This window comes from Desulfovibrio sp. DV (assembly GCF_001936595.1).
Taxonomy (GTDB): Bacteria; Desulfobacterota; Desulfovibrionia; order Desulfovibrionales; family Desulfovibrionaceae; genus Solidesulfovibrio.
In genome coordinates this window covers 1-57671 of record NZ_MLBG01000012.1, presented here as the reverse complement: position 1 = coordinate 57671, position 57671 = coordinate 1, and the positions used below count along the sequence as shown (strand labels likewise).

Annotated in this window: 47 protein-coding genes and 1 pseudogene (1 of these 48 running past the window's edge); 23 read left to right on the top strand and 25 right to left on the bottom strand. The window is 65.0% G+C overall.

The features are described 5' to 3' along the window. Nucleotides 1–766 carry the 5' portion of a nitric-oxide reductase large subunit gene (locus DVDV_RS05175; RefSeq protein ID WP_075353649.1) on the bottom strand. It extends 1532 nt beyond the left edge of the window, so only the first 766 of its 2298 coding nucleotides appear in the window; the start codon lies at nt 764–766; its stop codon lies beyond the left edge, outside the window. 248 nt (nt 767–1014) lie between these two features. On the opposite strand from DVDV_RS05175, the gene DVDV_RS05170 reads away from it, so the two are divergent. From DVDV_RS05170 to DVDV_RS05160, 3 genes are read left to right on the top strand one after another with little or no spacing between them, the layout of a single operon-like run. Next, entirely contained in the window at nt 1015–1449 is a 435-nt protein-coding gene (locus DVDV_RS05170; RefSeq protein ID WP_075353648.1) for a YidH family protein, read from the top strand. 22 nt (nt 1450–1471) lie between these two features. Further along, nucleotides 1472–2542: a histidine kinase gene (locus tag DVDV_RS05165; protein ID WP_075353647.1), complete on the top strand. Its 1071-nt coding sequence runs from the start codon at nt 1472–1474 to the stop codon at nt 2540–2542. Then, nucleotides 2542–5130 carry a cobyric acid synthase gene (locus DVDV_RS05160; protein ID WP_075353646.1) on the top strand — a complete coding sequence of 863 codons (2589 nt, stop codon included), beginning with the start codon at nt 2542–2544 and terminating at the stop codon, nt 5128–5130. The genes DVDV_RS05165 and DVDV_RS05160 overlap by 1 nt, the downstream gene beginning before the upstream one ends. A gap of 168 nt (nt 5131–5298) precedes the next feature. On the opposite strand, the gene DVDV_RS05155 is transcribed toward DVDV_RS05160, so the two are convergent. Then, nucleotides 5299–6459, bottom strand: coding sequence for a D-alanyl-D-alanine carboxypeptidase family protein (locus tag DVDV_RS05155; RefSeq protein WP_075353645.1), 1161 nt, complete (start codon nt 6457–6459; stop codon nt 5299–5301). A gap of 366 nt (nt 6460–6825) precedes the next feature. Here DVDV_RS05155 and DVDV_RS05150 point away from each other — a divergent pair, with 366 nt between their 5' ends. After that, nucleotides 6826–8292: an ATP-binding protein gene (locus tag DVDV_RS05150; protein WP_075353644.1), complete on the top strand. Its 1467-nt coding sequence runs from the start codon at nt 6826–6828 to the stop codon at nt 8290–8292. A gap of 234 nt (nt 8293–8526) precedes the next feature. Further along, nucleotides 8527–9261 (top strand): peptidoglycan-binding protein, encoded by a 735-nt coding sequence (locus tag DVDV_RS05145; protein WP_075353643.1) that lies wholly within the window; start codon nt 8527–8529, stop codon nt 9259–9261. 356 nt (nt 9262–9617) lie between these two features. Here DVDV_RS05145 and DVDV_RS05140 read toward each other — a convergent pair whose 3' ends face one another. The 3 genes from DVDV_RS05140 to DVDV_RS05130 all read right to left on the bottom strand — a co-directional run bounded on the left by DVDV_RS05140 (nt 9618) and on the right by DVDV_RS05130 (nt 12746). Beyond that, nucleotides 9618–10796 (bottom strand): ABC transporter substrate-binding protein, encoded by a 1179-nt coding sequence (locus tag DVDV_RS05140; protein ID WP_075353642.1) that lies wholly within the window; start codon nt 10794–10796, stop codon nt 9618–9620. Between the two features lie 8 nt (nt 10797–10804). Continuing rightward, nucleotides 10805–11968, bottom strand: a complete 1164-nt coding sequence (locus tag DVDV_RS05135) for a tetraacyldisaccharide 4'-kinase (protein WP_075353641.1) — start codon at nt 11966–11968, stop codon at nt 10805–10807. A gap of 61 nt (nt 11969–12029) precedes the next feature. Next, a complete protein-coding gene (locus DVDV_RS05130) occupies nt 12030–12746 on the bottom strand; it encodes a Bax inhibitor-1/YccA family protein (RefSeq protein WP_075353640.1) in 717 nt (238 codons plus the stop codon). A 106-nt stretch (nt 12747–12852) separates the two neighbouring features. Between DVDV_RS05130 and DVDV_RS05125 the strand changes: the two genes are divergently transcribed. The 3 genes from DVDV_RS05125 (at nt 12853) to DVDV_RS05115 (ending at nt 15592) form a co-directional block, all read left to right on the top strand. Then, nucleotides 12853–13821 (top strand): ABC transporter ATP-binding protein, encoded by a 969-nt coding sequence (locus DVDV_RS05125; protein ID WP_075353639.1) that lies wholly within the window; start codon nt 12853–12855, stop codon nt 13819–13821. After that, nucleotides 13811–14788, top strand: coding sequence for an ABC transporter ATP-binding protein (locus tag DVDV_RS05120; protein ID WP_075353638.1), 978 nt, complete (start codon nt 13811–13813; stop codon nt 14786–14788). The genes DVDV_RS05125 and DVDV_RS05120 overlap by 11 nt, the downstream gene beginning before the upstream one ends. A 312-nt stretch (nt 14789–15100) precedes the next feature. Further along, nucleotides 15101–15592, top strand: coding sequence for a hypothetical protein (locus DVDV_RS05115; RefSeq protein ID WP_075353637.1), 492 nt, complete (start codon nt 15101–15103; stop codon nt 15590–15592). A 331-nt stretch (nt 15593–15923) separates the two neighbouring features. Here the strand turns inward: DVDV_RS05115 and DVDV_RS05110 are convergent, their stop codons facing one another. Beyond that, a complete protein-coding gene (locus tag DVDV_RS05110; RefSeq protein WP_075353636.1) occupies nt 15924–16244 on the bottom strand; it encodes a hypothetical protein in 321 nt (106 codons plus the stop codon). Between the two features lie 143 nt (nt 16245–16387). Here DVDV_RS05110 and DVDV_RS05105 point away from each other — a divergent pair, with 143 nt between their 5' ends. The 4 genes from DVDV_RS05105 (at nt 16388) to DVDV_RS05090 (ending at nt 19966) form a co-directional block, all read left to right on the top strand. Next, the gene (locus DVDV_RS05105) at nt 16388–16783 is read left to right on the top strand and encodes a MucR family transcriptional regulator (protein WP_075353635.1); all 396 of its coding nucleotides are present in this window, start codon (nt 16388–16390) and stop codon (nt 16781–16783) included. 451 nt (nt 16784–17234) lie between these two features. Beyond that, nucleotides 17235–18863: a radical SAM protein gene (locus DVDV_RS05100; protein ID WP_075353634.1), complete on the top strand. Its 1629-nt coding sequence runs from the start codon at nt 17235–17237 to the stop codon at nt 18861–18863. Continuing rightward, on the top strand, nt 18770–19243 hold the full coding sequence (locus DVDV_RS22680) for a hypothetical protein (protein ID WP_075353633.1): 474 nt from the start codon (nt 18770–18772) through the stop codon (nt 19241–19243). Before DVDV_RS05100 ends, DVDV_RS22680 begins: the two co-directional genes overlap by 94 nt. A 369-nt stretch (nt 19244–19612) precedes the next feature. Continuing rightward, the gene (locus DVDV_RS05090; RefSeq protein ID WP_075353632.1) at nt 19613–19966 is read left to right on the top strand and encodes an FmdB family zinc ribbon protein; all 354 of its coding nucleotides are present in this window, start codon (nt 19613–19615) and stop codon (nt 19964–19966) included. Nucleotides 19967–20284: 318 nt separating this feature from the next. Here DVDV_RS05090 and DVDV_RS05085 read toward each other — a convergent pair whose 3' ends face one another. Together DVDV_RS05085 and DVDV_RS05080 are read right to left on the bottom strand one after the other, a co-directional pair. Then, entirely contained in the window at nt 20285–22393 is a 2109-nt protein-coding gene (locus DVDV_RS05085) for a protein-disulfide reductase DsbD (RefSeq protein ID WP_254845259.1), read from the bottom strand. Nucleotides 22394–22458: 65 nt separating this feature from the next. Then, on the bottom strand, nt 22459–22926 hold the full coding sequence (locus DVDV_RS05080) for a chemotaxis protein CheX (protein WP_043636593.1): 468 nt from the start codon (nt 22924–22926) through the stop codon (nt 22459–22461). Between the two features lie 283 nt (nt 22927–23209). Here DVDV_RS05080 and DVDV_RS05075 point away from each other — a divergent pair, with 283 nt between their 5' ends. Beyond that, nucleotides 23210–24310, top strand: a complete 1101-nt coding sequence (locus DVDV_RS05075) for a DnaJ domain-containing protein (protein WP_075353631.1) — start codon at nt 23210–23212, stop codon at nt 24308–24310. A gap of 183 nt (nt 24311–24493) precedes the next feature. On the opposite strand, the gene DVDV_RS05070 is transcribed toward DVDV_RS05075, so the two are convergent. Further along, nucleotides 24494–24925, bottom strand: a complete 432-nt coding sequence (locus DVDV_RS05070; RefSeq protein WP_075353630.1) for a hypothetical protein — start codon at nt 24923–24925, stop codon at nt 24494–24496. Nucleotides 24926–25023: 98 nt separating this feature from the next. Here DVDV_RS05070 and DVDV_RS05065 point away from each other — a divergent pair, with 98 nt between their 5' ends. The 4 genes from DVDV_RS05065 (at nt 25024) to DVDV_RS23760 (ending at nt 29418) form a co-directional block, all read left to right on the top strand. Next, nucleotides 25024–26058 carry a cobalt-precorrin 5A hydrolase gene (locus DVDV_RS05065; RefSeq protein ID WP_075353629.1) on the top strand — a complete coding sequence of 345 codons (1035 nt, stop codon included), beginning with the start codon at nt 25024–25026 and terminating at the stop codon, nt 26056–26058. A gap of 2 nt (nt 26059–26060) precedes the next feature. After that, nucleotides 26061–26804, top strand: a complete 744-nt coding sequence (cobJ, locus tag DVDV_RS05060; RefSeq protein WP_075353628.1) for a precorrin-3B C(17)-methyltransferase — start codon at nt 26061–26063, stop codon at nt 26802–26804. A 119-nt stretch (nt 26805–26923) separates the two neighbouring features. Continuing rightward, complete coding sequence (locus DVDV_RS05055) at nt 26924–27313, top strand: cytochrome c3 family protein (RefSeq protein WP_075353627.1); 390 nt, start codon at nt 26924–26926, stop codon at nt 27311–27313. 77 nt (nt 27314–27390) lie between these two features. After that, a complete protein-coding gene (locus DVDV_RS23760; RefSeq protein ID WP_075353626.1) occupies nt 27391–29418 on the top strand; it encodes a hypothetical protein in 2028 nt (675 codons plus the stop codon). A gap of 635 nt (nt 29419–30053) precedes the next feature. On the opposite strand, the gene DVDV_RS05045 is transcribed toward DVDV_RS23760, so the two are convergent. Further along, nucleotides 30054–30908: a substrate-binding domain-containing protein gene (locus DVDV_RS05045; RefSeq protein WP_075353625.1), complete on the bottom strand. Its 855-nt coding sequence runs from the start codon at nt 30906–30908 to the stop codon at nt 30054–30056. A 194-nt stretch (nt 30909–31102) separates the two neighbouring features. Between DVDV_RS05045 and DVDV_RS05040 the strand changes: the two genes are divergently transcribed. The 3 genes from DVDV_RS05040 to DVDV_RS05030 all read left to right on the top strand — a co-directional run bounded on the left by DVDV_RS05040 (nt 31103) and on the right by DVDV_RS05030 (nt 35718). Continuing rightward, nucleotides 31103–34678: a PAS domain S-box protein gene (locus DVDV_RS05040; protein WP_075353624.1), complete on the top strand. Its 3576-nt coding sequence runs from the start codon at nt 31103–31105 to the stop codon at nt 34676–34678. A gap of 72 nt (nt 34679–34750) precedes the next feature. Continuing rightward, nucleotides 34751–35104 carry a response regulator gene (locus tag DVDV_RS05035; protein WP_075353623.1) on the top strand — a complete coding sequence of 118 codons (354 nt, stop codon included), beginning with the start codon at nt 34751–34753 and terminating at the stop codon, nt 35102–35104. 23 nt (nt 35105–35127) lie between these two features. Next, nucleotides 35128–35718 (top strand): chemotaxis protein CheC, encoded by a 591-nt coding sequence (locus tag DVDV_RS05030; protein WP_075353622.1) that lies wholly within the window; start codon nt 35128–35130, stop codon nt 35716–35718. Between the two features lie 6 nt (nt 35719–35724). Here the strand turns inward: DVDV_RS05030 and DVDV_RS05025 are convergent, their stop codons facing one another. From DVDV_RS05025 to DVDV_RS05010, 4 genes are all read right to left on the bottom strand, one after another. Next, on the bottom strand, nt 35725–36651 hold the full coding sequence (locus tag DVDV_RS05025; protein ID WP_254845258.1) for a hypothetical protein: 927 nt from the start codon (nt 36649–36651) through the stop codon (nt 35725–35727). Nucleotides 36652–36878: 227 nt separating this feature from the next. Then, entirely contained in the window at nt 36879–37517 is a 639-nt protein-coding gene (locus DVDV_RS05020) for a TetR/AcrR family transcriptional regulator (RefSeq protein WP_075353620.1), read from the bottom strand. A 172-nt stretch (nt 37518–37689) separates the two neighbouring features. Then, nucleotides 37690–38475: an ABC transporter permease gene (locus DVDV_RS05015; protein ID WP_075353619.1), complete on the bottom strand. Its 786-nt coding sequence runs from the start codon at nt 38473–38475 to the stop codon at nt 37690–37692. Next, a complete protein-coding gene (locus tag DVDV_RS05010) occupies nt 38472–39395 on the bottom strand; it encodes an ABC transporter ATP-binding protein (protein WP_075353618.1) in 924 nt (307 codons plus the stop codon). Before DVDV_RS05010 ends, DVDV_RS05015 begins: the two co-directional genes overlap by 4 nt. A gap of 145 nt (nt 39396–39540) precedes the next feature. On the opposite strand from DVDV_RS05010, the gene tatA reads away from it, so the two are divergent. After that, entirely contained in the window at nt 39541–39789 is a 249-nt protein-coding gene (gene tatA / locus DVDV_RS05005; protein WP_075353617.1) for a twin-arginine translocase TatA/TatE family subunit, read from the top strand. Nucleotides 39790–39806: 17 nt separating this feature from the next. On the opposite strand, the gene DVDV_RS05000 is transcribed toward tatA, so the two are convergent. The 3 genes from DVDV_RS05000 to DVDV_RS04990 all read right to left on the bottom strand — a co-directional run bounded on the left by DVDV_RS05000 (nt 39807) and on the right by DVDV_RS04990 (nt 43977). Beyond that, on the bottom strand, nt 39807–41426 hold the full coding sequence (locus DVDV_RS05000) for a sensor domain-containing diguanylate cyclase (protein ID WP_075353616.1): 1620 nt from the start codon (nt 41424–41426) through the stop codon (nt 39807–39809). A 228-nt stretch (nt 41427–41654) separates the two neighbouring features. Next, nucleotides 41655–42344, bottom strand: coding sequence for a hypothetical protein (locus tag DVDV_RS04995; RefSeq protein ID WP_075353615.1), 690 nt, complete (start codon nt 42342–42344; stop codon nt 41655–41657). A gap of 148 nt (nt 42345–42492) precedes the next feature. Next, nucleotides 42493–43977 (bottom strand): DEAD/DEAH box helicase, encoded by a 1485-nt coding sequence (locus DVDV_RS04990; RefSeq protein ID WP_075353614.1) that lies wholly within the window; start codon nt 43975–43977, stop codon nt 42493–42495. Between the two features lie 317 nt (nt 43978–44294). On the opposite strand from DVDV_RS04990, the gene DVDV_RS04985 reads away from it, so the two are divergent. Then, a complete protein-coding gene (locus DVDV_RS04985; protein WP_075353613.1) occupies nt 44295–45176 on the top strand; it encodes a DMT family transporter in 882 nt (293 codons plus the stop codon). A 514-nt stretch (nt 45177–45690) separates the two neighbouring features. Here the strand turns inward: DVDV_RS04985 and DVDV_RS23205 are convergent. From DVDV_RS23205 to DVDV_RS04945, 8 genes and pseudogenes are all read right to left on the bottom strand, one after another. Then, nucleotides 45691–46749: pseudogene (locus tag DVDV_RS23205) on the bottom strand (MBOAT family protein); the annotation flags it as partial. 102 nt (nt 46750–46851) lie between these two features. Continuing rightward, nucleotides 46852–47754, bottom strand: a complete 903-nt coding sequence (locus tag DVDV_RS04975) for a hypothetical protein (RefSeq protein WP_075353612.1) — start codon at nt 47752–47754, stop codon at nt 46852–46854. Continuing rightward, complete coding sequence (locus tag DVDV_RS04970) at nt 47751–49085, bottom strand: hypothetical protein (protein ID WP_075353611.1); 1335 nt, start codon at nt 49083–49085, stop codon at nt 47751–47753. Before DVDV_RS04970 ends, DVDV_RS04975 begins: the two co-directional genes overlap by 4 nt. Nucleotides 49086–49177: 92 nt before the next feature. Beyond that, on the bottom strand, nt 49178–49498 hold the full coding sequence (locus DVDV_RS04965; RefSeq protein ID WP_075353610.1) for a hypothetical protein: 321 nt from the start codon (nt 49496–49498) through the stop codon (nt 49178–49180). 39 nt (nt 49499–49537) lie between these two features. Continuing rightward, nucleotides 49538–50269: a GGDEF domain-containing protein gene (locus DVDV_RS04960; protein WP_075353609.1), complete on the bottom strand. Its 732-nt coding sequence runs from the start codon at nt 50267–50269 to the stop codon at nt 49538–49540. After that, nucleotides 50266–51420 (bottom strand): FIST signal transduction protein, encoded by a 1155-nt coding sequence (locus DVDV_RS04955; RefSeq protein ID WP_075353608.1) that lies wholly within the window; start codon nt 51418–51420, stop codon nt 50266–50268. The genes DVDV_RS04960 and DVDV_RS04955 overlap by 4 nt, the downstream gene beginning before the upstream one ends. A gap of 551 nt (nt 51421–51971) precedes the next feature. Next, complete coding sequence (locus DVDV_RS04950) at nt 51972–54983, bottom strand: proline dehydrogenase family protein (protein ID WP_075353607.1); 3012 nt, start codon at nt 54981–54983, stop codon at nt 51972–51974. After that, nucleotides 54983–55456, bottom strand: a complete 474-nt coding sequence (locus DVDV_RS04945; protein ID WP_075353606.1) for an Lrp/AsnC family transcriptional regulator — start codon at nt 55454–55456, stop codon at nt 54983–54985. The genes DVDV_RS04950 and DVDV_RS04945 overlap by 1 nt, the downstream gene beginning before the upstream one ends. Nucleotides 55457–55564: 108 nt before the next feature. On the opposite strand from DVDV_RS04945, the gene DVDV_RS04940 reads away from it, so the two are divergent. Next, nucleotides 55565–57169: a bifunctional UDP-sugar hydrolase/5'-nucleotidase gene (locus tag DVDV_RS04940; RefSeq protein WP_075353605.1), complete on the top strand. Its 1605-nt coding sequence runs from the start codon at nt 55565–55567 to the stop codon at nt 57167–57169. The last annotated feature ends 502 nt before the right edge of the window (nt 57170–57671 follow it).

The window sequence follows — 57671 nt, the reverse complement described above, 5'->3', positions numbered from 1 at the left end:
ACTTGCCAAAGGCCGACAGCACCAGGGCTATGCCGGTGAGCAGGGTGATGAGGCTTAAGGCGCTCCACAACACGGTCTGGCTGGTCGGCGTATTGCCCAGGGCCGGATCGTAGGGGAAATTATTGGTGTAGGAGAAATCCGTGTCCGGCCGGTTGGCGATGGAGGCCCAGGCCGTCCAGGCGAAAAATGCCGTCAGATCATGCAGTTCCTTGGCGTCGCTGATATATTTTGCCGGCAGGCCGCCGCTTGTGGCCGGATCGGTGAAATAGCGCGTCCACGCCGCGATCTGCTGCCTGAAGGCCTGGGCCTCAAAGGGCGTCAGCAGCAGGGTTTTGGCTTTCTCGTCATAGCGGTTTTCCTTGAGCAGCAGGGAGACTTCCTTGCTGAGGATTTCGCGCTCCTGGGACGAGAGCGCCTCAAAATCCCGGCCAAATCGCTGGGGAGCCAGGCCCCGGCTGACGGACAGGCCCAGTTCGTGGAGATACTGGGCCGAAAAATCCGGCCCAAGATAGGCCCCGTGGCCCCAGATCGAACCGTTTTCCATCAGTCCGTATTTGAGAAAGATCTGCTGGCCGGCCACGATGTCCGCGCCCGTGAAGACAATCTGGCCGGACCCGTCGCGAACGCTGTCCGGGACAGGCGGCGCATTCTGGTAGGCTTGAAAGGCGATAAGGATTTCCAGAACAAAACCAACCAGCAACGCCGCGATGACCCCCTTGCGCCACCAGGGCGACAAGTGTTTTTCGGAAGTATCGTCTGACTGCATACCTTCCTCCTTTTTCCGGGCACACACTACGATGAATAGCGCAAACCTACACCAAATTTTCCCGAACGCAATGACTTGTCCTGTATTTTGGCTGCATGGATGAACTTCGGCAAATCTCTTTCCCGATCGAGCAGTTGCATACCATTGCAAGTCGTCTTCCCGGATTTCAGCTGCTCCCAGTACCGGCCCTCTGCGTTGACCGGCCGGGTGCGCCGGGGTATCTCCTCCCAAGCTCAAAGAGGTGCCCCATGCCGGACAACACGCCCCCCCCATCCCCAAACACCCCCTACGACCTGACCAACCCCCAGGTGCTTCTCGCCTGGCAGCGCAACCATCTGGCCAACGAGCGCACCTTTCTGGCCTGGTGCCGCACAGGCCTTGCCCTTTTCGGCTTCAGCTTCGTTATCGAGCGTTTTGATTTCTTCATCCGCCAGTTGCAAAACGTGCCCATGTTCGAGGGTATGGCCAAAAAGCATCTGCACACCGAGGCCGTGACCCTGTCCACCTTTGCCGTGGGCGTTTTGGTCATGGTTGTAGCGGTGTGGCGCTTCTGGTACATCCGACGCTGCATCAACACCGGAGCAAAGGTCTTTTCCCCGACCCCGGACATCATTTTCACCGTGGCCGTGGTCGGCATGATCGTCGGCCTGTCTTCGGTCTTCTGGCATCTCATCGTCCAGTAACCACCCCGCGAGAGGATCCGCCATGCGCGCCGTGACTGTTTTTCTCCTGGCGCTCCTAGCCGCCAGCAGCCTTTCGCCGACAGCCGGCCGGGCCGAGGCCGCACCCTCGCCACTGACCGCTGCCCTGGTCGCCACCGCCGCCGGCCGCCTGGACGACGCCCTGGCCGCCCTGGAACAAAGCACTGCGGCCCTTGGCGCAGCCTACCGGGAGCTTTGCCGCACGGCCGGGCCGCCAAGCCCTGAAGAGCGCAGCCGGGCACTCCAGAGCTATGCCATCAAAGACGGCACCGTGGCCTTTCGCGACCTGCAAGGCCCCTGCGGCCCGGAACCTGCGGCCAAGGCTCCGTGCCAGTCCCTCTTTTTTTATGACGGCGAAAATTTCACCGACGACACCTTCCGCGAAATGTCCGTCCTGTCCCGGCTGGCCCCGGCCATGGCCGCCGGTTACGACGCCCTGCCCTCGTCCTGGGTCTACCTGACCACCCCGGGCCAGAGTTTCGCCATCTACCCCCACCTGCCCCTGGCCGAGGCCGTCAACAACTACAAGCCCACGGACAAGGACTTTTACACGGTGGCCGATTTCGCCGGCAAAGCCTGCGGTTGGCAGTCGCCCTACCTCGATCTGGCCGGCGACGGCATGATGGTCACGGTGTCCTGCCCGGTCTTCGACGGCGAGACGCTTCTGGGCGTGGCCTCCCGCGACGTCACCATACGCCAGCTCTCCGGCCGCATCCTGGCCGATCTGGCCGCCATCCCCGGAGCCAGGGCCGTCATCATCAACCGGCGCGGCAAGGCCATAGCCGCCAGCGATCCGACGCTTGCCGCCTTTCTTGACACCGAAAACGCCAAGGCCGAAGACGCGGTTGTCTACTTCCGGGCGGATCGGGGGCTGGCCGCCATGGGCCTGGAAAAAGGGCTGCTTTCGCCGGATGAGACGTTAAACGCCGCCGGCGAGGCCGTGATCGAGCGGGCCGGGGCGGAAAAACCCTGGCCCATGGTCTTTGCCCAGGGCAAGGATCTGGTGCTGGCCGCGAGGCTTCGCACCACGGGCTGGTATCTGGTCATGCTCGTGCCGCACAAGGCAGGAAAATAATGCAACAACAGTCCTTTCCCCACGGCGGCAACCTGCGCGCCCTGGCTGCGGCCGGCGGGCGCGACCCGGCCGACATCCTGGACGCCTCGGCCAGCATCAATCCGCTCGGGCCGCCGCCCTGGCTGCGCGACGTCATAAGCGCCGCCGTCTCCGATCTGGTCCATTACCCGGACCCCGACGCCACCGCCCTGATAAACGCCGCCGCCGCCCGCTACGGCGCACCGGCCTCCCATTTCGTGGCCGGCAACGGCACAAGCGAGCTGCTTTTCACCCTGCCCCGCTGCACCGGGCTGGCCCGGGCGGTCATCCCCTCCCCGGCCTACGCCGACTACGCCACCGCCTGCCACAAGGCCGGCATGGACGTGCGCCGCCTGCCCGGCTCGGAACTCGACGGGTTTGCCCTGCACATCGACCGGGTCGAGGCGGTTCTGCGCTCGCCGTCCATGGTCGTCATCGCCAGTCCGGCCAACCCCACCGGCGCACTGGCCAATGTCGCCGACATCGTGGCCCTGGCCGACCGCCATCCCCAGAGCCTTTTCGTGGTGGACGAGGCCTTTGCCGATTTCGTGCCCGATTTCGCCAGTCTGGCCGGGGACCGGCCCCACAACGTGGCCGTGCTGCTGTCGCTGACCAAGAGTTTCGCCGTCCCGGGCCTGCGCCTGGGGCTGCTGGCCGCCAGTCCCGATCTGGCCGACTGGGTGCGCCGCAGCCTGCCGCCCTGGTCGGTCGGCACCCTGGCCCAGGCTGTCGGCATCCGGGCCCTGGCCGACGCCGACTATCTGGAGGCCAGCCGCCGGGCCCTGCCGCCCCTGCGCGAGGCCCTGGCCGCCGGACTGGCCGCCCTGGGGCTGACGGTCTTTCCCAGCGCCGCCAATTTCCTGCTGGCCCGGCTGTCCCTGACCGGCCCCAACGCCCCGGAGGTCTGCCGCCGGATGCTGGCCGAACATGGCGTGGCCCTTCGCGACTGCTCCAATTTTTCCGGCCTCACCGACCGCTATCTGCGCATCGCCGTGCGCCCGCCGGCCGAGACCCGGCGCATCCTGGACGGGCTCGCCGCCGTCCTTGACGCCTGCCCCATCCCGGCCACCCGCCCCAAACGCCAAACCCCGGCTCTTATGCTCCAGGGCACGGCCTCCAATGCCGGCAAATCCGTGCTGACGGCCGGCATCTGCCGGCTGCTGGCCCGGGCCGGCTACCGCGTGGCACCGTTTAAGTCCCAGAACATGTCGCTCAATTCCGGGGTCACGGCTGCTGGCCTGGAAATGGGCCGGGCGCAAATCGTCCAGGCCCGGGCCTGCCGGCTGGCCCCGGACGCCCGCATGAACCCCATCCTGCTCAAACCCACATCCGACCTCGGCTCCCAGGTCATTGTCCTTGGCAAGCCGGTCGGGACCATGCGGGTGGGCGAATACATCAATTATAAACCCACAGCCTTTGCCGCGGCCAAAGCGGCCTACGACGCCCTGGCCGCCACCGTCGACGTCATGGTCATCGAGGGCGCGGGCAGTCCGGCCGAGGTCAATTTAAAGGCCCACGACATCGTCAACATGGCCATGGCCCGCCACGCCGGGGCGCGCGTGCTGCTGGCCGCCGACATCGACCGGGGCGGGGCCTATGCCGGGCTGCTCGGCACCATGGAATGTCTGGCCGAGGACGAGCGGGCCATGGTTGCCGGCTATATCCTGAACCGCTTCCGGGGGGACGCCGGGCTGCTGGCCCCGGCCAACGATTTTTTGCGGCAGCGCACCGGACGCGACGTCCTGGCCGTGGTGCCGTATCTGGCAAACCTGGGGCTGCCGGAAGAGGATTCGGTGACGTTCAAGGACGGGGCAATCCTGCCCGAGACGCTGCCCGACAACGCCACGCTGGTGGACATCGCGGTCATCGACCTGCCCCATGTGTCCAATTTCACCGACTGCGACGCCTTGGCCGTGGAGGGCGATGTCCGGGTGCGCCGGGTGACGGCGGCGGCCCGCCTGGGCCGGCCTGATGCCGTCATCGTGCCCGGCAGCAAGAACACCCTGGCCGATCTGGCCTGGCTTGTGGATTCGGGGCTGGCTGCGGCCATTACGGCCCTGGCGGCAGAGGGGAAAACCGAGGTGGTGGGGCTTTGCGCCGGGCTGCAGATGCTCGGGCAAACAGTCAGCGATCCGCTTGGTCTGGAATCAGGGCGCGGCGAGGCGGCCGGGCTTGGGCTTTTGCCCCTGCAAACAACGCTTGTCGCCGAAAAGACCCTGACCCTAACCCGGGCGGTCCATGCTGCCACCGGCCTGCCGCTTAGCGGCTATGAGATCCACCACGGCGTGACCACGGCCGGGGACGGGCTGCCCGTGGCCGTGTCGCGGGCGGATGGCGCGCCCATCGGCTATGCCGGGGCGGACGGTCTGGTCTGGGGGGCGTACCTGCACGGCATCTTTGACGCCGACGCCTTTCGCCGGGCCTTTCTGGACGGCCTGCGCAGCCGGCGCGGGCTGGCTCCGATCGGCCGCCCGGCTGTCTACGACATCGAACCGGCCCTCGACCGTCTGGCCGACACCCTTGAGGCCAGCCTGGGGCTTGCCGCCGTGGTCCGGCTGCTTGGCCTGTAGCCCCCGCTTTCACGAGATCCGGCAGGCCTGAAACAGCTCTCCGGCGCAGCAACGCCCACAGTCAAATCAAACTCCTCCAGGAGGGGATTCCAAAGGGACTCAGTCCCTTTGGCCGCCGGAGGCACTCTTCCCGTTCCTCGCCTCTGCGTTCCCTCTGCCTCGGGCCTGTCAGGGGTGGGCCGGCGCAGGTGCGCCACCGACCGGCGCGGCCGTTGCCACCGGCACCGGCGTGGCTGCGGCCACCGGCACGGCCGCCTTCTTGGTCTGGACGATCTTGAAGCCCTTATCCAGCAGCTTGACGGTCTCGCGCTCGCGAACGCGCGGGTTTCGCGACCCCAGGACCACGGCGATCAGCCGGGTGTCGCCGCGCTTGGCCGTGGCCACGATGTTGTAGCCCGAGGCGCACACAAACCCGGTTTTGAGCCCGTCCACGCCTTCATAGCGGCCAAGCAGCGAATTGGCGTTGTGGCGCTGGCGGTTGTTGTGGGTGAAATACTGGATGGAGTGGATGGTGAGCGCCTTGGGGAACTGCTCCAGATAGGCAGCGGCCAGCTTGAGCATGTCCCGGGCCGTGGTCACCTGGCCCTCGGCCGGCAGGCCGTTGGGGTTGTGGAAGACGGAATTGGTCATGCCCAGGCGCTTGGCCGTGTCGTTCATAAGGGCCACGAAGGCCTCGGCATTGCCGTTTTCCAGGTTGTCGGCAATGGCCATGCAGGCGTCGTTGGCCGAGGCTACGGCAATGCCCTGGATGAGATCGGTGATCTTGACCTGTTCGCCGTTTCGCAGGTGCATGTTGGAGCCGCCCTGGGTGGCGGCCCGCTCCGACACCTCGATGACGTCCCAGGGCCGCAGCTTGCCCTGGCGGATGGCGTCGAACAGGATATAGAGCGTGAGCACCTTGGTCAGGGAAGCCGGCGGGATCTGCACGTCGGGGTTTTGCTCGTAGAGCACCTCCCCGGTGTTCATGTTCCACAGGATGGCCGACTTGACGGTCAGCGTCGGTACGGCGCAGGCACCGATGTCGCCTTCTTCGTTTTCGATGTCGGGGTTGATCGGCGCAGCGGCTTTCCGGCCGCGCCGGGGCTTTTTGGCCGCGCCCTCGGCCACGGCCGCCTTGGCCCGTTTGGCCGGTTTTTCGACTTTGGCCGCAGTATTGGCTTTGGCCGGCTTTTCGGCTTTGGCTGCTTTGCGGGCGGCGGGCTTGGCCGGGTGCTTTTCGGTGCGGCCGGTGTCCTTGGCCAGGGCCTGGGCATTCTCCACGACCGGAGCGGTAACAAAGACCAGGGCGGCCACAAGGGCTATGATCAGGGCGCGAAGTGCGTTGTGCATGGAAACGGATTCCCCTTGCGTGGCGAAAGGGCCAGACGTGATGCCGGCGGTTGCGCCGGAAGCGACGTTGCGCTTTTACCCGCGCCGATAAGGAAAGTCAAAAGCCCGGATTCCCGGCGTTGCACCCGGGGGGCGCTTGCCGTAGGATGCCGTCATGGAGCGGGGAGACGTCGGGGGCCTCGCTTCACCCAGGGAGCCCTCCATGCCGCGTTTCGATTGCGTCTTGTCCTGTCCGGCCGACTGTCCTTGTGCCGGTGGTCGTCTGTCCGTCCGTCCTGCCCTCTGCGTGCCGGGGGCGGCCGGGGTTTTGTGTTGCCGTACTGAGACCTCCAACCACCTTGCCGCCGGCTGGCGCTGATCCCATCCATGGCCGATTCCCTCGACTTTCCAGACATCCAGGAGCGCCTGCTCGCCCTGGAAGAAGCCTTTGCCGACCATAACACCTATCAGTTTAAAAAAACCATGGCCGAACTGCGCCGGACCGTGAAAATGCGGGCCAACGCCACGGCCCTGGCCCAGGCCGAACTCCTCGACAGCCGCAAGGAAACCGAGCGCAACCGCAAGCAGTGCGTGGATTTGCAGGCCAAGCTCAAGACCGTGGTGGACCGCTTTGAGGGCAGTTTCACGGCCTTTGAAAAATTTCGCAAAGCCATCCGGGTGGTGGAACTCATGCGCGCCCATGAGGATCTGCCGGTTGTGCTCGACCGCATCCAGGAACTCTTCGGACTGCGCGCCGTCAGCCTGCTGCTCGACGCCGGCGAATACGCCCCCTTCGAACCGCCCGGCGCACGGCTGGCCGAGGCGGCCGATCTGCGCAAGGGGCTGGCCCAGCTCATGCCCAAGGCCACCGGTCCGGGACCGTTTATGGGGTCCATCAAGGCCGTGCCCAATCCGGAATTTTTCTTCGGTCCGGGCTTTTGCTCCGAACGCAAGGTCCTGCTTTTGGGCTCGTGCTTCATCTATCCGCTGCGCGACAAGTTCGGTCCGCAAAAGCTCGTCGGCATCCTAAGCTTCTTCGATTCCAACCCGCACCGCTACACCAGCGAGAAAGGCTCGGAATTCGCCACCCATTTCGCCGACATCCTGGGCTACACCATTGTTGACGTCACGGACCGCAAAAAGGCCGAACGCCTGCGCGAAGACGTGGAACGCATGACCCGGCACGATCTCAAGTCGCCGCTGACCGCCGTGCTCACCCTGCCCCAGCTCCTTCGCCGCGACGGCAACCTCACCGAGCGGCAAAACGACATGCTCAGCCTCATGCAGCACGCCGGCTACCGGATGCTCAACATGATCAACCAGTCCCTCGACCTCTACCGCATGGAGCGCGGCGTCTACGAGCTCTCGCCCCAGCAGGTGGACATCCTGCCCATCCTGGACAACATCGCCGGCGAGTTGCGCGGGGTCATCGAGGCCACGGACCTGAGCCTCGAAGTGACCGTGCGCGGCCGCACCCGGGCCGAGGACGATACGTTCTCGGTTCGCGGCGAAGAAATGCTGCTCTATACCATGTTTTCGAACCTGATCAAAAACGCCCTGGAGGCCTCGCCGGCCGGAGAGCGGGTGACGGTGGCCCTGATCGAAGGCCGCACCCTGGACGTGGCCGTGCACAACGCCGGAGCCGTGCCGGCCCCGGTGCGCGGACGCTTCTTCAGCAAATTCGCCACCGCCGGCAAGAAAGACGGCACCGGCCTTGGTGCCTACGGGGCCAAGCTCATTGCCGAAACCCACGGGGCCAGGATCGCCATGGCCACCTCCGAACAAAAAGGCACCACCGTCACCGTGGCCTTCCCCAAGCCCCGCACCCCGGACAAAGCCGCCATCCGCCGCTAGATTGTCGTATGGTTGGGTTGGTTGGGGGGATGTGAGAGAGGAGAGGAAGAGTGCCTCCGGCGGCCGGGGGGATGATCCCCCCGGACACCTGCAAAGGGAGAAGTTTGGAAAGGGGGCTTGGCGCGGGTTGCCAGTCCGGGCGGCGCGCATCTTTCGGGCTTGACGAAATCGCCCCGGCGTGGACTCATAGAGTTGTGGGAGTGTCGCGAAACCCACAACCGCAGGAGTCCTTTCATGTCGCGAGCCGTTGCCTTCACCCCGTCCCTGGCCGAAGAATACCGCAACCTTTACGCTGCTGCCGCCATCCGCCCCGAACGGGCGGAGGAAGTCGCCCGTCTGGCCCGGCGCATGGCCGAACCGGCCCGGAGGAACCGCTATCAGGCCGTCGGCGACCGGGTCGGCGTGCCCTGGTTTGTCGTGGCCATCATCCACGCCCTGGAAGCCAGCCTGGATTTTACCCGCCACCTGCATAACGGCGACCCGCTGGCCGGGCGCACCGTGCGTGTGCCCAAGGGCCGCCCCCTGGCCGGAACCCCGCCCTTTGCCTGGGAGGACAGCGCTGCCGACGCCCTGGCCCTGGCCGGGCTCGACGCCTGGGACGACTGGAGCGTGGCCGGGGTGGCCTATGTGCTGGAGCGCTATAACGGCTTTGGCTACCGCCGTCGGACGCCGCCCGTGCCGAGCCCCTATCTGTGGAGCTTCACGACGGCGTATGTGTCGGGCAGGTATGTGGCCGACCATGTCTGGTCGGATACGGCGGTGAGCCGGCAATGCGGCGGCATGGCCCTGCTGCGGGCCTTGTTTGCGGCTGGCCTGGCCGCGTGGCCCCGGGAGGAGGCGGCCCAGCGCCTCACCGAGGCAACGGCACCGCCGGCGTCGCCCCTTGGCCGCGAACCGGCCGTTCCCTGGCCGGCCGGCACCGCCGGCCTGTGCGTCGCGGCCACGGCCACCCAGGTGCTTGGCGCCTAACGAATCGCCGCGCAAGGCGCCCCGGTATTATCCTCGGCCGGCGTGATCCCACCCTGACCGGATCGCGCCGGCCCCTTCCCATCTTTTCCTGCTCCACTTTCGCGCATCGACCTGACAAGGCGCACCCTCAAATCAAACTCTCCAGGCCTGATTCCAAAGCGAATCAGGCCCGTTGGCCGCCGCAGCAACGATGCTTCCCGTCAAGCTCCCACTTCCGGCCTACACCAAGACCGCCTCTAAAAAACTTCTCCCGTTGCGGGGTCCGGGGGATCATCCCCCCGGACCCCGGAGGCACTCTTCCTCTCCTCTCCCCCTCTTCCTCTCCGCACTCCCTTCCCGCACTCCCCCTCTCTCCCTCACTGGATGCACGGCTGCGGGGGTGGGGCTTCGATGGTGTCGAGGCGGGAGCCGCCGCCGGCAACGCGGCTGATGTAGAGGGATTTGACCGGGTTGCCGTCGTCGATGAAGTCGAAGGTGCCGGTGACCCCGTCGTGGGGCGGCAGTTCGAGCAGGGCCTGCGTGAGGGCTTTGGGTTCGACGGAGCCGGCCCGGGTTGCGGCTGCGACGAGCACGTCTACGGCGTCCTGGGTCAGGGCTCCGAGCTCGGTGGGCTGGCGTTTGCCGTCCCGGGCGAAGGCGGCGGAGTAGGCGGCAGCCCGCGTCCCCGGGGCTTCCTGGCGCCAGTGGTCCACGAAATACGCGCCGTCAAAGGCGGCCAGGCGGGAGACTTCCGGGCCGTCCCAGGTATCGCCGCCCATGAGGATGCCGGTGAAGCCGGCCTTGCGGGCGGCCAGGCCAAGCAGCACCGCCTCCTTGCCGGGCACCGGCAAAAGCAGGCCCTGCGGCGCACCGGCCAGGGCTTGCCCCAGGACGGCTCCGAACTGCCGGGTGCGGTCCTCGTAAAAAAACACGGACGGGCTGCCGCCGCAGGCGGTAAAGGCCTGGGCAAAGGCGGCGGTGAGGGACTGGCTGGAGAGATCGTCCTCGTTGGCAATGATGGCTACCCGGGTGAGCCCCAGTTCCCGGCTGGCCAGCCGGCCGAGCACCGTGCCCTGGAAGGCGTCGGTGAAGGCGATGCGGAAGATGTGGGGCCGCCCGGCCGTGACCACGGCAGCCGTGGACGATGGGGCAATGAGCGGGATGCCGAGGCTTTCGGCGGCCAGGGCGGCGGCATCGGCCTGGGTGCTGGCGTACGGGCCGATGATGGCGGTGACGCCGTCTTTTTCCACCAGTTTTTTGACCGCCCGGGCCGCTTCTTCCGGGGAATCCTTGTCATCGGCGATAAAGAGGCGGACCTGGCAGGGTGTGCCGTTGATGCGCGGTTGGCCGGCGGCATTGGCGGCGTCCACGGCGAACCGGGCCGCTTCCAGGGCGTCGCGTCCGGTCCGGAAGTCTTCGCCGCTGAAGGTGGCGATGAAACCCAGGCGCAGTTCCGGGGTTTTGCGGCCGAAGCAGCCGGCTATGGCGAGGAGTCCGGTTCCCAGGGCCAGGGCCGCAAGCAAGGCCGGCAACGAGGGGCGGCGGCGCTTTGGCATGGGCGCTCCTAGTCGGTCAGACGTTGGGACAAGACGGCGCCGAAATGGTCTTCCCACCAGGCCAGAAACGGCTGGTCGGTAAAAAGCGTCGGGCCAAAGACCACTTCCGGATCATACGTCCACACGGTCAGGCCGTCCAGATGGGCCGCGCCCTGGCGCAGCTTGAGATCGAAGCGCGGGCTGGTCACGATGGTTGCGGCCCGCAGCCGGATGGCATCGGCCCGCAGGTGTTCGAAGTCCTGGCGGGTGAAGCGGTGGCGGTCGTGGACGAAAAAGGCCATGCGCGGCGCGGCTTCGAGGTCGCGGCGAAAGAGATCCGGCAGGCTGTCGCGGTCGGACTCGCCAAGGACGGTGATGTACGGCTTGCCAGCCAACTCCGAGGCCTCGGCCGGGCCGTCAGGGCCGCGCCAGCGCCAGAGGTCGAAGGTCATGCCGAAAACGGGTTTGCCGTAAGCGGCCAGACGCTTTTCGGCGGCGGCCATGGCGGCAGCCATGGTGTAGGGGCCGGCGTGGATGACAAAGGCGGCGGCCTGGGACAAGACGTCTGCGCCGCGTCGCCAGGAGCCGGCCGGGAACACCCGGCCGAAGTCCGGGCCCAGGTCGTCCGGGGTGAGGATGGCCAGTTCCAGGTCCCGGCGCAGGCGCGGCTGGCCCAGGGCGTCCTGGAGCACCAGCATGTCCGGGCCGAAGGTGCGTATGGCCGAAGTGGCGGCGCTGCGCGGGTCGGCGTCGATGAGGATGCGGCCTGACGGAGCATAGCGGGCCAGCAGCGCCGCCTCGACGCCGGCCTCGTCCGGGTGGGTGCCGGGCATGACCTGGAACGGGTGGGCCGGCGGACAGCCGTCGCCGACCGGCCCGGCCACGGCCGCGCCCACTCCCCGGGCGGCGGCCCAGCCCAGGAGCCAGGAGGTCAGCAGCACCCGGCCCCGGCATTCCCGGGACATGCCGCCGACCGCCACCGTGGCGGCTGCCGGCCGGCAGACCTTGGCCAGCCCCAGGGCGAAGCACCGGGCTTCCAGGCGTCGGTAGAGGGCGAAGAGCCTGGACGGCGGGGTGAGGAGCGCCCGAAGGAGCCGGCGGCCGAGGTCGCCGGGAACCGGACGTGGAGACGCGAGGGTGGATGGGCGGGAAGGTTTGTCCCTTCGCCGCCGGGTGCGACGTGCGTTGGCCATGGCGGGGATTGCCCGTTTCCGGCCAGGGCTGGCCGGAAACGGGCATTTGGGAATGAAGAGCCTAGTCCCTGCTCGATCCGCCGCCAAAAAGGCGCAGCATCATGAGGAACAGGTTGATGAAGTCGAGGTAGAGGGTCAGCGCCCCAAGGATGGTGCCGCGCCGCACGGCCGTGGCGTCGTCGGCCGGAGCCATGTCGCCCATGACCTTGAGCTTTTGGGTGTCATAGGCGGTCAGGCCCGTGAACACCAGCACGCCCACACAGGAGATGATGAAGTCCATCATGGCGCTTTTGGTGAAGATATTGACCACCGAGGCGATGATCACGCCAATAAGGCCCATGAACATGAAGCTGCCAAGGCTGGTCAGGTCGCGTTTGGTCATGAGGCCGTACAGGCTCATGGCCCCGAACATGCCGCCGGTGACCAGGAAGGCCTTGAAGATCGTGGCCTGGGTGTAGATGATGAAGATGGAGGACAGGGTGACGCCGTTAAGCGCGCTGTAGAGCATGAAAAGAGCGCTGGCCGTGCCGGCGGACAGGCGGTTTATGGCGGCGGACAGGCCGACGACCAGGGCCAGTTCGGCGATGATCAGGCCGTAGAAAACGATGGAATTGCTAAAGACGGTCTGCATGAGGGCCGGGCTTGAGACCACAAAGACCGAAGCTGCAGCGGTGACCAGCAGACCCAGGCTCATCCAGCCGTAGACGCCGCGCATGAAGGCGTTTACAACCTCGACGCGGGACTGCGTCGTTTGCATCGAGCGGTACGGGTAGCTCATGTGAATCCTCCTGAGGAAAAACGAGACTCTATTCAGTCTATAACGCGCCGTTTGGCCGGTGGCAAGAGGTACCGGGCCAGCCGGGCGGGGAGCGCAGGGGAGCGGCATGGGGCAACGGCTTTTGGAAGTGCAGGGACTGACCACGGTGTTTGACGGCCCGGCCGGGCCGGCCACGGCTGTCGACGGCGTGGACCTGACCCTGGACCGGGGCGGGGTGCTGGCCGTGGTCGGCGAATCGGGCTGCGGCAAGACCGTGCTATCCCTGTCCATACTCGGGCTGGTGTCGCCGCCGGGCCGGGTGACGGCCGGCCGGGCGCTTTTGGACGGAGTGGACATTCTGGCCCTGCCCGAGGGCGAACGCCGCACCATCCGGGGCCGGCGGGCCTCCATGATCTTTCAGGAACCCATGACCGCGCTCAATCCCGTGCTGACCATCGGCGACCAGGTGTCCGAACCGCTGCGCGTCCATGCCGGGGCCTCGCGCGCCGAAGCGCTGGCCGCAGCCGAGGCCATGCTCGGCCGGGTGGGCCTGCCCGAGCCGCACCGCCGGCTGGCCGGCTATCCCCACGAACTTTCCGGCGGCCAGCGCCAACGGGTCATGATCGCCATGGCCCTGATGCTCTCCCCGGAGCTCCTGATTGCCGACGAGCCGACCACGGCCCTTGACGTCACGGTCCAGGGCCAGATCCTGGAACTCATGCTCGATCTGGCCCGGGACGCCGGCACAGCCATCCTGCTTGTCACCCACAATCTTGGGGTGGTGGCCCAGACCGCCGACGACGTGGCCGTCATGTATGCCGGCCGGGTGGTGGAACGCGCCCCGGTGGCAGCCTTTTTTCAAGGCCCGGCCCATCCCTATGCCCAGGGCCTGCTCGCGTCGCTGCCCCGGGTGGACGCGCCCGGACGCCGCCTGTCCCCCATTCCGGGCACGGTGCCAAGCCTTGCCGCCCTGCCCGCCGGCTGCCATTTCCATCCCCGCTGTCCCCACGCGTTTGAACCCTGTTCCCGACAGACGCCGCCGCTTATTGCCCTATCCGGCGGCCGGCAGGCGAGGTGCTGGCTCCATGCATCCTGAAGATACGGCCAAACCGCTGCTTGAACTGGCCGGCGTATCCCGGCGCTACAGTTTCAAAGAGGGCTTTTTCACCCGGCGCGAGCGGGTGGTGCGGGCGGTGGACGGGGTGGACATCGTCGTGGCTCCGGGCGAGACGCTCGGGCTTGTCGGCGAATCAGGCTGCGGCAAATCGACCCTGGCCCGCATGGCCGTCGGCCTGGAGCCGCCCAGTTCCGGCACGGTCCGTCTGGCCGGGTTCGATCCCTGGGCCGGCTCGGCAGCCCAGCGCAAGCGGTTGCCGCGTCTGGTGCAGATGATCTTTCAGGACCCGTATTCCTCGCTCAATCCGCGCCTGCCCATCGGCTGGACCGTGGCCGAGGGACTGCGGGCCATGGGCGGCCTGTCCGGCCGGGAGCGGCGGGAACGGGTGGCCGGGCTTCTGGCCCAGGTGGGCCTTTCCCCGGACCACGCCAAGCGCTTTCCCCACCAGTTTTCCGGCGGCCAGCGCCAGCGGGTGGCCATTGCCCGGGCCTTGGCCCTGTCGCCGGAGCTGTTGGTGTGCGACGAGCCGGTCTCGGCCCTGGACGTGTCGGTGCAGGCCCAGGTGCTCAACCTCCTGGCCGATCTCAAGGAGCGCCTCGGGCTGGCCTATCTGTTCATTTCCCACGATCTGGCCGTGGTTGGCCATTTAAGCGACCGGGTGGCGGTGATGTACCTGGGCCGGATCATGGAACTGGCCCCGGCCGCCGCCCTTTACGCCGGGCCGCGCCATCCGTATACCAGGGCGCTGCTCGCAGCCGTGCCGGGACTCGATCCCGGCCAACGGCGGCGGGTCGCCCTGCCCGGCGAAACGCCCAATCCGGCCGCCGCCCCGTCAGGCTGCGTGTTTCATCCCCGCTGCGACCGGGCCGTGCCCGGCTGCGCCGATGAAAGCCCGCCCCTGGCCGAGGTCGCGCCCGGACACTTTGTACGCTGCCCGCGCCTGTAGATGAGGGAAAAGAGGCCTCCGGCGGCCAAAGGGCTGAGCCCTTTGGAATCCCACCTGGAGGGAGGTTGCTGCGACCGTGCGCGCAGCCACGTTGCCGAGCGGAAGTTGGGCACGAAGAGACGGGATGAGGCCGGTGGATGACACCCCCGGACCCTGCGAAGGGGATATTTTTCAAGGGGTTGTGGGCGCTGGCTGGCAATCCGGCCGCCTGTGGGCCGGGACAGCCGCAGCAGAGGCCTGATGGCTGCCGAGACGTTTCAGAGGCGGGAACGGACAAGGCACGACACGAACGCTATGCAAGGAGAGAAAGCGATGGACGACATCGAAAGAGCCAGTCAGGAGATATTCCGGGTCTTTATGGCCGAACACTGGGTGCGGTTTTACTTCGCCATGGAAAACGAGGGTGTGGTGTTCCTCGACGTGCCGGCCGAGGCCATCGAGGCGCTCAAAGGCACTGAAGCCGCCCTGGCCGAGTTCGTTGCCGGCGTCAACGGCCAGCCCATCGACATGGAGTCCTCGCGCCGGGCTGTTGGCGAATTCGTCTTTCGAACCATGGAAGGAGGCTCCTACCCGACCGGCTTGGTGGGCCGGGCCTTTGACGGCAAATCCCTGGCCCTTATGCTCAAGCTTTTCTCGGTCTGGCTGTCCGGCCACGAGGAGATGCTCGACGCCGAGGTGCTGCCCCTGCTCGAATGGGAGCGGCTTTTCACTGCCTGGCGGCAGGACCCGGCCGTGGCCCGCTTCGCCGCCAATCTGGCCGCTGCCGGCAATCCGGCCACGCCGGCCAGTGGTGCGATCCACTAACGAAAAAAGAGTTGTTCCGGCGACGAGCCTGCGCCTGCACCCACAATACAACACAACGTACTGTGGTTTCCCATCGAGCCATTTTCCCGTTGCAGAGGTCCGGGGGGCGAAACTCCCCCCGGCCGCCGGAGCAACAGTGGTTCCCGTCAAGCTCAGACAGCAACGGTTGCGACCCCGGCCCCTTTTCTTCTTTTCTTGCGCAACTTCCGCTCGTCGACTAGGCGGCGCGCTAAGTCAGATCACACGCACCCCAGGTGGGTTTCCAAAGGGCACTGCCCTTTGGCCGCCGGAGGCTTCTTCCTCTTCCTCTCCTTCTTCCCCTTCCCCTTTTCTAACGGTACCGCCAGCCGCGCATCCGCATGCATCGGGTGAAGGCGTCTTCGTTGGCGTCGTCTTCGGCCACGTTGGCCACCCAGCGCGTGGCCTGGGCCTCGATGGTGGGGTCGTACTCGAACCGGTCCAGCCCGAAGGTGGGCGGCACGTCGCTGTTGGCTTCGGCCTTGCAGATTTCCTTGTCCCGGGCGAGGCGTTCCTTGGCCTGGGACTGGTCCACGATGTTGGGGTTGACGTAGGATTTGCCACAGCCGGCAAGGCCCAGGCCGGTTGCCAGCAGGACGGCGGCGATTGCCGCCGGGCGCAACGTCAGGTTCATGCAGTTTCCTTTGCGAACATATTTCCCCTCTGGATATTTTGTCATCTCTTCGGCTGCAACCTTTTTCCGGGGCAAGCGACATGCCTGACAGCGGCGTGTTGCCTGCCGCCGCCCGATCCATCACGCAGTCCGGAGGAATACCAATGAACGATCATCTGTCCCTGGCCTTGGAAATCGTCAAAGCCCAGGCCAAGGTCCGCAATATGGGTGAAGAGGAAATCCGATCCCTGGTGACCAAATTATCGGCGACCATACGTGGAATGGACGCTGCCGTTGCCTCACCCGCCGCCACAACGGCTGACGCCAGGAAGGCCGTCAAGGAACGAACCATCACCTGCCTGGAATCCGGCAAGCCGTTTAAGATCCTCACCCGCAAGCATCTGGCCAAATTCGGCCTGACGCCGGACGAGTACCGGGCCAAGTGGGGCTACGCCAAGGACATGCCGCTGGTGTGCAAGGCGCTGCAGCGCGAACGCCGCAAGAAAATGCGCGAACTGCGCCTGTGGGAACGTCGCGGCCAGGGCCAGACCGCAGCCTAACTGCGTGCCAAATGTTGCGGGGGGATGCCTCCGGCGGCCAAAGGGCAGTGCCCTTTGGAAACCCACCTGGGGAAGTTTGATTTGCCGGTGGGCGTTGCCGAGCCGGTAGGCGGGAGTTGCGCAAGAAATGATGATAAGGGGCCGTGTCCTTGCGGGTTGCACCGGCAATCCGCAAGGCCGCGGCCCGATGTGTTTGTCCGGGTGGCGGGGCGACTGTCCCCTTCCCGGCGGAGCAAGGCTGCCGCCCAAAGATTGGCATGGAAAAGAGTCCGCATTTCGCCTAGGTTGCCTGTAAAGAAAGCGACCGGGAAAATACTTCCCGAAATCTTGGCCGCCCCTTCGTCCCCCGCGTCGGCCGTCGTGAACCGGCGGCATACGCTGCCGCCTGCAACAGGCAGTCGGTCCCGGGTCGGCCCGCGCAACCCTGCCATTCCCCCACAGGCGACAGATCATGCGGTCGAAAAAACAGCTGCTCCTGATCAATCCCCCGGCCAATGCGGATGTCGGCAAACAACTGCATATGGAAAATCTCGGCCTCGGCTACGTTGCCGCAGCCGTTCGCCGCAATCTCGGCGACAGCCACGAGGCCCATATCTGGGATTGCTCCATTGTGGACCCGGCCGGGAAATTCATCGGCGCGCTCCTTAAAAAACTGTCCCCGGACTATGTCGGGCTGTCGCTTTCCACCATGAACGCCAACGGCGGCGTACAGGTGGCTGCGCAGATCAAGGAATTCGATCCGTCGATGCGGATTATCCTGGGCGGCGTCCTGCCCACCTCCCTTACCACCGACGAACTGCGTATTTTTTCCCCGGACGCCATTGTCCGCGGCGAGGGCGAAGCCCTGGTGTCGCCGGTCCTGACCGCTCTCGACGCCGCTGCCGGTCCTGGCGAACGGGAGGTGCTGGAAGTGTCCCAGGACGTGCCCTTGGACGTGGACGCCGTGGGCTGGCCGTCGCGGGACATGCTGCCCTGGCAGCTGCGCCTGCATCCGCAAACGAGCATCTCGGCCTCCCGGGGCTGCCCCTATCGTTGCAGCTTTTGCAGCATCCCCCAGCCCGGCGGCAAAAAGGGCTGGCGGCCGCGCAACATCGAGGATGTCGTGGCCGAGATGGAGTTTATCCACAAGCGCCACCACTGCGCCCATTTCTATTTTGTGGATGATAATTTCGTGCTGCCAACGGCCGGCTCGCGCAAACGGGCCGAGCACTTTGCCCATCTGGTCCTGGAAAAGCTGCCGGATATCCGGTTTGGCTTCATGTGCCGCTCGGCAGCCATTGAGCCGGAGCTTTTCCGGCTGCTCAAAAAGGCCGGACTGGCCGGCGTCTTTCTGGGTATTGAATCGTTTTCCCAGCCCGTGCTCGACCGCTACCGCAAGCAGGAAACCGTCGAGGAGCACATCGAGGCCATCAGCACCTTAAACGATCTCGGCATTACGACCAACCCGGGCTTCATCTTTTTTGACCAGTGGACCAAGGTGTCGGAAATAAACGACACCATAAACGTCATGAAGCGGATCCACTTCCAGTCGCTCGAATCCATGAATTCCAAGCTGACCTGCTACAAAGGGTCGGCCATTGCCGATGAGATCACGGAAAATTTTGACGAAAAACCGTCGATTGGCATCAAAAAATACGCCTTGCAGGATGCGGCCGTCAAAAAGCTGTTCGACCAATGCTGTGAAATTTTTATCAGGTGCTGCCGACCATGGACAGCTACGCCGCCTACCAGCGAAAGAGCTATTGCATGGGTTATCTGCTGCCGTATTTTCTCAATACCAGCCGGGAAGCGTTGTTTCTCAAGTATTATACGGAAAGCCACGGCTTCTGGAAGAAGGGGGAGCGGGGCGTCATGCAGTTTCTCCAGGACAGCGCCAATGCCGAGACCGACGCGGTGCGCGACATCGGACCGATCCTGGCCGAAGAAGTCGATCCCCTGTGGCGGCAGGGCAATGACACGGCCGAACGCTTTTTCCGGCTGGCCGGCGTGGTCCTTGGCAATCAACTGCGCCAGGAATCACGCTCCCAGGTCCGGCTGGCGGCCCTGGGCTTCACCTCGCCGCTGCCCGGCCTGGACATAGACGCCCTTTTTGCCCACGCCGACGCGATCCGTCCGGAAAACCGCATCGTCCTGGCCGAAAGCATGGCCCAGTATCGGGGCACCAAGGCCCAGGATGCCTTTGACTTCCTGTTTACGCAAGACAGCGACGCCGTGGCCATCGCGGCCATTGATGCCGCCCTGCGCATTTTTTACCTGCCCATCGTGCCGCTGGCCGAGGCCGCCCTGGCCGACCGGGCCGACGGCGGGTCCCCGGCCCTGCGCGACGCCGTGGCTCGGGCCAGGGCCCTTTTCCAACTGAGCTACCCGGAATATATTCTGGCCTACGGCCAGCAGGTCAACCAGGGCGGGGAGGGCAACCAGCCCACCCCCCCCGCCTCGCCGCCAACCGGCCTGGCCTGACCCCCGGCCGGCCGGGCCTCGCCTGCGTCTGGTCCGCTTATGTCCGACGATGCTGCACACCGGGGATCCGGGCCGGACCCGGCCTGCCCCGGGTCCGCTCCCGGACGGGACCGCCACGCGGCAGCCCGGCCGAACCCAAAACTTCCGCGGATGCCGGCAGCGGGCCGGTGAAGCCTGCCATGGCCGGGTTTTTCGCCCGCAGCGCCCCTTGACTGGCCGAGGTAACCGCTTATTCTAATTGGCGCTCGACGTTGCCGAGTGCTGCCGAAAACGTGCGGCAGCAGGAACGGCCCTTGACAAACACGGGCTTAAGGTGAACTGGTTTCGGCCGGATTTTACGGTCGCAAGCCTTGTTTTGGGGAGAGGATAATGCCCATCTACGAATACAAATGCACCAAGTGTGGCAAGGAATTTGAAGTGCTGCAGCGCAGCTACGATGTCGATGAAGCGCCGTGCGAGTACTGCGGCGCGCCCGGCAAGCGCTTCATGTCCAATACGTCCTTCGTGCTCAAGGGCACGGGCTGGTACGTCACCGATTACAAGGCCAACGGCGGTTGCAGCGCCTCGGGCGGCGGTGCCGGCGGCAACGGCGGCAACGGCAAGGCGTCCGACGCCCCGGCTTCCGATGCTGCCCCGGCCGCATCGCCTTGTTCTTCCGGCTCCTGTTCGTCCTGCCCCAGCGCCGGTTCGGGCGCTTCCGCCAGTTCAGACACCAGCTCCTAGCCGCCCGGCCGGCGACCCCTGAGATTTCCCGCCTGCGCCGTGTCACCGCGTTTTCTTTTTGGAAAACGGGGCGATACGGCGGGCGGCTTTGTTGCGTCCATCGTGTGGCCGGGAGGGGGAGAAAGAGTGCTCCGGCGGCCGGGGGCCTGAGGCCCCCGGACCCCCCAACGGGAGAAGTCGACTGTGGGCCGTGGCCGCCAAAGTTCACGCGCGGTGGCCAAAACTTCAGGGGAGTGCCCAGGCACTCCCTTTTTTATGCGCCGGGCAAGGCCCGCCTTCCAAGCGGCCATGGGTCGGAAAGGCGCAAGGAAAGAGGAGCTATTTCGCCAGATGCACGGCGGGAATCTCGACCGAACTGCCGAAGGCCTCGTCCATGGCCTGCTCGAACTGGCCGGCGGTGAAGAGATCGCGCAGGACGAGGGGCGCAGTGGCCCGCTGGCCGGCCGGAAAAAAGGCGGCCACCGGGATGGACTGGCTGCCCAGGGCGCGCAGGAGGGCCATGGCCGGCGGGGTCTGGCGGGTGAGGTCCACCTTCATGAACACGGCCTTGTGGCGCGCAGCCCACTGGGCCACCCGGGGCGGGGTGAGCACCGTGCGCTCGAGCAGCTTGCAGGTCGGGCACCAGTCGGCCGTAAAATCCAGGACCAGATTGTCCCGGCCCAGACGTTCGGCAAAGGTTTCCGGCGTATAGGTCACCCACTCGGCCTCAACCGGCGGGGTGTAGGTCAGGGCAAGGGCCAGCCCGCTGCCGGCCACGGCCAGGGCCGCCACGCCCATGAGCGCACCGCGAAAGGCGCTCTGGGCCAGGTGCATCCGGCCAAGAAGCGTGGCCCCAAAGGCGACCGCCCAAAAGGCGGCCAGGGTGGGCAGGATGCGCCCGGGGGGCAAAAGCGCCAGAAAATACAGGCAGGTGGCCGCCAGGACAAAGGCCATGGCCCGCTCCAGGCCCTGCATCCAGGCACCCGGCCGGGGCAGCAGGCGCACCAGCCGGGGCCAGATGGCCAAAACGGCGTAAGGCGCGGCCATGCCAAGGCCAATGGCGGCGAAAACCGTCATGATGACGTGCTGGGGTTGCAGCAGGGTCCAGGCCAGCACGCCGCCGAGAAACGGCCCGCTACAGGGGGTGGCCAGAAGCGTGGTCAGCGCGCCGGTCAGAAACGCGCCGCGCCGGGTGTGGCCCCGGGTGCCGGAAGAGATCTTGAGGTCCACCACCGGCAGATGGAAGACGCCAAAAAGGCTGAGAGACAGGGCGAAAAGCACCACTGCCACCACGATGGCCAGCCCCGGCGACTGGAACATCTCGCCCCAGGCCATGCCAAAGGCCCCGAGGATCAGGCTTAAGAGCAGAAAATAGACCACGATGCCCAGGGCGAAAAAGAAATTGTGCTCGCGCAAAATCCGCCGCCGCTCCTGCTTGCCTTCCTCGCCGCTGATGGCCAGCAGTCCGGAGAGCTTGAGGCTCACCACCGGCAGCACGCAGGGCATGAAATTGAGGATGAACCCGGCGGCAAAGGCCAGCATGGCGGCCTTTAACAGTCCGGAAACCTCCAGGGCCGGGGTGAAGGAGCGCGGGGCCAGATCGGGCGCGGCCGGCTGGGCCGACAGCAAAGCGGCCGGGGCCGGGGCCGGGGCCGAACCCTGGGGACGCAGCAGGGAGGCCGGCAGGGCCGGATCGGGACAGGCGGTCAGGGGCGAGGCCAGGGCGGCGTTTCGCAGGGCCAGGAAAAGCGGCCACCAGGGCTGGGTTTCGGCCTGCGGCAGATCGCCGGCGGCCTTCCCGCCCAGGGGCAGGGACACGGCCAGGGTCGAGGGCCAGCAACTGGTCTCCGAACAGGAGAACACCCGCACCTCGCCGCCAAGGGCCGGGGCGCTTTGGGCCTGATCGGACAGCGGCACGAAGATGGGGGTGCGGCCTTCATAGATGAGGACGGTTTTTTCCGGCTCCAGCGGGTCCGGGGTGGGGATGCCCGGGGGGAACAGGGCCGGGGCCTGGATGTCGCCGGCGGTCAGGCTGGCCCGGGCCGATTGGCCGGACTCGGCCGGTCCCACGGCGTAGGCGTGCCAGCCCGGTGCGGACACCAGGGTCAACACCGCCAGAACCTGTCCGGAAGGATCGCCCTTGGGCAGTCGGAAGAGCGCCGGCTCCAGGCTGGCCGGCAGCTGCTCCAGGGCAGCAGCCGGGGCCGGGGCAGCCGGGGATACAGGCGTGGCGGCCGGTTGGGCAACGGTCTGGATGGTCGGGACGGCGGCCGGGGCCGCAACCGCTGCGCTGTCAGGGGTTGGGGCGGCCAGGAGCCTGCCTGCCCCAAGGAACAGGCCCGCAAGGATCAGCCCGACAACAAGCAGTCCGCCAAGGGCCGGTCGAAAGTGTCGGGCACTGGGCCGGGGAGGACAGCGGTCACAATCCGCAAGGCGTCTTGGTGCCATGGCGGCGGTCCCTGGCGCGATTCCGGACGGGCGAAGCCCCCGGGATCGGCTGGTGGCGCGGCAGATCACTCGAAGCAAAACTCCAGAGTGAAATCCCCATACTCGGTGGAAAACGGAATAGCCACCACAGGACCGGAGGTGATGTGGCTGATGGTGTGGTTGTCGCCGAAAATGACGGTGGGCGTGGACGAGGACAGGTTCAGTCCAAGCTGGCTGAGTCCTGCCCGGGCCTGCCCGGAAATCATGTTGGTGATTTCGCCCACGGCGTCTTTGGCATCCTGGATGATGTCGGCAATATCGTCGCCAAGCATGTTCTTGACCACGGCAATGGCACATTTCTTGGAGAAGCTGATAGAGATACTGCCGTTGCGGTCGCCTGTCAGGCCAACGACGGCAGAAACGTCGCCGGCAGCGGCCGACGCTTTTTTGACATAAGGTTTGCCCGGTTTGGGGTCGAGTTGGGCCATCATGGTCAAAACATGCCTGGTGGCATCGACAAAGGGCTTGGCAACTTCGGCATCGGTCGGTTTCATGGGCGTCCTCGGGTTGCCTGCCTGATATGACGGCGGGCGTGTCAACGAATCAACGTATCGCGCTGCACAGTACATCAAAACCGGCGGCTCTGTCACTAGGGGGCTTGCCCGGCTTTCGCTGCCGGAAATTCGCCTTGCCACAGCGGTGCCTATTGCGTAGATATGGTAAGGGAAGGTGTTGTTTTGTTACGAAAAAAATCTGCAATACCAGCGCATTGCATAGCCTTTGGCCATGCCCCCGGACCTGTCTTCGGCCATGGTCGGGACGCGTGGGAACCCTTCCATGCCTAGACACGCCCAGGGACAAGGCGCTTACGGGGCCAAGGCCGGCAGCGGCGTAGCCGACTGGCAGGCCCTGGAGGTGCAGCTCAACCGGACCCGCGTCCTCTTGCAGGAAATTCTCGTTCATTTACAGGAAGTTCTCAAAAATCTGCGCACGGCCCGAAACGGTTCCGCCGCCTCTGCCGGCCGGACCGAGGCCGCCGGCTCCCGCTTCACCACCACCCGCGACACCCGCTTTCGCAGCCAGCAGGCCACGCCGCCGCCCGGCGCCTCGGACCGGACCTCCCGGACCCAGGCCCAGGGACCGGCCGGACCGTCGGCCGCGGCCGGTGCCTTTGAACGCAACCGCTTCAAGGCCCGTCCCCACGCCGAAGCCAAAGGCCCGACAGCCGGGCCGGGCTCGGCCGGCAGCGCCCAGGCCTCGGCCGGAGCCCAGCAGCGCCCCGGCGCCGGGCAGGCCGCTGCCGGCGAAGACAAGGCCCGCGCCAGCCACACCGGCTCGGCCCGGCCCGGCCAATCCACCTTCCGCGCCCACAGCAGCCATACCGGGACCCACCGGGAACGCCCGCGTCCGGAGGCGACCTTCCGGGCCAGGACGGCCGGCCCTGAAGCCGATTCGCGCAGCGCCGGAGCCCAGTCCCGCGCCACGGCCGGGGGCAGCGCCGGAACGCAGTCGAAAACAACGGCCGGACCGGGCCAGGCTTCCGGAGCCTTTGGCCGGACCGGGAACACCGCCGGAGCGGCCGGCAACGGCCGGGCATCGGCGCAGTCGGGCCAGCAGACGGCCGGAGCCTCGCGGCCCCATGCCCGGCCCCGGCCCGAACGCACGGCCGAAGGGTTTCGCCCGGACCGCGACCGGCAGTACCGGGCCCGGGAAATGGCCCGTAAAAACGGCATGAATCTCAAGTGCGCCTACGATATCCTGTGCCTGGATTATCCCTGCTCGGTCGATGAGATCAAAAACGCCTACCGCCACATGGCCCGGATCCACCACCCCGATCTCGGCGGCGACGAAGAAGCCATGAAAGACGTCAACGTGGCCTACGAACTGGCCATGCGCTTCTCTGCCGGCCGACGCACCGCCACTGCCTGGGCTGTTTAGCCCTTTTTCACTCGTGTATCGGGGCAAGGCCTCCGGCGGCCGGGGGAGTGAGAGAAGAGAAAGAGTGCCTCCGGCGGCCAAAGGGCTGAGCCCTTTGGAATCCCACCTGGGCGAAGTTTGAGTTGCCGGGTGCGTGACCAAGTCGAGACGCAACAGCTGCGCAAGGAAAGGCGGGCTGTGGCCTCAGGCCCGGCGGGCCACCATGATGCCGGTGCGGCCGCTGCCGCCGGCAGTTGTCGCGGCTCCGGCCCGGTCATAGGCCCGAAGCGCCCGGCCGGTTGCCGGCCCGGAGGCCGTGGCCGAGCCGGTGGCGGCCGCCCCCGAAGTCGCTCCCGCAGCCGCCAGGGAGGTCAGCACGACAGCCTGGCGGGCCAGCCCCTGGCCGCTGTCCCCGAAATCGCGCCCGGACGTGGCCGATCCGTCCGCACCGGGCTCGGACGGCGAAACCGGGGCGCTGCCCTGGTTCTGGATGGGTTGCACGCCCTGGGAGGCCCGGGCCGGTTCGGCGGCAGGACTGCTGGCCGGCGGCGTTGGCGGCGCTTCGGGCACGACCGGAGCCTGGGCCGCATACAGCCCAAGTACTCCGTAGCCGCCGCTGTCCACCGCATCGATCATGGCCTGCTCCTGTCGGTCCGCTCCGTATCACAAGGCTTATCGGCGGCCCGGGATCCCTTCTTTAGTCCGACGCGAAAATAGCCTATGCTGCTTTCCGCATGACCACTCCCGACATCGCCATTTACGCCGTCACCGAAAAAGGGGCCGCCCTGGGCAGCAGGCTCGCCGCCGCCCTCCCGGCCCGGCTCTATGCCCTGGCCCGGCTGGCCGTCCCGGACGCCAGGCCGTTTGCCGCGCTGGCGCCCCTTGTGGCCGAGGCCTTTGCCCGGCACCGCGCCCACATCTTCATCTGCGCCTGCGGCATCGCCGTACGCTCCATCGCCCCCCATGTCCGCGACAAGACATCCGATCCGGCCGTCGTCTGCCTGGACGATACGGGCCATTTCGCGATAAGCCTGCTCTCGGGCCATCTGGGCGGAGCCAACGATCTGGCCCGGCGCGTGGCCGACCTGACCGGGGCCGTGCCGGTCATCACCACGGCGACCGATGCCGCCGGCGCTCCGGCCATCGAACTGCTGGCCCGGGACCTGGGCCTTGGCCTGGACAACCCCGTGGCCACCCGCCGGATCAACGCCGCCCTGGCCGCCGGCCAGCCCGTGGCCGTCTTCGATCCCCTGGGCCTTTTTACCGTTCCAGACGCCAGGACGCTCAACTCTTTCGAGTGGGTGGCCGCCCCGGAACAGGTTGCCCCGGATACGCCCCTGGTCCTTGTGGACTGGCGCACCGGAGAGGCCACGCCAACGCGCCTGTTCCTGCGTCCCCGGGTGCTGACGGCCGGCGTGGGCTGCCGCCGGGGAACCCCGGCCGCCGACATCCTGTCCCTGCTCGACCACGTCTGCCGGGAACACCGACTGGCCCCGGGGAGCCTCGCCGCCCTGGCCAGCATCGAGGCCAAGCGCGATGAGGCCGGCCTCCTGGAAGCGGCCCGGACCCTTGGCCTGGACATCCAATTTTTCAGTGCCGGCCAACTGGCCGGCGTCAGCGTGCCCCACCCCTCGGCGGTGGTGGCCAAACACATGGGAGTTGGCAGCGTATGCGAGGCCGCGGCAATACTGGCGACGGGGGGAGGCAGACTGCTGGCCCCGAAAACAAGGACCGGCTTTTCCACGGTAGCCATCGCCCTGGCGCGCTGACCGTGGTGGGCCTTGGCCCCGGCGACCCCTCCCTCCTGGCCCCCATGGCCCAGACGGCCCTGCAGGAGGCCGACATGGTGGTCGGCTACACCGCCTATATCCAACTCGTGCCGCCGCCGCTTCTGGCCGGCAAGACCGTGGCCGCCACCGGCATGACCCATGAAGTGGCCCGCTGCCGCGCCGCCCTGGAAGCCGCCGCCGAAGGCCGCCGGGTGGTGCTCGTCTCCAGCGGCGACGCCGGGGTCTACGGAATGGCCGGACTGGCCCTGGAAATGCTGGCCGCCCTTGGCCTGGACGGGCATGTCACCTTTACCGTGGTGCCGGGCATCCCGGCCGTGTGCGCCGCAGCCGCCCTGCTCGGCGCGCCGCTCACCCACGATTTCGCCGTCATAAGCCTCTCCGACCTGCTCACTCCCTGGCCGGTCATCGAACAACGCCTGGAAGCCGTCTTTGCCGCCGATTTCGTCGTTGCCCTCTACAATCCGCGCTCGCGCCGGCGCACCGGCCACCTGCCCGCCGCCCTGGCCTGCGCCGCCCGCCACCGCAGCCCCGAAACACCCGTCGGCATGGTCAAAAGCGCCTTTCGCCCGGACCAGAAAATCCGCGTCACCCCGCTGGCCGAAGCCGACCCCGCCTGGGCCGACATGCTCACCCTGGTCATTGTCGGCAACAGCGCCAGCCGCATGGCCGCCGGCCGCATCCTGACGCCGCGCGGCTATGCCGGCAAGTACGACCTGGGGCAGTGATTTCCCACTGCAACAGGGCGGAATGTACCGTCTTATCCGGACGGTACACCTTGACAGGCTGTCCGGGCTGGCCGTACACCCTCTAAGTGAAAAATTATTCTTGGAAGGAGGTGTGAGGGATGAGAAAAGCGTTGTTATCGTGTGTCATGTGCGCAGCGTTGGTGGGCTTCGTGGGTCTGCCCGTCGTGCAGGCCGTGGATGCTCCGGCTGATGGCATCGTCAAGGCCCCCGAGGGCATGACCGCCACCCAGGCCCCGGTGAAGTTTTCCCACAAAGGCCACGCCAAGGTCGACTGCAAAGTCTGCCACCACAAAGGTGAAGCCTCGCAGAAGTGCGCTTCGGCCGGCTGCCATGACAGCACCGATCCCAAGGACAAGACCAGCGACAAATCGTTCTACCGTGCCTTCCATGACATGAAGAGCGAAAAGAGCTGCGTCGGCTGCCACAAGAAGGAAGCCAAGGGCCCCACCAAGTGCCCTGAATGCCATCCCAAGAAGGAAGGCGCCTAAACTCCACGACGGTGCAGGCCGGGGGCCTATCCCCCGGCCTTGCGCCCCCCATTGACGCCTAACGGCCGAGGTATCCCATGGCGACCGACAAACCCCTTCCCGACACCGACGACGACATCATCGACCTCACCGACTTCGTGGAAGAGGGAACCGACACCAAAAGCACGGCCGGCGACAATGACGTCGACATGAGCTTCGAACAGGAACTCGACGACCTCTTCGGCGACGCCGAACCCATGCCCGCCAAATCCGCACCGGCTGCACCGGCCGCCACGGCCGATGCCGAGGCCGACGACGACCTGTTCGATCTGGCCGGCTTCGAAGTGGCCGACGACGACGCCAAACCCGCCGCTGCGGGCGCTGCCGACGACGACGACATCATGGACCTCACGGGCCTTGGCCTCGACGAACCCGACAGCGCCGGCCCGGGCGAGCTTGATTTCGACGACGACAAGCCCGCCGCCCCCGCCAAGGCCGCCGCCCCCGCCGCTGCGGACGACGACGCCCTGGATATTTCCGACGTCAGCTTCGATGACCTGGGCCTCGACGACACCCCCAAGGCCAAAGACGCTGCCGACAGCTTCGATGCCCTCGATTTCAGCGACCTCGAAGAAAAATCCGACGCCACCCCGGACAGCCCGGAGCAGCAAACACCCGAAGCCATCGCCGCCGTCCTCACCGAAACCGATGACGACGCCGACTCGGGCGTGTCCGACGCCGACCTCGACGCCCTGCTGGCCGAACCCGACGCCAACGACACAGCCATGCCCGACCTGCTCGGCACATTGCCCGACTCCCCGGATGTCGGCCTGCCCGATAGGGCAGACATGGCAGAAGCTGCCGCCGCCCCCGAACTCGCCGAAGCACAAGACGATGCCGGCATCCCGGCCGCAGCCATGGCCGCCGCAGCCGTGCCGCTGGCCGCCATGGCCGTCGCCGCCACCGCCAGAGCCGACAACGGCCCCTCGGTCGGCGGCATCGACCTCGGGGCACTCGACACCCTCATCGACTCGTCCAAGGCTCCCCAGGCCCAATCCGAGGCCCAGACCGGCTCCGACCAGGCCCTGGCCCTGCGCCTGGCCGCCCTGGAAGCCGCCACCGCCGACCTCGGCCAACGCCTCGACGCCATTCCCGAGGTCCCGGACGAGAACACCCTGGCCGTGGCCCTGGCCGCCCGGCTCGAAGGAGCCCTGGCCCTGCGCCTGGAAACCCTCCTCGCCAGCCACAGCACGGCCCCGGACCTGGGCGACCTCAAGGCCGGAATCCTCGAAGAACTGCACACCACCCTGGCCGAACACCTCGACGCCCTGCGAAGCGAACTGCCGGCCACCAGCGACCTGGCCCGCAACGACGACGTGACCGGCGCCCTGGACAGCCTGCGCGAAGCCGTCACCCGCCTGGAAGCCCTGTCCCAGGGACGACACATCCAGTTCGAAGACTTCGCCCAGAACATGGAAACCCGCATCGCCGAAGTGCGCCGGGAACTGCCGGACCCCGATGATTTCGTCACCGCCAAACGCCTCACCGAAGCCCTGGACAGCCTGCGCGAAACCCTGGCCGACGATCTGGCCGAACGCCTGCAAACCGCCAGCGACGGCCTCGATACCCTGGCCGGCCGCATCGAAGCCCTGGAAACAGACCGCATCGACCCCGATACGCTGGCCGAAAAACTGCGCACCACCCTGGCCGACGACCTGACCGCCAGCCTTGAGGCACAACTCCAGACCGCCGCCACAACTGCCCGCGGCGAGATCGAAAGCCTGGGCGAAGCCCTGAGCTCGCGCATCGAAACCCTGGAAACCGACCGCATCGACCCCGAAGCACTGGCCGAAAAACTGCGTGCCAGCCTGCTCGCCGACGCCGCCGATCCCAAGGCCCTCAAAGACGCCGCCGAAACCGCCGCCCAGGCCAAAGCCGATGCCCAGAAAGCCCTGGACGGACTCGACGCCCGCCTGACACCCGGCGACCTCGACGCCGCCCTCAACAAGCTGCGCAGCGACTTGACCGCCGAGATGGCCGCCGAAATGGAACGCACCGTGCCGAAAGCGGCAGCCGCCGTCATCCGCGAAGAGATCGCAGCCCTGTTGCAGGAGTTTGAAGGGTAAGTTGCGTTGAGAGAAGAGATGAAAAGAGAAGTGAAGAGATAGAAGAAGACAAGAGAAGAGAAGATGCCTCCGGCGGCCGGGGGGTCACCCCCCCGGACCCCTGAATGGGGGAAGCGGGTGGCGGCAAGGCCGGTTCGCGTGAGCGTGAGAGAATGGGTGTTGGAATTGGGGGCCGATGCGCCCGGCGCTGGCGCGCCAGACACATCGCCCCCAATTCCAACACCCACCTCGCCAGCGGCCGAAGGATCTGGCGCAAGCAAAGCCTTGTGCCAGATCCTTCGGCCGCATTTCGTTGGAGAAAGAGCGACCGGATAGGCGTGGGCCAACCCCGGTCTGCCTTGCCCGCTTGCAGGTTTTCCAGGGCAAAACGACACAGCGCTTTGCCAAATTCCAGCGGATTTTCAATGGAGCCTTGTCCACCCGGGCTATCCCGCCGTTGACTGTCTTTCCGCGCCTCCGCGCCCTTCCCGGTCCCTTACCCCGTCCGCACCATGCGCCCCCATCCAGGGGGTCCGGGGGGGATGATCCCCCCCGGCAGGTCCAGGACAGCGTCCTGGCAGGGTCCGGGGCAGCGCCCCGGCAGGGTCCGGGACAGCGTCCCGGCGGCAGGGTCCGGGGGAGCGTCCCGGCGGTCTTTATTCGTATTTCCTGGCGTAGGCGGCGTCGTTGTAGAGGGCTTCGCCGTGGGTTTCTTTGCCGAAGGTATTGATGATGGTTTGTCCTTTGGGGGAGGCGACGAAAGTGATGAAGCCTGCGGCCAGATCGGAGGCGGGCTTGCCGTCTTTCTGGGCGCACAGGGCGTGGTAGGTATTGACGAGTTTTTTATCGCCGGAGAACAGGATGGCGAGTTTGGGGGTATTGTTTTTTTCGGCGGCCCAGGTGCTGCTGTCGGTCATGAAGTAGCCGTCTTCGTCGTTGGCGCGTTTGAGGGTGGCGGTCATGAAGGCTTTGGTGACGATGTACCAGTCGCCGTTTGGTTCGATGCCGGCGTCTTTCCAGGTATCCATTTCTTTTTTGTGGGTCCCGGAGTTATCGCCGCGCGAGAAGAATTTGGCTTGGGCTTGGGCGATTTTCCGGTAGGCGTCGGCGGCGGTGGCGGCTTTGGCGATGCCGGCGGGGTCGTTGGCCGGTCCGACGATGAAGAATTCATTGGAGCCGATGAGGCTTGAGCATCCGGCCCAGCCTTCGGCCACGGCTTTTTTCTCGGCGGCCGGGGCGTGGACCATGATCATGTCGGTTTCGCCGTTTTTGAGCATATCGAGGGACTGGCCGGAGCCGGCTTTGATCCAGTCGAGGCGGCATTGGTTTGCGGTGCAGTAGGCTTCGCCGAGGACGCGCAGGAGGCCGAGTTCGCCGGGGCTTCCGGTGGCCAGGGTGAAGGTTTTGGGGCCGGGACCGTAGCTCTCTTCGACTTTGGGGCCGGCGTGTGCAGTGACGGCGAGCAGGCACAGGCACAGGCACAGGGCCGGAAGGCTGCTGCTGGTGCGCATGGGGGGTCTCCTTCTTTTGGGGAATCGTGATTCAAAATAACAGCACTTTGTGGGTTGAAGTCAAGAAAATCAATTCGAATCAGGCTCTTATGTCATTTCTAACAAAGCCCCGCCTCTACTTCCGGGGGCTTTACACGTAATGCTGTTACGTGTTTTTATCGCATCCCCACACTCCACGTTCATTGGGAACACACATGGCCCGGATTGACTTCAACTTGCTTTTTGGCCGCAGGCTGCGGCATTTGCGGCGCTTGTGCGGCCTGACCCAGGCCGGACTGGCCGTGCAGTCGGGTGTTTCCCTTGAGCATTTGAACAAGATCGAGCGGGGGGCGGCCGCACCGTCCCTGGCAGTGGTCGAGGCATTTTGCCGGGCGCTTGCGGTGGAGCCGGCGGTGTTGTTTCTGTTTGGCCGCGACGAGGGGGATGATCCTGACGCGGCAGGCATAGACTGGGCTGCGGCCCACGCCCGGCAGGGGTTTTTCGCCTGGCAGCCGGAGAGCGGGATGATGCGGGTGGCCGGATCGCTGCGCCGGCTGCTGGGCTATTCCGGCAAAGCGCGCCAGGAACCGTTGCAGGCTTTTTTCGATGCGGTCTTCCCCAAGGCGGCCGCGGCAACGGCGGCCGCGCTGAGCGCCCTGACCAGCCCGGGCGACCGCCAGACGCTGGGCGTGCTCTTTTGCCGCCGCGATGGCGAGATGCGCCATGGGTCGCTTATGGTGGAGCTGGTGGGCAACAACCGCGAGGGCCTGTGGGGTGTCGGCGTGCTGGCCGACGTGTCCGAACCGTACCGTCTGGAGCGGGTGGTGCGGGCCGAGGCTGCCCTGGTTGATCGCCGGGTCCGCGAGCGCACGGTCCGGCTGGAACGGACCATGGAACGGCTGCGCCGGGAAAAAGCCGAACTGGCCGAGCGGGAGCACCGCTACCAGGAAATTTTCGACAACGCCCCCCTGGGCATTGCCCTGACCACCCCCCAAGGCCGCTATCTCGAGGCCAACATGGCCCTGGCCCGGCTGTACGGGTATGATTCGCCAGCCCAACTGGCCCGCACGGTCAAGGATATTTCCGGCCAGCTCTATGCCGACCCGGCCACGCGCGACGACATGATGCGCCAGTTGGCCGAAAAGGGCCGGATGCTGCGCTTCGAGGCTTCGGTGCGGCGGCGCGACGGCACGCTGCTGGCCACCCGGCGCAATGTCCGGGCGGTGGCCGGCCCCGATGGCGAGGTCGCCTATTACGAGCATTTCGTCCAGGATTCTTCGGCCCTGGAGAGCGCCGAGCATGATCTGCGCCGCTATGCCCGCATCATTGCCGCCTCGTCGGATCTGGTGGCCCTGGTGGACCGCGATGGCCGGTATCTGTTTGTCAACGACGCCTATGTGGCGGCCTATGGCCTCAGTCAGGAAGCCATCGTCGGCCGCCATGTCGCGGCTTTTCTCGGGCAAACCTACTTCGACGAGGTCATGGCCCCGCGGATGGCCGAGTGTTTAAGCGGCAAAAGTGTCCGGTTCGAGCGCTGGCTGCAGTTGGATGGCCTGGGCCGCCGCTATCTCTCCATCCACTATTCCCCCTGGTCCGAGGAAGGACTCGACCAGCGCTGCGTGGTCATAAATGCCCGGGATATGACCGAGACCAGACTGGCTGTGGAGGAACTGCGCGACAGTGAAAAAACCACCTCCATCCTCTACCGGGTCTCCAGCGCCGTGGCCACGGAAGAGGACATGGACAGCCTGTTTACGGCCATCCGCAACATCCTTGGCGAAGCTGTGGACGTGCATGAATTTTCCATTGCCCTGGTCGACCGGGACAACGACTGCCTCGACTATATGCTCTTTGACAGCCAGGAGGAACCGCAGCCGCCGCCCCTGACCGGTCTGGCCCACCGGCTCACCCCGCTGACCCGGGACAATTTCAGCGACTTCAAGGAAACGAGTGTGCAGATCGAAGTCATGCGCACAGCCCATCCCCTCCTCGTAACCCGGCGGGGGATGCGCCTGACCGGCCTGACCTGCCCCGGCACCCGCACCCCCGAGGTCTGGCTTGGCGTCCCCATCCGGGTGCGCCAGGAGGTGCTCGGGGTCATGGCCGTGATGCACTTTTCCGATGCCGCCCGTTACGGCAAAAAGGAAGCCGAGCTGCTCCTGTCCGTGGCCGAACAGCTGGCCCTTGGCGTGGAGCGACGACGCACCCTCCAGGCCCTGCAGGCGGCCAAGGAGGAAGCCGACCGGGCCAATCAGGCCAAAAGCCGGTTCCTGGCCAGCATGAGCCATGAAATCCGCACGCCCATGAACGCCATCCTGGGCCTGACCGACGTGACGCTTCGCACCACGCTCACTTTGGAGCAGCGCGACTACATGGAAACGGTCCAGCAGTCGGCCCAGCATCTGCTTGGCATTTTAAACGACATCCTGGATTTCTCCAAAATCGAGGCCCACCAGATGCAACTGGAGTTGGTGGACTACGATCTGCACGAGCTGGCGCGTTCGGTCGTCAAGACGCTTGGCGTCTCGGCCCGCAGCAAGAACCTGTGGCTCAATCTGGATATCACTGCCGGCGTGCCCCGCGCCGTGCGCGGCGATCCCGGCAAGATCCGCCAGATCCTGGTCAATCTGGTCGGCAACGCCGTCAAGTTCACCGCCTCCGGCGGCGTGTCCCTGCGGCTTTGCCATGCCTCGCCGGACGCCAGCCAGCCGCCCCGGCTGGACTTTGCCGTGGCCGATACCGGCATCGGCATTGAGCCGGCCCTGTTTGCCACCATTTTCGAGAGCTTCCGCCAGGCCGACAATTCCACGGCCCGGCACTACGGCGGCACCGGCCTCGGGCTGGCCATCAGCCGGGAAATGGCCCAGCTCATGGGAGGCAACATCACCGTGGCCTCGGCCCCGGGCAAGGGCAGTTGTTTCACCCTGACCGTCCCCTTTGTCCCTGGCCGGCCGGCTACGGCCCACCCATCCCGCCAGCCTGGCCGGTGGCGCAGCCTGCGGGTGCTTCTGGCCGAGGACAACCCGGTCAACATCAAGCTCATGAACATCCATCTCAACAAGCTCGGCCACGAGTCCGTGGTTGCCACCTCTGGTGAGGCGGCCCTGGCCCTCTTGGCCGAGTCGTGCTTCGATCTGGTGCTGATGGATATCGAGATGCCGTCCATGGACGGCCTGACCGCCGCCCGCCTGATCCGGGCCGGCGGCCGGCCCGATGCCCCGGTCACAGATCCCGAGGTGCCCATTGTGGCCGTCACCGCCCATGTGTCCCAGGAGGTGCGCCAGGCCTGCACCGCGGCCGGGATGAACGCCTACATCGGCAAGCCCATCAATCTCGACGAGCTGGCTTCGACCATCGACCAGCTTACCTCCCAGGATTCAGCGGGCCAAGCGGCGAGGCCGGCGGCAGCGGTCGTGCCGCCGGCCTCGCCGGCCCAGTGCCCTGGCCCGGCCACCGGCCCTGTGGGCGTGCTGGACACGGACTGGGCCTTGGCCCGGCTCGGCATCGATACGGCGATGTTCGGCCCGATTCTGGTTATTTCCTTGCAGGAATTGCAAAAACGCCTGGATGCGGTGGACCGCGCCCTGGCCGAGCAGGACATGGCCGGACTGGCCCTTAACGGCCACACCATGAAATCGGCGGCAGCCACCATCGGCGCAGCCGAGTGCCAGGGACTGGCCGCCGCCCTTGAACTGGCCGGCAACCAACAAGATTTTGCCCAGGCGGCCAATCTGGCCGCCCGGCTCCGAAAGGCCGTTGACGCCGTGCTGGCTGCTGCCGGGCAACCTTGACGCCACCAGTCGCATTTGCGACAAATACAGATTACGCTCCGCCAGCCCTGCTGCTGGCACAGGAAAACCGCCATGCCCGTATTGCTTATTGCCGACGACTCCATGTTCCAGCGATTTCAGGCCGCCAAGACCGCCACGGAAGCCGGCTTCGACGTCATCGAGGCCAAGGACGGCGAGGAATGCCTGCGTCTGGCCCGGGAACAACGCCCCCGCGCCCTGCTTCTTGACCTCAACATGCCCGACCCCGGCGGCGTGGCCGTGCTGGAAGTCCTGTCCCGGGAACTGCCCGACATCCAGGTCTGCGTGGTCACGGCCGACATCCAGGAGACCACCCGGGCGCGCTGCATGGAACTCGGGGCCAGGGAGTTTCTCAACAAACCCGTGGATCAGGCTGCCCTGCGCGAGACCCTGGCCGCCCTGCTCTAGACGGGCACGCCCCCACAACCGCCATGACACTTTCCTCCTTGCAGCTCGACATCTTGCAGGAGCTGATCAATATCGGCGTCGGTCGGGCCGCCGGCATGCTCAACCAGATGGTCAACACCCACATCCAGCTCCAGGTGCCGGTCCTGCGGGTCTTGGCTCCGGACCAGTTGGCCAAGCTCTACGCCACCCGCCCCAACTCGGTCTTCTCAGCGGTCCAGCTGGCCTTTACCGGCGAATTCGCCGGCATAAGCGCGCTTATTTTTCCGCCGGAATCCGCTGCCAAGCTCATCAACGTGGTGCTCGGCAACGGAGCCATGCCCGGCGCGGACGGCTCCATGCGCACGGCCACACTCCAGGAGGTGGGCAACATCGTCTTAAACGGCGTCATGGGGTCCATTGCCAACATCCTGGGCGAACCCCTGCGCTATTCGCCGCCGGACTACCTGGAGGCCGACATCAGCTCCATCATCGGCCAGGGCGACGGCATGATCCTGGTGGCCAGCACCCAGTTCAGCATGAAGGACCATCTCATCGACGGCGAAGTGCTCATCATCTTCAGCCTCACCTCCTTTGACTCCCTGCTCACCTCCATCGACGCCCTGGCTGCCGGCTGACCCACCCTAGAACTCGTAGCGAAGCCGCAGCGTTCCCCCCGGCGCGCCGCCAACCCCATAGCGCTTGAGCCGCGAACCGCTCTCCCGGTAAAAGGTCATGGTCCCAGGCAGGGCGTAAAACGCCCCAAGCCCCAGGCAAAGCCCCGGAGCCGGCTCCAGGTCGACTCCGGCTCCGAGCCGGGCGGCAAAAAGGCTGACCGTGCCGCCCGGGACCGTCGGATTGTCGTCGTCAAGCCTGTAGGTTCCGCTTTCGATGTCCCCGGTGGCCCGAAGCGTCCACCACGACCCGCCCCGCCAGGCCACCTCGGTGCGCGGCAAGCCGAAATTGGCCGTCAATCCGGGCACGGAAGCCGGTTCGTAGCGCAGCCCGACCACCGGCACGGGCTGGACATCCACCGGGGTCACGGATGCGCCGCCGCCCAGGGTCACGGCCCACTGGCTGCCCATGGGCACGACAATGCCGGCCAGGGCCGTGCCGCCAAGGCCTCTGCTGTCGGCCTGCTTTTCAAAGCCGAGATCGCCCCGCAAGCCGACAAAGCCGGCCACATCGCCCCACAACCCGCCCTTGAGGGTGACGCCGGCGTCAAAGCGGGTCAGGTTTTCAAATGGAGCCCGGCCGCCAAAGGGCAGGCGGATGGCCTTGGAAAAATCGTACTGCCCGGTGGTGCCGCCCAGATCCAGGGCGAGGGTGCCGGTGTCGTAGGCAACCCGGCCCTCCTCCTGCCACACCGAAACCGTGGCCCCGGACACCGTGGCTGCGGCCGTGTAGCTGCCGCCGGCCTCGACGCGCAGGCCGCGCCCGCGCTCCGCGCCTTTTTTACGATTGGCCGCGTCCATGGCGGCCAGATCCTCTTCCAGGGCCACCCCGGCCCGATCATCCCCCCGGGCCTCGCCCAGGGCAGCCAACAGCAAGGCCAGGGCAAGCAGGCCCAAGCCTAGGCACCATGGCCCAAATGTGGTCAGACGGCCCTTGCCCGGCAACGCGTTGCTCCGCTTCCTCTGATGCATACGATACTCCTTTGTGATCCGCCGATTGCAGCCGGCTCGCGCTGTACGCCCGGACCCGGGCGCTTTTTCCCGAGGTTTTGCCTCCCTGCCGGAGGCCCTGCCGGTAAAAAAGTCACTCATCGGTGACATTGAGTCCCAAAAAAAGGCCGCGGCTACTCCGGGCCAAGCGCGCCCCGGATGATGCGGCCGATCATGGCCTCCAGGCGATCCCAGCTGGCCGGGTTATCGAGAGGCAGGCCGGCAAAGTTTGGTTCGTGCAGTTCCCGCACGACCAGATGGTGGATGGCCGCACCGATCAGGGCTCTGAATGCGGTGAGGTCCACCGGCGGCAAGGCCACGCCGGTGGCGACCAGTTCCAGGAAATCCTGCCCTACCTCGGCCCGGGTGGTATCCAGGGCCTCGGTCAGTTCATTGTGTTCGAGAAACCGCCAGGACAGAATTTCCTGGGTCAACGGCCGCGACCGGATGGCGCGCAGATAGTTCCGGGACGCCGCCACCATCCGTTCGGTGAAGGACAGGGCCAAAAAGGCCTGCCTGTCGCCGCCAGCCAGTTCGTCCACATCGGGCCAGAAATCGCCCTCCCGGGAAAAAGCGGCCACCAGCCCGGGCAATCCATCGAAATACCGGTAGATGAGCACCTTATCCACCCCGGCCTCCCGGGCCACGGTATTGACCCCGACCGCCCGAAAGCCCTGCCGGGCCAGCACCCGGCCCACAGCGGCAATAAGCCGGCGTTTGGTGGCTTCGCGGTCCTTGGGCGCACGGGCGGCGCGGCTGTGGCTGGTGTCCATGGCCCTTCTTTGTCACTGGCAGGTGACATTGTCAACGGCTTTCTCGCCCCAAAACCGTCGGCCGCAGCCAAGGGCCGCCCCCTGACAGAGGGCGTTCGTATTTTGTGAGCAATGCCGTTTTATTGCAGCCCGGTGGCGGGCTTTTGCGCCGACGCGGGCTTGTGGCGGCGGCCTAGCGGACCAGCCGCCGCCGCATCCCGGCCAAAGACAGGACCAGGAAGATTGCGGCAAAGACGGCCAGAAACAAGGCATGCCCCAGGGATGCCGGGCTTAAAAGGCCCAGGCAGGCCGACCGGGTCAGTTCGGCCAGATGGTACAGCGGCAGCACCGTGGCCATGGACGCTGCCCAGGCCGGCAGGCCGCCCAGGGGGAAAAAGGTCCCGGAAAAAAGAAACATCGGGGTGATGACCAGAAAGATCGGCAGGTTGAACATGTCGATGGACGAGGTGACGCTGGTGGTGGCCATGCCCATGGCCCCGAAGGCCAGGCCGCCGAGAAAGGCAATGGGCAGGACGACCAGCGCCTGCCAGCTCGGGGCATAGCCCAGGGCGGCAATGACCCCGAGCATGAGCGTGGCGGCAATAACCGCCCGGGTGGCCCCCCAGACGATCTCGGCCACGATGATCTCCTCGACCGTGAGCGGCGTGGCCAGCAGCGCGTCGTAGGTCTTCTGGTAGAACATGCGCACAAACGAGCTGTAGGACGTCTCCAGGAAGGCCTGCCACATGACGGTTGCCGCCAGCATGGAAGGAGCGAAAAAGTCGGTGTAGGCCATGGCCCGGCCGTTCCAGACCACTTCCGTGATCAGTCCGGAAAACCCCAGGCCAAAGGCGATCAGGTAAAACAGCGGCTCCAGCATGGGCGGCAGGAAATTAATGGCCCAGATGCGGCGATAGACGAGCAGGTTTCGCCGCCACACAGCCCAGAACAGTCCGGTGAAACGGGCATCGGCCGTCATTCGCGAAGCTCCCTGCCGGTCAGGCGCAAAAACACGTCTTCCAGGGTGGCCGTCCGGATAAAGCCCGACTCGGCGCAAAACCGTTCCCGCAAGGCCAGCAAGGCCGCCTTGTCGTCGCCGTAGGCGATAAGCCGCCGGCCCGAGCGGTCGAACCGGATGCCGGCCTCGGCCAGGTGCACGGCCATGGCCTCTTCCGGGGACTCCACTTCCAGGGCGTAGCGTCCGACGCGCTCGGCCATGAGCCCGGCCGGCTCCCCGGTAACCACCACCTGGCCGTGGTCGATGATGCACAACCGGTCGCAAAACCGCTCGGCCTCCTCCATGGCGTGGGTGGTGAGCAGGATGGTCAGGCCTTGGCGTTTGAGGTCGAGCAGACGGTCCCAGAGGGTGTTTCGCGACTGGGGGTCAAGGCCGGTGGTCGGCTCGTCGAGAATGAGCAGTTCCGGGCGGTTGATGATGGCCCGGGCCAGCATGAGGCGCCGCGCCATGCCGCCGGAGAGTTCCTCGTACTGGAAGCGTTTTTTGGCTTCCAGGGCAAAAAAGGCCAGCAGTTCGTCGGCCCGGATCCGGGCCTCGGCCCGGGGGATGCCGAAGTAGCCGGCAAAGACGAGCAGGTTTTCCAGGACGCTCAGGTCCGGGTCGAGGGTGTTGCCCTGCTGGCAGACCCCAAGCCGGGACTTGATGCGGCGAAATCCGGTGCGGATGTCCTGGCCGAAGACCGTGATGGACCCGCCCGAGGCCGGGGAGAAGCCATAGATCATGCGGATGGTGGTGGTTTTGCCGGCACCGTTGGGGCCAAGCAGGCCAAAGCACTCGCCCCGGCTAACGGCAAAGCTGACGTCGCGCACGGCCTCAAAGGCGCCATAGGTCTTGCGCGCCCCGGAAACGGCAAGGATCGGTTCGTCGTGCGGCTGTTCCATCGGCCCTTTCTACGCCAAGACGCCTCCCTGCGCCAGACTGTTTTGCCCGGAAGCCGCCCGGTTCCCTTGCCGGATTGTCATGCCCGGGCAAGGTTGTGCTGAGGCGGCATCGGGTAACAGGCTCGGACAATACGGAGGTGTGCCTATGTTTTCCGGTTTATTGCAGCCCATGCACCTGCTTCTCATCCTGGGTGTGGTCCTTATTATCTTCGGTCCGGGCAAATTGGCCAACATCGGCCACGACCTCGGGAAATCCGTCCGGGATTTCAAGGCCGCCATGGAAGAGCACCACGTGACCACAGAGTCCATCGAAGCCGCGGCCAAGCCCGACGTCCAACCCGCTCCCCGGGCCATGGAAACGGCCGCAGAAGCCCGGCCGGCCGAAAAGGCCTGATCCCGTCCGGTTTCGTGTCAGGTTGAACGGCTTTGGCAATCGAAGTCGTCAAGATCCTGCAAGGACAGCCGCTTGTCCACGGCCGAGGCGGCCACTACCTGGTTTCGGCCACAGTGTTTGGCCACATACAGGGCGATGTCCGCCTCATGCTGCAGCTTTTCAGGGGTTTTGTCCCCATGGCCGGCGCTGACGCCGATGCTGACGGTCTGCCTGATGCGTATTTCCCCGTCGCAATACGGTGTCGCGGCCAGCATCGCCCGTATCCGTTCCAGGAGTGCTGCGGCCGCCACCTCCTCGACGCCGGGCAAAATCACGGCAAACTCTTCACCGCCAAGACGGGCCAGGACATCGCCTGCCCGCAGATGGCGCTGGAGCAGGCCGGCCACGTGGCATAATATGCTGTCCCCCATCCCATGGCCGTAACGGTCGTTGACGAGCTTGAACAGGTCGAGGTCGATCATGGCCAGGGCAACCGGACTGGCATCCCGGGCGCTGACCCGGATAACTTCGGCCATGACTGCAGCAAAGCGGCGACGGTTGGCGCAGCCGGTCAGGGCATCATGCTGGGCCTGATGCCGAAGCTGTTCGTTTAAGCGCACGAGATTGCGCCGCAAGTAGCTGTCCCGGACCAGATAGCCCAAAAGCGACAGCCCCACCACCAGGACAAAGGACATCACCAGCACGGCCAGGGCCAGGCGGATGGGGAACTGGGTCTCCACGCCGGGCAACCCGGCCACCGGTTGAAAGAGATACAGGTGCAGTCCTTCGTCGGGCAGGCGGGCCACCCGCAGCACGGCCGGGGCAAAGGCAGAGGCGGGAGTAAAAAGGGGCACGCCCAAGGCGGTGTACGAAGCGATGGGCAGCACGGGCAGCACCACGCGCTGATACCGGGCCAGCCGCTCCTCGGGCGGCAGGGCCAGGGCCGGCGCGTCCGGCACGGCCATCAGGAGATGGCCGGGATCGTTGGCCAGGACGATGATGCCCTGGTCGTCCGTGATGAAGCCCGAGGTGAAATGCAGGGGTTTGGCCAAGGTGGGCAGGTCGATCTTGGCCGTGGCCACCCCGAGAATCTCCCCCCCGTCCCGGACAGGGGTGGCGAAGTGGAAGCCCGGCACGGTCGAGACCCGGCCCACCACGAACTGGGTGGCCGGCTGGCCGGACATGGCCAAAGAAAAATACTCGCGGTCGCGGAAATCACGACTCACCAGGCTTTCGGCGTTGGCAAAATCGTTTGAGGCCACACAGCGGCCGTCGGCGGCAAGAATGAAGACCCGGTGCAGATCCAGATCCCGGGCAAACTCCTGAAGATAGCGGTCAAATTCTCCAAGCAGGGCCGGCGTCGGCTGGCGCAGCAGCGAAACGACCCGGCCATCGCCGGCCAGAAGACGGGAAAGCTTGCGCATGCGGTCAAAGGCAGCCTGCACCCGGGCCAGGACTTCGGCTTCCTCCAGGGCGGCCTGATGCCTGGCTTCGGCCACGGCCTGGATGATGGTGCGCGTTTTCCAGGCCGTGGTGTGGCCCCAGGCCAACAGCAGGATCAGGGGAAAACACACGATGCAGGCCAGGACCACACCCCGGACGGGATTGGTCTGGAAAAGGGTGTGCAGCCGCGACAGCAGGGCCTGACGCCGTTGCAAGCTTTGAGGGACGGCTGTAATCGGGCGACGTGTGGATGTCATACGGTTCAAGGAGTACCCGGCCGTTCGGCCAAACACAATGCCTCAACCCATCATGCGCTCTGAAACATTCCTCCCGGCCTGCAATCTCCCGGTACAAGACAATTGATACCCTGCTTTGACAATAGTTTTTATGGCAACAACCCCGCCTGTCCAGTCTTTCACAGCAGCCAAGCGCCGTCCCCCGCCCTAGCCTCGTGTCGCAACGTCCTTGTCCAGACGCAGGGATCGGCGGAAGCGCTTGTCCAAGGTTTCCTCGAAAAAGTCCTGGAGCACCCGGCGGTATTTCTTCAGGTAGTACTGGCGGTCAAAAAATTTCTGCTTGTCACGATACTTGATCAGCGTCGAGGGGTTGAAGTAGGCCACGGCGTTTTTGGGGGTGAGCACAAAGGGCGGCAGGCCCTCCTGGACCAGGATGTAGCTGGCGACCAGAGCCCCGGTGCGGTGGTTGCCTTCGAGAAAAAGCTGGGGCTGGCTCACGCCCAGGACATAGACCCCGGCGGCCCGGCGGGTGGCGCTTTTGTGGCGTTTGCGCTCGTACCAGTCGGCAATGCCGCCGATGCCGTCGGCAAAGCGGTGGCGGGTCTCCAGCAGGTGGGAACCGTATTCCAGGCGCACGCTGTCGTTGGAGCCGCAAAGGACGATGTGGTTGAGTTCGAGGATGTGATCGAGCCCGGACGGCGAGAACACCTCCACCCCGTCTTCCAGAAGCTGGTCCACATAGGCATAGCCTTCGAGCAGGTTGCCGATGATCTGATTGGTCAGCGGTTCGCGGCGCATGAGCAGCTTCTCATTGACCCGTTCGAAATCGCTTTGCACGGAATGCAGGGATTCCTCGATGCGATCGAGGTTGAGGCGGTGTTGCTTGTGGCTGCTCATAGGGCCGGGCGTCCTTTCCGCGTCCACCGTGGCAGGCCCGGGCGGCGGCGGTCCATGGGATGTGCCGCAAGGCGGCGGCCTTGTCCACTACCGAAAAAAGGCCGCCCCGACGAATCGGAGCGGCCTTTGGCGGTCTTGTCAGGGCTGCCTAGGCAGCGGTCGCGCCCTGGTAGGGACGACGGGGGCGCTGGCTGCCATCGCGCTGGTTGCCGCCGTCGGCCAGGCCGAAGGTGGTGCGGCGGTCATCGTTGCGCGGACGGTCGGTGCGCGGACGCTCGCCGGCCGGACGGTCGCTGCGGGGACGGTCGGCAGCCGGGCGTTCGCCAGCCGGACGGTCATTGCGCGAACGGTCGCCCTGGGCCGATTCAGCCTGGGCCGGACGGCCGGAGCGGTCGCCGTAGCTCGGACGGGACCGATCGCCGTAGCTCGGACGGGACCGGTCGCCGTAGTTCTGGCGGCCACGGGCCGGGTAGCGCGGGGCCGGGGCGCTGCGGCGGAATTCGCCCGGCTCCGGCTCAAAGCCGGCCAGCTCGCGGCGGGGCAGGGCCTTTTTCATGTGGGACTCGATGGCCCGGACCATGCCGACATCTTCGCCGGTGACGAAGGTATGGGCCTGGCCGTCATGTTCGGCCCGGCCGGTGCGGCCGATGCGGTGGGTGTAGGCTTCGGCGGTGTCCGGGATATCGAAGTTGATGACGTGTCCCACCTGGGAGACGTCGATGCCCCGGGCGGCAATGTCCGTGGCCACCAGCACCTGGAACGCGCCGCGGCGGAAGCCTTCCATGGCGATCTGGCGCTGACGCTGGGACAGGTTGCCCTGCAGGCAGGTGGCCTTATGGCCGGAACGGCACAGCTGCAGGGCCAGATTCTTGGCCCGGTGCTTGGTGCGGGTGAAAACGATGACCGACGATTTTCCGGCCTCGCCGAGCAGATGCAGGAGCAACGGAGCCTTCTGGTTGTGGGACACCGGGTAGATGGCGTGTTCCACGGTGGCCAGGGGGGCCATGTTGCCGATGCGCACGGCTACGGGGTCGGAAAGCGTCTCACCGGCCAGGCCGGAGATGGCCGGGGGCATGGTGGCGGAGAAAAGCAGGGTCTGGCGCTTGGTCGGCAGGGCGGCCAGGATGCGCTTGATGTCCGGCAAAAAGCCCATGTCGAACATGTGGTCGGCTTCATCGAGGACCAGCGTCTCCAGGCCGTCGAAACGGACGTTGCCCTGGTTCAAATGGTCAAGCAGGCGACCGGGGCAGGCCACCACGATGTCCACGCCCTGGCGCAGGGCGCGGGTCTGGGGGAACATGCCCATGCCGCCGTAGATGACGGCGGCGCGCAGCTTGGTGCCGCGCATGAAATCCAGGGCGGAACGGAAAATCTGTTCAGCCAACTCCCGGGTCGGGGCCAGGATCAGGGTCCGTGGCGAGCGCGACTTGGCCGGGGTGGTCAGCAGACGATGCAGGATGGGCAACAGGAAGGCGGCGGTTTTGCCGGTTCCGGTCTGGGCCAGACCCATCAGGTCACGTCCTTCGAGGATGTGGGGGATGGATTCGGTCTGGATGGGGGTCGGGTTTTCGTAGCCGATGCGCTTGATGTTGGCGACAAGGGCAGAATGCAGGCAAAAAGAATCGAAGCTCAAAAGGATATCCTTTGGCAAGACGTGTAACCGCGCTGCTTGAAATCGCGCGCGGCGGCGATCGGCGATGCGAGAAACGGAAGCTGCGGGCCGCGTCAGGAATCGTAAGATCGGGGCCAGTGGCCATCGGGGGGGAGAAGGCGTTCCGGGTGGGAGCGACCGGTTTGCAGCGAGACCGTGTCGCGGGAACGATGCCCTGGGCCGATGAATGCCAAGACGTCAGAATACGGATTTTACGGAAGTTGTCAACCGGGCAGTTTGAAAATCGCCTTGGATTTTATCCGGTCCCGGTGTAACCAGCCGGGAACAAGGGAGTTTCCATGAAGGACCAGAAACGGGCCACGCGCTACGGGCTGGCCACGGTGGCCATGTGGTCCACGGTGGCCTCGGCCTTCAAGCTGTCCCTGGCCCACCTGACCCCGCTCCAACTGCTCCTTTACGCCAGTCTGGCCTCGTGCCTGACCCTGGCCGGCATTCTGGCCGCAACCGGCCGCCTTGGGGCCCTGCGCCGGTTCACCCCGGCCCAGTGGCGGCGCTCGCTGTATCTTGGCGCGCTCAACCCCTTTCTCTACTACACCATCCTCTTTGCCGCCTACGACCTGCTCCCGGCCCAGGAGGCCCAGCCGCTCAATTACACCTGGGCCATCACCCTGTCGCTTTTGGCCGTCCCCATGCTCGGCCAGAAGCTGCGCAGCCGCGACCTGCTGGCCATTCTGGTCAGCTACTCCGGGGTAGTGGTCATCTCCACCCACGGCGAGGTGCTTGGTATGCACTTTGCCAGTCCGTCCGGGGTGGCCCTGGCCCTTGTGTCCACGGTGATCTGGGCCCTTTACTGGATACTCGGCGCCAGGGACGACCGCGACCCGGTGGCCGGGCTTCTCGCCAATTTCCTGTGCAGCCTGCCGCTGACCCTTCTCGCCGTGCTGTGTTTCTCCGACCCGTTCCCGGCCTCCTGGCCGGGCCTGGCCGGTGCCGCCTACGTCGGTGTCTTCGAGATGGGGCTGGCCTTTGTCACCTGGCTGACGGCGCTTAAATGCGCGGAAAACGCCGCCCGGGTGGCAAACCTGATCTTCCTGTCGCCGTTTTGCTCGCTGCTGCTGATTCATTTCTTCGTGGGCGAGGCCATCTTGCCGTCCACGGTGGTGGGATTGGGGCTGATTCTGGCCGGGCTTGGGGTGCAGCGGCTGAAAACAGGCCAATAAAGCCGCACGAACAACACAAGGACCATACCCCTTCCCCGTCTCGTCGGCAGTCAAGCCACTTTCCCGAATCCGAAAGCGCTCTCCGTATCAAAACTGAAAATACAAAAAATCCGTGGCATTGGATAGATTCGTCACCACCACGAAAAAAAGCAGCCCCAGCAGCACCGCCCAGGCCACAGTCGGCCGCCACTGCATGGGGCGCGGCGCAGGCGATTCGCCCGGAGCCAGGAAGGCCTCGATGCGCGGTCGCACACCGGCCATGATCTGCTGGGTGTTGGGCGCAAAAAAAACTCACCGCAGCGCAGCCGGCCAGGGCGCTCCACACCGGCCAGTCATAGAGAGGCCCCCCTGCCCCGCCACCGGCCCCGAAAAGGGCCGCATACACCCGGCCGGCCGTCGGCAGGGTATCAGCCCGAAAAAGCACCCAGGCCAGGGCCGTCAGGGCGAACGTTCCGGCCACGGCCGCGCCCCGGCCCGCCCGGCCCGCCGGCCCGGCCGCGCCGCGCAGTCGGGTGGCGGCGTGGGTGGCGGCCAAGGCCAGCCCGTGCACCCCGCCCCACAGGATAAAGCCATAGCCCGCCCCATGCCACAGGCCGCCAAGAAGCATGGTCACAAGCAAGTTGGCGTATTGCCGCAGCGCCCCGTGCCGGTTGCCGCCAAGGGGGATGTAGAGGCACTCGCGCAGAAACCAGGACAGGGTGATGTGCCAGCGCCGCCAGAACTCCACGATGCTTTGCGACTTGTAGGGTGAATCGAAATTGACCGGCAGCTCGATCTTAAAGAGCAGAGCCAACCCGATGGCCATGTCCGAGTAACCGGAAAAATCGAAATAGATCTGGAAGGTGTAGGCCAGAACCCCCACCCAGGCGGCCGCCCCGTCCAGGGGGCCGCCGGCGGCTGCCTGGCTGAAGACTGCATTGGCATAGGGTGCGATCAGGTCGGCGACGAGCACTTTTTTGACCAGCCCCAGGGTGAGCCAGGCAAAACCCGAGGCCATAAACACCGGTGACAGCCCGAAAAAGGCCCGGGAGGCCAGTTGGGCCAGGATGTTTTTGTACTTGATGATGGGACCGGCAATGAGATGGGGGAAAAAGGTGACGCAAAAGACGTAGTCGAGAACATTGAATTGCGTCACCGCGCCGCTTCGGATGTCGCGCAAAAAAATGATCTGCTGGAAGGTGAAAAAGGAAATGCCAAGCGGCAGGACGATCGCCGGTGCCGGTACAGACAGGCCAAACAGGGACAGCACCTCGGTGAGAAAAAAGCGCGTGTACTTGAAATAGGCGAGCAGGGCCACGTTGGCGGCCACACCGAGCCGAAAGACCAGATTGCGCCGGGCCCGGCCGGCCTCCCCCGGGGCGGCGGCAATGGTGCGGGCCAGCAGGTAGTTGGCGGCAATGGAGGCCAGGATGACCGGCACATCGGCCACGGCAAACCAGCCGTAAAAAGCCAGGGAACAGACAATCAGCCAGACCTTGGCCGGCCGGCGGTCGTCCCGGCCGGCCAGCAGGGCGAACCCGGCAAAGGCCAGGGGCAGGAAGGCAAAAAGAAAGATATAGGAATTAAAAAGCATTGACCGGCCTGCGGTGGCTGCTCCCCGGGACAGGGGGGACGGGCGGGACGCACCGGGCCGGCGAAAGGCGCCGGGCCAGGGACGGACGGGACGGCCGGCGCTTCACGGCTTCTCCGTGACAATGGCAAAGGCTGTAAACGCAGCGGCATACCCGGTGGGGTCGTCGGGAACAAAGGCCATGCCGGACTGGTTGAATGCCTTGTAGTCGATGGTGATGGAGTTGAGGCCCGCCTGTCCGGGGAAGGTCAGGGCAAAGGTTTCCTCTCCTTCCATCCAGGGGTGGGCCTTGGGCAGGGGCAGGATTGCGGCGGCATCATTGGCCGTGATGGTCAACGTCTGGTCGGGCACGGGGTTGTTGACCCGAAAAGTCAGGCGCACGGTACGCGGCAGCGGCAGGACAAAGGCCACAACGGTGCGAGGCCCCACGCCCCAACGCCAGTGGTGCCCGTCCCGCTGCTCAGGCGTCAGCAACCCGGCCACCTTGAAATCCGGCGGCAGGTGGCTGGCTGCGTCAAGCAGGTCCACGGCAAAGGTGGCCCGGGCCTCGCGCTCCCGGCTCTGCTGCCGTAAGCGCCAGACCTCGCGCCCGCCGGCTGCCGCAGCCCCGACCAGCCCCAGGCAAAGGGCCCAGGCCGCCAGCCGCAACACCCGCCGCCGCCCCTCTCCCAGGGCGGCCAGGGCCTGTCGCCGCCGGCCGGCCAGCCAGACCATGGCGGCCTGGAGCCGGTCGGGCAGGGCAAGACGCAGGGTGCGGTCATCTGCGGCCAGGATGCCGGCCATGTCCAGCCCCCCGGGCGGCGGGAGGGCCTCAGGGGCATACCCGGCCAGGGTCTGGCGCAAGGCCCGGGCCTGGGACTCGAACCGGACAAGAGCCGTCCGGGCGGCGGCCAAGTCGCCGGCATCGAGCAACCGCTCGAGGCCGGCCCGCAAGGCAGCCACTGCGGCATACTCCCGGCGCAAGGAAGCGGCCGCGTCGGCCGCAGGCGAAGTGAAAAACCGGATCACGATCCGCTCCGGGGAGCGCGGCCGAGCACCATATCGATATAGGCCGCGTTGTCCCGGGCGTACCGGGCATGACCGGCCTCAAACCGGGCCGCGTCGGCAGCGGCGTCAGCCGGGGTCAGTTCCCGGCCAAACCCTGGCACGCCTTCCTCGCCGGCCAGCATCCGGCGCAGCATCAGATTGCCGACGTCGCGCTTGTAGTGGAAGGAATCGGCAAAATAGTCGAGATCGTCCCGCAATCCGTCGGCCGTCAGCACCGGCTCGGTGGTGATGGCATTGTAGCCGGAAAAATCCCACAGGGCGATGTGCGGCCCCACACCGTCGGCATTGGCCTCGGCCGTCAGGGCAATAACCGCCTGCCGCCAGGCAAGGTAGGTGTCCCACAGGCCGGCTTCGCGCAGCACGTCATACAGGACGGCATGGAAGGGATTGATGAGCACGGAGGTTTCGATGCCCTGGTTGCGGCAATAGCGCAGCAGGCTTTTGAAGTCTTCAAGGGACGAGACACCGGTCCGGGCATTGGCAAAGGCGAAGTTCCGGTAAAACTGGAGCACGGCCGGATAGAAGCCGACATAGCGATTGTGCGCAACGGGCGGCGTCGCCGGCGGGGCGGCCGGGGCCGGGGCATCGGCCGGAGCTGCCGCCGGGGCGGGGCCTGGACTGTCGGGCGAAGCCACGGCCGGAGTCGCGGGCGGCGCTGGCGGCCGGCTTTTGGCAATGGTCTCGACCCCCTTGGCCAGGGCGTCGCGGGAAAACAGGAGCCGGCAGACATCGCTTATGATGTCGCCGGGCAGCCGGCCGGGCTGGCCGAGAAAACGCTCGGCATCGGTCTTGTCAAAAGGGGTGTAGCCGGTGTTAAACCCGAAAAAATCCAGGGCAATGACCGCGCGCCGAAGCGGCGTGACCGTGTTGGCATGGACAAGCATCCGTCGGGCCATGGGAAAATCGGCATGGGCCATGCCGGCGTTGTAGCAGTGCATGACTTCGTCCGGGTACAGGGCGGCCAGATCCGGGCAGAAGATGTCGCGGGCGCGTGAGGAGCCGACGATGAGGGTGTCGTAGTTGCCGCGAAGGACCACGTAGGGTTTGGTGACGTGGTCGGGCAGGGTCTTGACTGTGGTCAGGCCGGCAATCGGCGGCATGCCGAACACGCCGTAGGGATCGACGCCAATGGAAAACACGGCGACACCGCCGCAGCCCACGGCCACGACAGCAAGGAAGACGGCGAGGAATCGCGTATGGGCATCCATGAGCGGCATTGTCCGGGGGAATGCGCCCGGCAACACGGCCCACAGGCGGAACCGTTGCACCAGGACACCGGCAAGCTGTGCCATCCAACCGCCGCGCCTGTCAAGACCGTCTCTTTACCACACTGGAATAACTATAATTCATTACGACAACACGGCCACAACAAGAGTCCCAGGCGTTACTGCAACACCGTCCAACGGCCGTCGATTTTTTTGAGACGCAGCACGGTTTGTTTGGCGCCGCCGACGGACAGCGGCCCAAGCGAGGCCGAGGAGACGATGGTGACGGTTGCTTCGTAAACGCCATCGGCCTTGCGCTCGGTCTTGTCCACCACGAAGCGTTCGATGGCCATGACATTGTTTAAAAGGCCCAGGACATCGTTGCGCTGGATGGCGCTGCGAAAGGCCAGTTCCACCTCGGCGTCCGACGGCCCCCCAAGGGAACAGGCAGGGAGCAGGGCCAGGGCGGCAAGAAGGACGCAGACGGCAAGGCGTTTCATACGGCCTCCGAAAGTGTTTGGGTCAAAGAGTCTTGCACCTCATGAGGCGGGAACGTCAATCGGTATAAAACTGCCAATTGTTTCCTGCTCTTTTTTTATAGTATACATTGCAATATCGGCTTTTCTGAGAAGCTCATCCGGATTATCCCCGTCGCCAGGATACATACTGATTCCAATGCTTGCACCAAGTACAAGCATGTTCGAATTGAAGTGCATAGGCGCTGCCAATGTCGATACGATTCTTTCGGCAATTATTTCTATTTCAGACTTGGTTTTGAGCGCTTCGAGCAGAACAGAAAATTCATCGCCGGCCAGCCGGGAGACCGTGTCTCCATTTCGCACACTGGACAAAAGCCGTGCGCTGGCTTCTTGCAAAACAGCATCTCCGGCCTGATGCCCGAAATTATCATTTATTTGTTTAAAATTGTCTAAATCAATAAACAACACAGCCAAAGAACAGCCGGCATGTTCCGCCTGGGAAATTGATCTTTCGAGCTTTTCAAAGAAAAGAACGCGGCTGGGAAGTTTCGTAAGCGTATCGTACAAAGCGAGTTGCTTAAACCTTGCCTCCGACGATTTAATTATTTCATGCGACTCCGTGAGCTCTTCAATGCCAACCCTAAGAGATCGTATATGACCTTCAAGGGCCTCTTCGAGCAATACACGGTTTTCCTCACTTCGCGTGAGTTTTCGCTTGAGTATGCGGATTTGTTTTTCAAGATCTTCGGGTTGCATATTATTAAAGCTAAAATCAAGATCAATATTTATCATTCACCAACAAGGAGTGTCACAAAAGTTGTCCCATGAAATCGAAAAGAACTATCTGACTGTACTGGGCCAAATTCTCCATAACAATAAAATCCAGAGAACGGTATATCCGGCAACAGTCTCTTAACTGTTTCATATTCTTCAATGATTTTCGTTCCCATAATCATTTTTCGCCCGGCACACGAGAACACCAGGGCTGCAGCAATTTTCTTGCCGGGATAACGGTCAATTGCACCTTGAACTGACTCCAGGCATGAGCTTGCTATCACGTCTCTATCCGCTGTCCCTATCTGTACTTCAGCATCTTCTGGCACATAGCCATTCAAAGAAACGCTTCCCAGTTTTGAATCAGAGCTTGGAGCACTAAGAACATAATAATCATCAGAGCAATCTGGAAACACCGCCAAACAATAATTCATGAACATGTCGATATCTCCAATATAGTGCCTGAAATAGTCATACGCGGTACGGTGGCCTATTTTGTAAAGTGTATTTTTTTCAACATGACTCACGGTTTCTCTTAAACCCAAAGGAGAATGGCCTCCCCTTATGCCAAATGAAAAATGGACCTCGCCCGCAAAGAGAAGCAAGACAACACTATCCGTTGCGACGGTATTATTAATCATTTGGTAGGTCTTCCGTCGCTTGGAATGGGCGGCAGCCACCCCGCCAAAGACAGGAAAATTTTCACCTAAAACTTTTTTTATGCCAATATCGACGCCGGATATACCCGCACTTATTGGGTCAGACAGAATAACTGCAAATTTTTCATGCCCTTTCTTGTTTTGCAATTTGCTGACACACTGAAGGGCGGCCTGCTCTCCTGCCAGGGCTCCTTCAGAGGAAACTCCAAAGCCACTGCCTGATCGGATCTCTACCGTATCAGAAACAAAGAAAATCAAAACGAGAGAATCATCCGTGAAGCCTGAATGCGAACAGATTTCACCGTCTGTCGTGCAACCTATTAAATCTATAGATGGAAATTCTTTATTTACAATATCCAATATCACGCTGTGATCATACTCGATCGAGCAGAATAGAATCGCAGCTTGCGGCAGGCGATTTCCGAGCCTGGGCCTTATCTGTGACAACGCCTCTTCTGTTGCTTCTCTTTCCAGAACATCTTCACTTTGTCCTACCAATGCATCAAACATTTTTCACTCCGGCGGCAATCTATCTGCCAACACCATAAATATATTGATGAATAATCAAAAAAACACCCTGCCATACTTTAAATGATTCAACTATTGATCTTGAAACGATAGATGCCATGCTTTTCCCATCGCTTTTGCATTTTATTGAAGGATATCGCCCTGCATTGACTACACGAAATGGGCCATAAAACAATTTTATACACTTTTATTTATTGATCAGTCGTAGTCGTCATTCGCTCTGTTTGCATCAACTTTGAGCGGTTAACGGTCATTCATGACACTGGATCTACCGTAGAACCTGTCACCATACAGACTCAATAGTAAATAATACAACACCACGCAATGGTTTTGTGACGCACTGTCGTATCGTTTAATGCCCTAAAATAACAGCCTATTTATTTCTGTTCTCCGTTTCGCAATCACAACTCGCCCCACCCGTTCGGACGATCCGCCAATGACCACCCTGCCCAGAAAAAAAAACCGGGAGCGGTCTCCCGCCCCCGGCTGTTTCACTTCCGTTTTCCGTTGGTGCAAAGCGTTGCTGCGCTGCCCTACTCCACCCACTCATCATCCGCGTCAATGGGCGTAAAGCCGCGACGGATGGTGTTTTCCGTGACCACCCGCGGATCGACGAACTGGAGCAGGTAGTCCGGGCCGCCGGCCTTGGAACCCACACCGGACATCTTGGAGCCGCCAAAGGGCTGGCGGCCGACCATGGCCCCGACGCTGTTGCGGTTGAGATAGAGGTTGCCCACCCGGAACTCGCGGCGCGCCTTTTCCAGATGGCGGGGGCTTCGGCTGTAGACGCCGCCGGTCAGCGCATAGCGCGTCCCGACCGCCCACTCGATGGCCTCGTCAAAGCTTTTCGCCCGCATGACCGACAGCACCGGCCCGAAGATCTCCTCCTGGGCCAGCCGGTGTTCGGGGCGGATGCCCTCGACCACCACCAGCGGCGCAAAATAACCCGGCCCTTCGACCGTGCGCTCGACCAGCACCCGGCCTTCCTGCCGGGCCAGGGCGGCATACTCGCGCACCTTGGCCTGCTGGCCGGCGTCCACCACCGGTCCCATGGCATTTTGCGGGTCTTCGGCCGGGCCGATTTTCAGGCACTCGCAGGCTTCTTTGAGCCGGGTCGTGAAGCGGTCGTAAATGGAATCGACCACGATGACCCGGGAGCAGGCCGAACACTTCTGGCCCTGGAACCCAAAGGCCGAATAGGCAACGCCGAGCACCGCTTCGTCGAGGTCGGCGTCGTCGTCCACGATGATGGCGTTTTTCCCGCCCATCTCGGCAATGACCCGCTTGCAATACTCCTGGCCCGGCTGCACCTTGGCCGCCTTTTCGATGATGCGAAGGCCCACGTCCATGGAGCCGGTGAAGGCAATGGTGCTGACCGCCGGATGCTCGACCAGATAGTCGCCCATGACCGAACCGCGGCCGGGGCAGAAGTTGAACACGCCGTCCGGCAGCCCGGCCTCCTTGAAGATGTCCACCAGCCCGTGGCCGATGAGCGAGGCCAGGCTTGAGGGCTTGAAGACCACGGTGTTGCCGGTGACAATGGCGGCCGAGGCCATGCCGAGGGAAATGGCCAGGGGGAAGTTCCAGGGCGCAATGACCGCAGCCACGCCCTTGCCTTCGTAGAAAAGGTGGTTCTTCTCGCCGGGCTCGCGGCCCATGCGGCGCGGCGTGCCGATGCGCACGGCCTCGCGGGCATAGTATTCGAGAAAATCAATGGCCTCGCCCACATCGTTGTAGGCCTGATCCCACTGCTTGCCGACTTCGAGCACCTGCACGGCGGACAGGGCCACGATCTCGCGCCGGGCAATGGCCGCGGCCTTTAAGAGCACGTCGGCCCGCTCCCTGGGCGTCTTGTCGCGCCAGGGACCAAAGACGGCCTTGGCTGCGGCAATGGCCGCGTCCACCTCGGCAATGCCGGCCTGGCACACGCTGGCCAGCACTTCGTCCGGATCGGCCGGGTTGACGGTCGGAATGCGGTCGCCGGTTTCCATGGCCTTGCCACCGATGAAAAGCGGGATCACGCGGCCGGCCCTGGCCCGGACAGCGGCAATGGCGGCCGGGAAGGCGGTGCGCAGTTCGGCAACGGTGAAATCGGCCAGGGGTTCGTCGCGAAAGGCGGTCAGGCCGTCAATGCCGGCCGGCTCGGCTTCGCGCACCGGCTGGCGGGCCAATTCCCGCGCCAGGGTCTTTTCGGGATTTTCCAGCAGCACGTCCTCGGCCTCGCCGTCGGCAAAGCTCTGGCGCAAAAACGACTCGTTGGCGGTATTTTCCAGAAGCCGCCGCACCAGATAGGCCATGCCCGGCAACAGCTCGCCGTAGGGGCAATAGAGCCGCACCCGGCCGGCCACCTTGAGCAGTCCCTTGCGCACCGGCTCGGCCATGCCGTAAAGCGCCTGGAACTCATAGCGGGAATCGGCCACGCCAAGCTCGGAGGCCGTCTCCATGACGCAGGCAATGGTGCGGATGTTGTGGGAGGCGCACTGGAAATAGATCAGGTCGCTGTTTTCCAGAATGATGCGCGAGAGCTTTTCATGGGCCAGGTCGGACTCGGGCTTCTTGGTCCACACCGGCACCGGCCAGCCCATCTGCTTGGCCACCACCGTCTCGTAGTCCCAGTACGCGCCCTTGACCAGCCGGATGCCAAACGGCAGCCCCTCGGACCGGCCCCAGGCGATCAGTTCGCGCAAATCGTGTTCGGTGTCGCGCAGATAGGCCTGCAGCACGATGGACAGATGCGGATAGCTGCGAAATTCCGGCTCGCTGCGCAGGCGCTTGAACAGTTCGATGGTGATGTCTTTGTATTTGACCTGCTCCATGTCGATGCAAAGCGCACCGCCCATGGCCACGATCTTGCGGTAGACCGGCCGCATCCGCGACAGGATGCCCTCAACCGAGCCCTCGAAATCCATGGGCCGGGCCTGGGAAAAAAGGGCCGACGGCTTGATCGAGGCATTGACCCGGGGCGCGCTGCCCCAGTCCAGGCCGCCCTCGCCCGGAGCAAAGGCCTTCCAGGAGCCCTGCTCGGCGGCAATGGCGTCGAGCACTTCCAGATAGCCGTCGCGGTAGGCGTCGGACTCGCCCTCGGACACCGTGGCCTCGCCCAGGAGGTCGACGGTGAAGGCAAAGCCGTCCTTGCGGATCTTGGCGATATTCTTAACGGCTTCTTTGGTCTTCTCGCCGACAATGAACTGGCGCGCCATGCCCTCGATATTGGAACGGATGGCCTTGCCCATGAGCTTGGCCGCCACACCCCCGAACATGCCCGACTTTTCCGCCCCCCACTTGAGCACCGACGGAATGTCCCCGGCGTCGCCGCCCGAGAAATACTCCTCGATGTGGCGCGACAGGTTGTCCGACGTGGTCAGGTAGGGCAACACATCCACGAACCGGAACAGCTGGACCTTGAAGGCCTCGTTCTGCATGGCCCAGTCCATGACCTTGCCGGTCCAGAAGCCCTTGTTGAAAATAGAGGGCGACTCGCCCCGGATGCTGGCGAAAAAGGCCTTGCCGCGCTGGGCAATAGCCTCGTCGAGCTGCGATTGCATCATTCCTCTCCCGGTTGTGGCAACGCTCCCAGGGGAAGCGCCCCGGTTTCCTTGACGGTTTGCAGCACCACCGTGGTATTGGTGTCGCGCACGGTGGAGAGCCGGCCAATGACCTTGAGCAGATCGGCAAGCGATCTGGTGTCCGGGGCGCGCACCTTGATCAGGTAGGCGGCCGTCCCGGCCACGTAGTGGACCTCCTGGACGCCCGGCACGGCAGCCAGCTGCTGGCCGGTGTCAATGGCCCCCACCGGCTCGTCGGTCTTGACGAAGGTGAAGGCTGTGAGATCAAGTTCCACCTTGGACGGATCGATGCGGGCCTCGTAGCCGGTGATGACGCCCTTGCGCTCAAGCTTGCGCACCCGCTCGAGCACCGCTGACGGGGCCATGGAAACAGCCCTGGCAATGTCGGCGTTGGACGTGCGCGCGTTGTCCTGAAGGATCATCAGAATCCGGCGGTCGATTTCGTCGATCATTCTTGTTATCTCCTGATATTGAGTTAAAAATTCGATTTTGCCCATCTTGTCAAGTGGTTTCTTCTGTTTGGCCCAGTCAGAAACCGAACAACCTTCGGGGATGAAAATATGGCGCGATTCAAGGCTGTTGGACTGTTTCTCGGGCTGTGGCTGCTGGCGGCAACCGCCCTGGCCGGGAACGACTATTCCCTGACCATCCTCCACACCAACGATATCCACGCCCACCTGGCCGCCTTCGACGAATTCGGGGCCTTTTGCGACCAGGCCAAAGACGCGGCCGGCAAATGCCAGGGCGGCGCGGCCCGGCTGGCCACAGCCGTGGCCCGGCAGCGGGCCAAAGGCGGCAACAGCCTGCTGCTCGACGCCGGCGACCAGTTCCAGGGGACGCTGTTTTTCACCAAATACAAAGGCGAAGCCGCGGCCTTTTTCATGAACCGCCTGGGCTACGACGCCATGGCCCTGGGCAATCACGAATTCGACGACGGCCCGGCCACTTTGGCGAATTTTATTCGGTCCCTCAAGTTCCCAATGCTCGGGGCAAATGTCGATGTCGCAGCCTCACCCGACCTCAAGGGCCTTGTCACACCGTATATCGTTCGTGAAATTGGCGGGGAAAAAGTCGGCATCATCGGCCTGGGCCAGCCCAAGACCGCCCAGATGTCCAGCCCCGGCCCCACCGTCACCTTCGCCGCCGCTGCCGGGCCGGTCAAAAAAGCTCTGGCCGAACTGCACAGCCAAAACGTCCGCATCATCATTGTGCTAAGCCACCTGGGACTGACCGGCGACAAGAAACTCGCCGCCGCCGTGCCCGGCATCGACCTCATCGTCGGCGGCCACAGCCACGTGCTGCTCGGCAACGATTACCCCGAAGCCGTCGGCCCCTGCCCGCTGGTCATCGATGGCCCGGACGGCGGCCAAACCCGTATCGTCACCGCCGGCTACTGGGGCCGCTACCTCGGCAGCCTGACCGCCACCTTCGACGCCGACGGCAACATCACCGCCACAACCGGCAACCCCATCCGCCTCGACGCCGCCATGCCCGAAGATCCCGCCACCCTGGCCGAAGTGGACCGCTTCGCCAAACCCCTCGACGCCTTCCGGACCACCGTCGTCGGCCAGACCACCAAGGCCCTGGGCGCTGCCATGTGCCGCCAGGAAGAATGCACCGCCGGCGACGTCCTGGCCGAATCCCTGCTGGCCGGCGGCCGCCGCCTCGGCGCAACCCTGGCCCTGGCCAACGGCGGCAGCATCCGCGCCGGCATCGCCCCCGGAAAAATCACGCTCGGCGACGTGCTCACCGCCTACCCCTTCCCCAATACCCTCACCGTCCTCACCCTGACCGGCGCCGACCTCAAAGCCGCCCTGGAACACGGCGTCGCCAACGTCGGCCTCACCGACGGCACCGGCCGCTTCCCGCAAGTCGCCGGCTTGACCTACACCTACAACCCCGCCGCGCCAGCCGGCAGCCGCATCACCTCCATCGAAACCGCCGACGCCAACGGCCACTTCACAGCCCTCACTCCCAACGCCGACTACCGCATAGCCGTCAGCGACTTCCTCTTTCGCGGCGGCGACAACTACACCATGCTCGGCAAAAAAGGCCGCGACGTCGAAGCCGACGGCATGGCCGTGGCCGATCTCATCGTGGCATGGCTCGGCGCACACGACCCACTCCAGTTGGAACTGGACGGACGCATCGCAGTCGCGAAATAAGAGAAGAAGAAGAACTGGGGCGTTGCCCCAGACCCCACCAGGAGAGGCGCTGCCTCTCCTGGACCTCTCCGCCGGGACGCTGCCCCGGACCCCGCCGGGGGGGATCATCCCCCCCGGACCCCCCTGGATTGGGGGGCGCATGGTGCGGACGGGGTAAGGGACCGGGAAGGGCGCGGAGGCGCGGGAAGACTGTTGGCGCGGGAGCGCTTGGCGGCTGTGCCGCATGGTTGGTTGGAATCGGGGCCGCCGACACTCCCCGCGAAGCGCGGGGAGCACGGCGGCCCCGATTCCAACCAACCGGTTCGCCCGGAAAGGCAGTAGAACCAACGGGACGACACATCCACGTTTCTCTAAAAAACACTTCCCCTTTCAGGAAACACCCATCTTTCAGAAATGCGTCCGGGCCGGTTTTGCGCGAGGCTTTGATCGCGCAAAACCGGCCCCGACGCTGGCGAGTTGGGGTCTGGGATTTGGCTGGCGGTTCCGGGCGGCTTCCGGCCGG

Bases quoted from the DNA above. Each gene is read 5' to 3' on its own strand.
- DVDV_RS05080 (WP_043636593.1), bottom strand. From the start codon at position 22,926: ATGAAACCGACCGATGCCGAAGTTGCCAAGCCCTTTGTCGATGCCACC.
- DVDV_RS05100 (WP_075353634.1), top strand. From the start codon at position 17,235: ATGCGGTCGAAAAAACAGCTGCTCCTGATCAATCCCCCGGCCAATGCG.
- DVDV_RS05155 (WP_075353645.1), bottom strand. From the start codon at position 6,459: ATGCACAACGCACTTCGCGCCCTGATCATAGCCCTTGTGGCCGCCCTG.
- DVDV_RS04955 (WP_075353608.1), bottom strand. From the start codon at position 51,420: ATGTTTGATGCATTGGTAGGACAAAGTGAAGATGTTCTGGAAAGAGAA.
- DVDV_RS05040 (WP_075353624.1), top strand. From the start codon at position 31,103: ATGGCCCGGATTGACTTCAACTTGCTTTTTGGCCGCAGGCTGCGGCAT.
- DVDV_RS05020 (WP_075353620.1), bottom strand. From the start codon at position 37,517: ATGGACACCAGCCACAGCCGCGCCGCCCGTGCGCCCAAGGACCGCGAA.
- DVDV_RS05105 (WP_075353635.1), top strand. From the start codon at position 16,388: ATGAACGATCATCTGTCCCTGGCCTTGGAAATCGTCAAAGCCCAGGCC.
- DVDV_RS04940 (WP_075353605.1), top strand. From the start codon at position 55,565: ATGGCGCGATTCAAGGCTGTTGGACTGTTTCTCGGGCTGTGGCTGCTG.
- DVDV_RS05015 (WP_075353619.1), bottom strand. From the start codon at position 38,475: ATGACGGCCGATGCCCGTTTCACCGGACTGTTCTGGGCTGTGTGGCGG.
- DVDV_RS04965 (WP_075353610.1), bottom strand. From the start codon at position 49,498: ATGAAACGCCTTGCCGTCTGCGTCCTTCTTGCCGCCCTGGCCCTGCTC.
- DVDV_RS04960 (WP_075353609.1), bottom strand. From the start codon at position 50,269: ATGATAAATATTGATCTTGATTTTAGCTTTAATAATATGCAACCCGAA.
- DVDV_RS05130 (WP_075353640.1), bottom strand. From the start codon at position 12,746: ATGAGCTACCCGTACCGCTCGATGCAAACGACGCAGTCCCGCGTCGAG.
- DVDV_RS05140 (WP_075353642.1), bottom strand. From the start codon at position 10,796: ATGCCAAAGCGCCGCCGCCCCTCGTTGCCGGCCTTGCTTGCGGCCCTG.
- DVDV_RS05030 (WP_075353622.1), top strand. From the start codon at position 35,128: ATGACACTTTCCTCCTTGCAGCTCGACATCTTGCAGGAGCTGATCAAT.
- DVDV_RS05120 (WP_075353638.1), top strand. From the start codon at position 13,811: ATGCATCCTGAAGATACGGCCAAACCGCTGCTTGAACTGGCCGGCGTA.
- DVDV_RS05090 (WP_075353632.1), top strand. From the start codon at position 19,613: ATGCCCATCTACGAATACAAATGCACCAAGTGTGGCAAGGAATTTGAA.
- DVDV_RS05085 (WP_254845259.1), bottom strand. From the start codon at position 22,393: ATGGCACCAAGACGCCTTGCGGATTGTGACCGCTGTCCTCCCCGGCCC.
- DVDV_RS05075 (WP_075353631.1), top strand. From the start codon at position 23,210: ATGCCTAGACACGCCCAGGGACAAGGCGCTTACGGGGCCAAGGCCGGC.
- DVDV_RS04970 (WP_075353611.1), bottom strand. From the start codon at position 49,085: ATGGCACAGCTTGCCGGTGTCCTGGTGCAACGGTTCCGCCTGTGGGCC.
- DVDV_RS05125 (WP_075353639.1), top strand. From the start codon at position 12,853: ATGGGGCAACGGCTTTTGGAAGTGCAGGGACTGACCACGGTGTTTGAC.
- DVDV_RS05010 (WP_075353618.1), bottom strand. From the start codon at position 39,395: ATGGAACAGCCGCACGACGAACCGATCCTTGCCGTTTCCGGGGCGCGC.
- DVDV_RS05065 (WP_075353629.1), top strand. From the start codon at position 25,024: ATGACCACTCCCGACATCGCCATTTACGCCGTCACCGAAAAAGGGGCC.
- DVDV_RS05070 (WP_075353630.1), bottom strand. From the start codon at position 24,925: ATGATCGATGCGGTGGACAGCGGCGGCTACGGAGTACTTGGGCTGTAT.
- DVDV_RS04945 (WP_075353606.1), bottom strand. From the start codon at position 55,456: ATGATCGACGAAATCGACCGCCGGATTCTGATGATCCTTCAGGACAAC.
- DVDV_RS05145 (WP_075353643.1), top strand. From the start codon at position 8,527: ATGTCGCGAGCCGTTGCCTTCACCCCGTCCCTGGCCGAAGAATACCGC.
- DVDV_RS05035 (WP_075353623.1), top strand. From the start codon at position 34,751: ATGCCCGTATTGCTTATTGCCGACGACTCCATGTTCCAGCGATTTCAG.
- DVDV_RS05055 (WP_075353627.1), top strand. From the start codon at position 26,924: ATGAGAAAAGCGTTGTTATCGTGTGTCATGTGCGCAGCGTTGGTGGGC.
- DVDV_RS05115 (WP_075353637.1), top strand. From the start codon at position 15,101: ATGGACGACATCGAAAGAGCCAGTCAGGAGATATTCCGGGTCTTTATG.
- DVDV_RS05170 (WP_075353648.1), top strand. From the start codon at position 1,015: ATGCCGGACAACACGCCCCCCCCATCCCCAAACACCCCCTACGACCTG.
- tatA (WP_075353617.1), top strand. From the start codon at position 39,541: ATGTTTTCCGGTTTATTGCAGCCCATGCACCTGCTTCTCATCCTGGGT.
- DVDV_RS05045 (WP_075353625.1), bottom strand. From the start codon at position 30,908: ATGCGCACCAGCAGCAGCCTTCCGGCCCTGTGCCTGTGCCTGTGCCTG.
- DVDV_RS04950 (WP_075353607.1), bottom strand. From the start codon at position 54,983: ATGCAATCGCAGCTCGACGAGGCTATTGCCCAGCGCGGCAAGGCCTTT.
- DVDV_RS05150 (WP_075353644.1), top strand. From the start codon at position 6,826: ATGGCCGATTCCCTCGACTTTCCAGACATCCAGGAGCGCCTGCTCGCC.
- DVDV_RS05135 (WP_075353641.1), bottom strand. From the start codon at position 11,968: ATGGCCAACGCACGTCGCACCCGGCGGCGAAGGGACAAACCTTCCCGC.
- DVDV_RS05160 (WP_075353646.1), top strand. From the start codon at position 2,542: ATGCAACAACAGTCCTTTCCCCACGGCGGCAACCTGCGCGCCCTGGCT.
- DVDV_RS04985 (WP_075353613.1), top strand. From the start codon at position 44,295: ATGAAGGACCAGAAACGGGCCACGCGCTACGGGCTGGCCACGGTGGCC.
- DVDV_RS04995 (WP_075353615.1), bottom strand. From the start codon at position 42,344: ATGAGCAGCCACAAGCAACACCGCCTCAACCTCGATCGCATCGAGGAA.
- DVDV_RS05165 (WP_075353647.1), top strand. From the start codon at position 1,472: ATGCGCGCCGTGACTGTTTTTCTCCTGGCGCTCCTAGCCGCCAGCAGC.
- DVDV_RS23760 (WP_075353626.1), top strand. From the start codon at position 27,391: ATGGCGACCGACAAACCCCTTCCCGACACCGACGACGACATCATCGAC.
- DVDV_RS05110 (WP_075353636.1), bottom strand. From the start codon at position 16,244: ATGAACCTGACGTTGCGCCCGGCGGCAATCGCCGCCGTCCTGCTGGCA.